At 57.5% G+C, this 55,276-nt stretch carries 60 protein-coding genes and 1 pseudogene (1 of these 61 cut by a window edge); 37 read left to right on the top strand and 24 right to left on the bottom strand.

Annotation, left to right across the window (positions count from 1 at the left end; translation table 11 throughout):
- Positions 1–50: 50 nt before the first annotated feature.
- Complete coding sequence (locus tag C8N45_RS19935) at positions 51–329, bottom strand: hypothetical protein (protein ID WP_108388279.1); 279 nt, start codon at positions 327–329, stop codon at positions 51–53.
- Positions 330–484: 155 nt separating this feature from the next.
- Between C8N45_RS19935 and C8N45_RS19940 the strand changes: the two genes are divergently transcribed.
- The 3 genes from C8N45_RS19940 (at position 485) to recR (ending at position 3,407) form a co-directional block, all read left to right on the top strand.
- On the top strand, positions 485–2,233 hold the full coding sequence (locus C8N45_RS19940; RefSeq protein WP_108388282.1) for a DNA polymerase III subunit gamma/tau: 1,749 nt from the start codon (positions 485–487) through the stop codon (positions 2,231–2,233).
- Positions 2,234–2,461: 228 nt separating this feature from the next.
- Positions 2,462–2,806 (top strand): YbaB/EbfC family nucleoid-associated protein, encoded by a 345-nt coding sequence (locus C8N45_RS19945; protein ID WP_108388284.1) that lies wholly within the window; start codon positions 2,462–2,464, stop codon positions 2,804–2,806.
- Positions 2,807–2,813: 7 nt separating this feature from the next.
- A complete protein-coding gene (recR, locus tag C8N45_RS19950; protein WP_108388286.1) occupies positions 2,814–3,407 on the top strand; it encodes a recombination mediator RecR in 594 nt (197 codons plus the stop codon).
- A 50-nt stretch (positions 3,408–3,457) separates the two neighbouring features.
- Here the strand turns inward: recR and C8N45_RS19955 are convergent, their stop codons facing one another.
- Together C8N45_RS19955 and C8N45_RS19960 are read right to left on the bottom strand one after the other, a co-directional pair.
- The gene (locus C8N45_RS19955) at positions 3,458–4,018 is read right to left on the bottom strand and encodes a DUF4453 domain-containing protein (RefSeq protein WP_168769534.1); all 561 of its coding nucleotides are present in this window, start codon (positions 4,016–4,018) and stop codon (positions 3,458–3,460) included.
- 121 nt (positions 4,019–4,139) lie between these two features.
- Positions 4,140–4,892, bottom strand: coding sequence for a DUF1013 domain-containing protein (locus tag C8N45_RS19960; RefSeq protein ID WP_108388290.1), 753 nt, complete (start codon positions 4,890–4,892; stop codon positions 4,140–4,142).
- Positions 4,893–5,024: 132 nt separating this feature from the next.
- Between C8N45_RS19960 and C8N45_RS19965 the strand changes: the two genes are divergently transcribed.
- The 5 genes from C8N45_RS19965 to C8N45_RS19985 all read left to right on the top strand — a co-directional run bounded on the left by C8N45_RS19965 (position 5,025) and on the right by C8N45_RS19985 (position 12,143).
- Complete coding sequence (locus C8N45_RS19965) at positions 5,025–5,651, top strand: ribonuclease T2 family protein (protein ID WP_108388432.1); 627 nt, start codon at positions 5,025–5,027, stop codon at positions 5,649–5,651.
- Positions 5,652–5,948: 297 nt separating this feature from the next.
- Positions 5,949–7,427, top strand: a complete 1,479-nt coding sequence (locus tag C8N45_RS19970) for an NAD-dependent succinate-semialdehyde dehydrogenase (protein WP_108388292.1) — start codon at positions 5,949–5,951, stop codon at positions 7,425–7,427.
- Between the two features lie 94 nt (positions 7,428–7,521).
- Positions 7,522–8,058, top strand: a complete 537-nt coding sequence (locus C8N45_RS19975; protein WP_168769535.1) for an RNA polymerase sigma factor — start codon at positions 7,522–7,524, stop codon at positions 8,056–8,058.
- A complete protein-coding gene (locus C8N45_RS19980; RefSeq protein ID WP_108388294.1) occupies positions 8,055–10,205 on the top strand; it encodes a vWA domain-containing protein in 2,151 nt (716 codons plus the stop codon). The genes C8N45_RS19975 and C8N45_RS19980 overlap by 4 nt, the downstream gene beginning before the upstream one ends.
- Positions 10,206–10,520: 315 nt before the next feature.
- A complete protein-coding gene (locus tag C8N45_RS19985; RefSeq protein WP_114427868.1) occupies positions 10,521–12,143 on the top strand; it encodes a pilus assembly protein TadG-related protein in 1,623 nt (540 codons plus the stop codon).
- Between the two features lie 77 nt (positions 12,144–12,220).
- Here the strand turns inward: C8N45_RS19985 and C8N45_RS19990 are convergent, their stop codons facing one another.
- The 3 genes from C8N45_RS19990 to C8N45_RS20000 all read right to left on the bottom strand — a co-directional run bounded on the left by C8N45_RS19990 (position 12,221) and on the right by C8N45_RS20000 (position 14,638).
- The gene (locus tag C8N45_RS19990) at positions 12,221–12,616 is read right to left on the bottom strand and encodes a response regulator (protein WP_245882780.1); all 396 of its coding nucleotides are present in this window, start codon (positions 12,614–12,616) and stop codon (positions 12,221–12,223) included.
- 19 nt (positions 12,617–12,635) lie between these two features.
- Entirely contained in the window at positions 12,636–13,796 is a 1,161-nt protein-coding gene (locus C8N45_RS19995; protein WP_108388298.1) for a sensor histidine kinase, read from the bottom strand.
- A 92-nt stretch (positions 13,797–13,888) separates the two neighbouring features.
- Positions 13,889–14,638, bottom strand: coding sequence for a hydroxypyruvate isomerase family protein (locus C8N45_RS20000; RefSeq protein ID WP_108388300.1), 750 nt, complete (start codon positions 14,636–14,638; stop codon positions 13,889–13,891).
- A 168-nt stretch (positions 14,639–14,806) separates the two neighbouring features.
- Here C8N45_RS20000 and C8N45_RS20005 point away from each other — a divergent pair, with 168 nt between their 5' ends.
- Complete coding sequence (locus tag C8N45_RS20005; protein WP_108388302.1) at positions 14,807–15,268, top strand: YHS domain-containing (seleno)protein; 462 nt, start codon at positions 14,807–14,809, stop codon at positions 15,266–15,268.
- Positions 15,269–15,529: 261 nt separating this feature from the next.
- On the opposite strand, the gene C8N45_RS20010 is transcribed toward C8N45_RS20005, so the two are convergent.
- The gene (locus C8N45_RS20010; RefSeq protein WP_108388438.1) at positions 15,530–16,105 is read right to left on the bottom strand and encodes a DUF1285 domain-containing protein; all 576 of its coding nucleotides are present in this window, start codon (positions 16,103–16,105) and stop codon (positions 15,530–15,532) included.
- Positions 16,106–16,174: 69 nt separating this feature from the next.
- Between C8N45_RS20010 and C8N45_RS20015 the strand changes: the two genes are divergently transcribed.
- From C8N45_RS20015 to C8N45_RS20030, 4 genes are read left to right on the top strand one after another with little or no spacing between them, the layout of a single operon-like run.
- Positions 16,175–17,182 carry an AAA family ATPase gene (locus C8N45_RS20015; RefSeq protein ID WP_108388304.1) on the top strand — a complete coding sequence of 336 codons (1,008 nt, stop codon included), beginning with the start codon at positions 16,175–16,177 and terminating at the stop codon, positions 17,180–17,182.
- The gene (locus tag C8N45_RS20020) at positions 17,179–18,048 is read left to right on the top strand and encodes a DUF58 domain-containing protein (protein ID WP_108388306.1); all 870 of its coding nucleotides are present in this window, start codon (positions 17,179–17,181) and stop codon (positions 18,046–18,048) included. The genes C8N45_RS20015 and C8N45_RS20020 overlap by 4 nt, the downstream gene beginning before the upstream one ends.
- A gap of 37 nt (positions 18,049–18,085) precedes the next feature.
- On the top strand, positions 18,086–20,839 hold the full coding sequence (locus C8N45_RS20025) for a DUF4159 domain-containing protein (RefSeq protein ID WP_108388309.1): 2,754 nt from the start codon (positions 18,086–18,088) through the stop codon (positions 20,837–20,839).
- Entirely contained in the window at positions 20,836–22,905 is a 2,070-nt protein-coding gene (locus tag C8N45_RS20030; RefSeq protein ID WP_108388311.1) for a hypothetical protein, read from the top strand. The genes C8N45_RS20025 and C8N45_RS20030 overlap by 4 nt, the downstream gene beginning before the upstream one ends.
- A 22-nt stretch (positions 22,906–22,927) precedes the next feature.
- Here the strand turns inward: C8N45_RS20030 and C8N45_RS20035 are convergent, their stop codons facing one another.
- Both C8N45_RS20035 and C8N45_RS20040 read right to left on the bottom strand, forming a co-directional pair.
- Positions 22,928–23,272, bottom strand: a complete 345-nt coding sequence (locus C8N45_RS20035) for a hypothetical protein (RefSeq protein WP_181868961.1) — start codon at positions 23,270–23,272, stop codon at positions 22,928–22,930.
- Positions 23,269–23,967 carry a DUF599 domain-containing protein gene (locus C8N45_RS20040; RefSeq protein WP_108388313.1) on the bottom strand — a complete coding sequence of 233 codons (699 nt, stop codon included), beginning with the start codon at positions 23,965–23,967 and terminating at the stop codon, positions 23,269–23,271. The genes C8N45_RS20035 and C8N45_RS20040 overlap by 4 nt, the downstream gene beginning before the upstream one ends.
- Positions 23,968–24,057: 90 nt before the next feature.
- On the opposite strand from C8N45_RS20040, the gene C8N45_RS20045 reads away from it, so the two are divergent.
- The 5 genes from C8N45_RS20045 to C8N45_RS20065 all read left to right on the top strand — a co-directional run bounded on the left by C8N45_RS20045 (position 24,058) and on the right by C8N45_RS20065 (position 29,483).
- Positions 24,058–25,491 (top strand): FAD-linked oxidase C-terminal domain-containing protein, encoded by a 1,434-nt coding sequence (locus tag C8N45_RS20045; RefSeq protein WP_108388316.1) that lies wholly within the window; start codon positions 24,058–24,060, stop codon positions 25,489–25,491.
- A gap of 60 nt (positions 25,492–25,551) precedes the next feature.
- Complete coding sequence (locus C8N45_RS20050) at positions 25,552–26,637, top strand: FAD-binding protein (protein WP_108388318.1); 1,086 nt, start codon at positions 25,552–25,554, stop codon at positions 26,635–26,637.
- 42 nt (positions 26,638–26,679) lie between these two features.
- Positions 26,680–27,999, top strand: a complete 1,320-nt coding sequence (gene glcF / locus C8N45_RS20055; RefSeq protein ID WP_108388320.1) for a glycolate oxidase subunit GlcF — start codon at positions 26,680–26,682, stop codon at positions 27,997–27,999.
- A gap of 58 nt (positions 28,000–28,057) precedes the next feature.
- Positions 28,058–28,876 (top strand): trypsin-like serine peptidase, encoded by an 819-nt coding sequence (locus C8N45_RS20060; RefSeq protein ID WP_108388442.1) that lies wholly within the window; start codon positions 28,058–28,060, stop codon positions 28,874–28,876.
- 139 nt (positions 28,877–29,015) lie between these two features.
- Positions 29,016–29,483 (top strand): Hsp20 family protein, encoded by a 468-nt coding sequence (locus tag C8N45_RS20065; protein ID WP_108388322.1) that lies wholly within the window; start codon positions 29,016–29,018, stop codon positions 29,481–29,483.
- Positions 29,484–29,528: 45 nt separating this feature from the next.
- On the opposite strand, the gene polA is transcribed toward C8N45_RS20065, so the two are convergent.
- Entirely contained in the window at positions 29,529–32,327 is a 2,799-nt protein-coding gene (gene polA, locus C8N45_RS20070) for a DNA polymerase I (RefSeq protein ID WP_108388324.1), read from the bottom strand.
- Between the two features lie 61 nt (positions 32,328–32,388).
- On the bottom strand, positions 32,389–32,568 hold the full coding sequence (locus C8N45_RS20075; RefSeq protein WP_108388444.1) for a zinc-finger domain-containing protein: 180 nt from the start codon (positions 32,566–32,568) through the stop codon (positions 32,389–32,391).
- Positions 32,569–32,656: 88 nt separating this feature from the next.
- Here C8N45_RS20075 and C8N45_RS20080 point away from each other — a divergent pair, with 88 nt between their 5' ends.
- The gene (locus C8N45_RS20080) at positions 32,657–33,586 is read left to right on the top strand and encodes an ABC transporter ATP-binding protein (protein ID WP_108388326.1); all 930 of its coding nucleotides are present in this window, start codon (positions 32,657–32,659) and stop codon (positions 33,584–33,586) included.
- Positions 33,587–33,648: 62 nt separating this feature from the next.
- Here the strand turns inward: C8N45_RS20080 and C8N45_RS20085 are convergent, their stop codons facing one another.
- Both C8N45_RS20085 and C8N45_RS20090 read right to left on the bottom strand, forming a co-directional pair.
- Positions 33,649–34,011 carry an HIT domain-containing protein gene (locus tag C8N45_RS20085; RefSeq protein WP_108388328.1) on the bottom strand — a complete coding sequence of 121 codons (363 nt, stop codon included), beginning with the start codon at positions 34,009–34,011 and terminating at the stop codon, positions 33,649–33,651.
- 7 nt (positions 34,012–34,018) lie between these two features.
- Positions 34,019–35,596 carry a DUF5928 domain-containing protein gene (locus C8N45_RS20090; protein ID WP_108388330.1) on the bottom strand — a complete coding sequence of 526 codons (1,578 nt, stop codon included), beginning with the start codon at positions 35,594–35,596 and terminating at the stop codon, positions 34,019–34,021.
- Between the two features lie 139 nt (positions 35,597–35,735).
- Here C8N45_RS20090 and C8N45_RS20095 point away from each other — a divergent pair, with 139 nt between their 5' ends.
- Together C8N45_RS20095 and C8N45_RS20100 are read left to right on the top strand one after the other, a co-directional pair.
- Positions 35,736–36,554 carry a sulfotransferase family protein gene (locus tag C8N45_RS20095; RefSeq protein WP_108388332.1) on the top strand — a complete coding sequence of 273 codons (819 nt, stop codon included), beginning with the start codon at positions 35,736–35,738 and terminating at the stop codon, positions 36,552–36,554.
- Positions 36,555–36,687: 133 nt separating this feature from the next.
- Entirely contained in the window at positions 36,688–37,347 is a 660-nt protein-coding gene (locus tag C8N45_RS20100) for a hypothetical protein (protein WP_108388334.1), read from the top strand.
- Here the strand turns inward: C8N45_RS20100 and C8N45_RS20105 are convergent.
- Positions 37,325–38,317 carry an adenosine kinase gene (locus C8N45_RS20105; RefSeq protein ID WP_108388336.1) on the bottom strand — a complete coding sequence of 331 codons (993 nt, stop codon included), beginning with the start codon at positions 38,315–38,317 and terminating at the stop codon, positions 37,325–37,327. The two genes, C8N45_RS20100 and C8N45_RS20105, sit on opposite strands and share 23 nt — an antisense overlap.
- On the bottom strand, positions 38,314–38,958 hold the full coding sequence (nth, locus tag C8N45_RS20110) for an endonuclease III (protein ID WP_108388338.1): 645 nt from the start codon (positions 38,956–38,958) through the stop codon (positions 38,314–38,316). The genes C8N45_RS20105 and nth overlap by 4 nt, the downstream gene beginning before the upstream one ends.
- Before the next feature lie 95 nt (positions 38,959–39,053).
- Between nth and C8N45_RS20115 the strand changes: the two genes are divergently transcribed.
- The 3 genes from C8N45_RS20115 to C8N45_RS20125 all read left to right on the top strand — a co-directional run bounded on the left by C8N45_RS20115 (position 39,054) and on the right by C8N45_RS20125 (position 41,558).
- Positions 39,054–39,902: a methylated-DNA--[protein]-cysteine S-methyltransferase gene (locus C8N45_RS20115; protein ID WP_108388446.1), complete on the top strand. Its 849-nt coding sequence runs from the start codon at positions 39,054–39,056 to the stop codon at positions 39,900–39,902.
- A gap of 119 nt (positions 39,903–40,021) precedes the next feature.
- Positions 40,022–40,681, top strand: coding sequence for a YiaD family glycine zipper/OmpA-like lipoprotein (locus C8N45_RS20120; protein ID WP_108388448.1), 660 nt, complete (start codon positions 40,022–40,024; stop codon positions 40,679–40,681).
- A 109-nt stretch (positions 40,682–40,790) separates the two neighbouring features.
- A complete protein-coding gene (locus C8N45_RS20125) occupies positions 40,791–41,558 on the top strand; it encodes a FadR/GntR family transcriptional regulator (protein WP_108388450.1) in 768 nt (255 codons plus the stop codon).
- A gap of 140 nt (positions 41,559–41,698) precedes the next feature.
- Here the strand turns inward: C8N45_RS20125 and C8N45_RS24165 are convergent.
- The 7 genes and pseudogenes from C8N45_RS24165 to C8N45_RS20160 all read right to left on the bottom strand — a co-directional run bounded on the left by C8N45_RS24165 (position 41,699) and on the right by C8N45_RS20160 (position 45,022).
- Positions 41,699–41,958 (bottom strand): annotated as a pseudogene (locus tag C8N45_RS24165) (CPBP family glutamic-type intramembrane protease).
- A 249-nt stretch (positions 41,959–42,207) separates the two neighbouring features.
- A complete protein-coding gene (locus C8N45_RS23960) occupies positions 42,208–42,336 on the bottom strand; it encodes a hypothetical protein (RefSeq protein ID WP_258793345.1) in 129 nt (42 codons plus the stop codon).
- A 135-nt stretch (positions 42,337–42,471) separates the two neighbouring features.
- Positions 42,472–43,029, bottom strand: a complete 558-nt coding sequence (locus C8N45_RS20140; RefSeq protein ID WP_108388344.1) for a F0F1 ATP synthase subunit B — start codon at positions 43,027–43,029, stop codon at positions 42,472–42,474.
- A gap of 3 nt (positions 43,030–43,032) precedes the next feature.
- The gene (locus tag C8N45_RS20145; protein ID WP_108388346.1) at positions 43,033–43,581 is read right to left on the bottom strand and encodes a F0F1 ATP synthase subunit B'; all 549 of its coding nucleotides are present in this window, start codon (positions 43,579–43,581) and stop codon (positions 43,033–43,035) included.
- A gap of 77 nt (positions 43,582–43,658) precedes the next feature.
- Positions 43,659–43,883, bottom strand: coding sequence for a F0F1 ATP synthase subunit C (locus C8N45_RS20150; protein ID WP_089993977.1), 225 nt, complete (start codon positions 43,881–43,883; stop codon positions 43,659–43,661).
- 61 nt (positions 43,884–43,944) lie between these two features.
- Positions 43,945–44,697 (bottom strand): F0F1 ATP synthase subunit A, encoded by a 753-nt coding sequence (locus C8N45_RS20155; RefSeq protein WP_108388452.1) that lies wholly within the window; start codon positions 44,695–44,697, stop codon positions 43,945–43,947.
- Positions 44,687–45,022, bottom strand: coding sequence for an AtpZ/AtpI family protein (locus C8N45_RS20160; protein ID WP_108388348.1), 336 nt, complete (start codon positions 45,020–45,022; stop codon positions 44,687–44,689). Before C8N45_RS20160 ends, C8N45_RS20155 begins: the two co-directional genes overlap by 11 nt.
- Positions 45,023–45,273: 251 nt before the next feature.
- On the opposite strand from C8N45_RS20160, the gene C8N45_RS20165 reads away from it, so the two are divergent.
- Positions 45,274–45,594: an ArsR/SmtB family transcription factor gene (locus C8N45_RS20165; protein WP_108388454.1), complete on the top strand. Its 321-nt coding sequence runs from the start codon at positions 45,274–45,276 to the stop codon at positions 45,592–45,594.
- Positions 45,595–45,615: 21 nt separating this feature from the next.
- Here C8N45_RS20165 and C8N45_RS20170 read toward each other — a convergent pair whose 3' ends face one another.
- Entirely contained in the window at positions 45,616–46,497 is an 882-nt protein-coding gene (locus C8N45_RS20170; RefSeq protein WP_108388349.1) for a DMT family transporter, read from the bottom strand.
- Complete coding sequence (locus C8N45_RS20175; RefSeq protein WP_108388351.1) at positions 46,497–47,375, bottom strand: LysR family transcriptional regulator; 879 nt, start codon at positions 47,373–47,375, stop codon at positions 46,497–46,499. The genes C8N45_RS20170 and C8N45_RS20175 overlap by 1 nt, the downstream gene beginning before the upstream one ends.
- A gap of 153 nt (positions 47,376–47,528) precedes the next feature.
- Here C8N45_RS20175 and C8N45_RS20180 point away from each other — a divergent pair, with 153 nt between their 5' ends.
- The 12 genes from C8N45_RS20180 to rpmE all read left to right on the top strand — a co-directional run.
- Positions 47,529–47,879, top strand: a complete 351-nt coding sequence (locus C8N45_RS20180) for a hypothetical protein (RefSeq protein WP_108388456.1) — start codon at positions 47,529–47,531, stop codon at positions 47,877–47,879.
- 393 nt (positions 47,880–48,272) lie between these two features.
- A complete protein-coding gene (gene ffh / locus C8N45_RS20190) occupies positions 48,273–49,760 on the top strand; it encodes a signal recognition particle protein (RefSeq protein ID WP_108388354.1) in 1,488 nt (495 codons plus the stop codon).
- Positions 49,757–50,305 carry a GNAT family N-acetyltransferase gene (locus tag C8N45_RS20195; protein WP_108388356.1) on the top strand — a complete coding sequence of 183 codons (549 nt, stop codon included), beginning with the start codon at positions 49,757–49,759 and terminating at the stop codon, positions 50,303–50,305. Before ffh ends, C8N45_RS20195 begins: the two co-directional genes overlap by 4 nt.
- Entirely contained in the window at positions 50,302–50,817 is a 516-nt protein-coding gene (locus C8N45_RS20200; protein WP_108388358.1) for a GNAT family N-acetyltransferase, read from the top strand. The genes C8N45_RS20195 and C8N45_RS20200 overlap by 4 nt, the downstream gene beginning before the upstream one ends.
- Positions 50,814–51,326 carry a GNAT family N-acetyltransferase gene (locus tag C8N45_RS20205; protein ID WP_108388360.1) on the top strand — a complete coding sequence of 171 codons (513 nt, stop codon included), beginning with the start codon at positions 50,814–50,816 and terminating at the stop codon, positions 51,324–51,326. The genes C8N45_RS20200 and C8N45_RS20205 overlap by 4 nt, the downstream gene beginning before the upstream one ends.
- Before the next feature lie 39 nt (positions 51,327–51,365).
- On the top strand, positions 51,366–51,662 hold the full coding sequence (locus tag C8N45_RS20210; protein WP_108388362.1) for a chorismate mutase: 297 nt from the start codon (positions 51,366–51,368) through the stop codon (positions 51,660–51,662).
- Between the two features lie 48 nt (positions 51,663–51,710).
- Complete coding sequence (gene rpsP / locus C8N45_RS20215) at positions 51,711–52,100, top strand: 30S ribosomal protein S16 (protein WP_108388364.1); 390 nt, start codon at positions 51,711–51,713, stop codon at positions 52,098–52,100.
- 206 nt (positions 52,101–52,306) lie between these two features.
- Positions 52,307–52,816, top strand: coding sequence for a ribosome maturation factor RimM (rimM, locus tag C8N45_RS20220; RefSeq protein WP_108388366.1), 510 nt, complete (start codon positions 52,307–52,309; stop codon positions 52,814–52,816).
- Positions 52,817–53,147: 331 nt separating this feature from the next.
- On the top strand, positions 53,148–53,942 hold the full coding sequence (trmD, locus tag C8N45_RS20225; protein WP_108388368.1) for a tRNA (guanosine(37)-N1)-methyltransferase TrmD: 795 nt from the start codon (positions 53,148–53,150) through the stop codon (positions 53,940–53,942).
- 78 nt (positions 53,943–54,020) lie between these two features.
- Positions 54,021–54,494, top strand: a complete 474-nt coding sequence (locus C8N45_RS20230; protein WP_133176023.1) for a hypothetical protein — start codon at positions 54,021–54,023, stop codon at positions 54,492–54,494.
- 294 nt (positions 54,495–54,788) lie between these two features.
- The gene (gene rplS, locus C8N45_RS20235) at positions 54,789–55,172 is read left to right on the top strand and encodes a 50S ribosomal protein L19 (protein WP_108388372.1); all 384 of its coding nucleotides are present in this window, start codon (positions 54,789–54,791) and stop codon (positions 55,170–55,172) included.
- 11 nt (positions 55,173–55,183) lie between these two features.
- Positions 55,184–55,276, top strand: partial view of a 50S ribosomal protein L31 gene (gene rpmE / locus C8N45_RS20240; protein ID WP_108388374.1) — the beginning only. 129 nt of this gene lie beyond the right edge of the window; only the first 93 of its 222 coding nucleotides appear in the window; it begins with the start codon at positions 55,184–55,186; its stop codon lies beyond the right edge, outside the window.

Here is a 55,276-nt window from a genome sequence, read left to right on the forward strand (position 1 = left end):
CTTTCTCATCGTCCACTCCTCAGTGGCTACGATGAGCAACAAACCCTCCCTTAGCAAATACAGCTATTTGGACCCATAGGCGCTGACGTCAGACAGGGTAGATCCCCGTAAGGCACGACAGTTTCCTTAAAACTGGGCGCGATCGGGCTGTCAGGGTCGAATCCCAAGGCGAACATGGCCTTTTCATTGGCTTCCAGCAGAAGTCCCGTGTCGCCGTCAAAGAGCAGCACAATGTCATCGCGCAACAAAGTCAGCGATGTCGGCCCCAGAATAACGTCAAGGCTGAGCGTCGGCGGATCAAATTCGGTTGGTTTAGGATCGGATGTCATGATGCCACATTTAATTTGAACTGGCACCCAGATAGATTGATATTGTTAAAAGGAAGTTTCTTTTCGCCGGCCAGTGAGGCCGCGCATCCCGGTAGACCTTCTACCAAGGGCACCCTAAGCTTGGCAGGTGCAGACGATTCATCAGATTGGCCCCCATGACAGACCAACCCAAATACCAAGTGCTTGCCCGCAAATACCGGCCAGAGACATTCGCCGATCTGATGGGGCAGGATGCCATGGTGCGGACCCTGCGCAATGCCTTCAAGGCCGACCGAATCGCACAGGCCTTTATGATGACGGGCATCCGTGGCACGGGCAAAACGACCACCGCCCGGATTATTGCCAAGGGTATGAATTGCATCGGACCCGACGGCACAGGCGGCCCAACAACTGACCCATGCGGCGAATGTGAGCATTGCATCGCCATTATGGAGGGTCGCCATGTTGATGTCATGGAAATGGACGCCGCATCGCGGACCGGCGTTGGCGACATTCGCGAAATCATCGACAGCGTTCATTATCGGGCGGCCTCTGCGCGCTACAAGATTTATATCATCGATGAAGTGCACATGCTGTCCAAGAATGCGTTCAACGCCCTGTTGAAAACGCTCGAAGAACCGCCTGAACACGTCAAGTTCATCTTTGCCACAACCGAAATCCGGCAGGTGCCCGTTACGGTCTTGTCCCGCTGTCAGCGGTTTGACCTGCGCCGGATTGAACCGGAAGTGCAGATCGCCTTGCTGCGCAAGATCGCAAATGCCGAAGGGGCCGAGATTACCGATGATGCGCTGGCGTTAATCACCCGCGCTGCCGAAGGGTCGGCGCGTGATGCCCAATCCCTGCTGGATCAGGCAATCAGCCACGGGGCTGGCGAAACGACTGCGGATCAGGTCCGCGCCATGCTGGGGTTGGCCGACCGGGGACGCGTGCTGGACCTGTTTGACATGATCCTGCGCGGACAAGCGGCCGAGGCGCTGACAGAATTGTCAGGCCAATATGCCGACGGCGCTGACCCGATGGCGGTGCTGCGCGATCTGGCCGAAGTCTGCCACTGGATCAGTGTTGTAAAGATCACGCCCGAGGCTGCGGATGACCCGACAATCGGCCTGGATGAACGCACGCGCGGCCAGACCATGGCGCACGACCTGCCGATGCGGGTACTCTCTCGCATGTGGCAGATGTTGTTGAAAGCGCTCGAAGAAATAGCGATAGCTCCCAATGCGATGATGGCTGCTGAAATGGCAGTGATCCGCCTGACCCATGTGGCCGACCTGCCCAGTCCTGACGAATTGGTGCGTAAACTGCAGGATGCGACCCCGCCGCCAAGCGGCGGCCCCGCAGGCGGGCGCCCTGCCCCATCAGGCGGCGGCACCACGGCGGCGGCCAGCACACCTACCCCGACACATGCTGCCCCCAGCGGGCCAACGGCCAGTGGTGCGCAAACGGCCGTTGCTCTCGCCTCTGACGCGTTGCAGCATTACGCCCGGTTCGAAGATGTGGTCGAACTGATCCGTGCCCACCGTGACGTGAAACTGCTGGTCGAGGTCGAAACCGGCTTGCGTCTGGTCAACTATCAACCCGGCCGGATTGAGGTGAACCCGACAACGGACGCTGCCCCTGATCTGGTCGGGCGGCTTGGATCACGCTTGCAGGCGTGGACCGGCAACCGCTGGGCCATCAGCATCGCTGACGGGGGCGCACCGACTATTGCAGAGGTCAGGGACGCAGCAGATAACGCCATCCGCGCAGAAGCCGAAGCCCACCCGCTCGTGCAGGCCGTGATTGCGGCCTTCCCCAAGGCCAAAATCACGGACATTCGCACCGAAGAGGATTTGGCACAACACGCCCTTGAAGACGCACTGCCCGAAGTCGACGAGGAATGGGACCCGTTCGACGAAGACTAGATGATTTTCAATGCGTACGGCATCGCAGATGGCAAAGATGAATGCGCTGTCGTTCGACCGAATTGGGATGGTTCACCGGCGATCCAGATCGAAGAAGCAGTAGGGTCAGAAGCCTAGGTTGCTTAGTCGACATCGAATTCTTTGTCCTTTCAGCCATTGTGCTTTGTCTGGCAAAGGTTATTTACAAAGCCTATCATAGATTTTCCGGATCAATGCGGAGGCAGTAAGATGCTCAAAGGACTAGGTGGCCTTGGTGACATGGCCAAGATGATGAAACAGGCGCAGGAAATGCAGGGCAAGATGGCCCAGATGCAGGAAGAGCTTGAAAATGTGATGGTCACGGGCGAAAGCGGCGCGGGTTTGGTCAAGGCAACGGCAACGGCCAAAGGCGAACTCAAAGCGCTCGACATTGATCCGTCCATCTTTAACGGCGACGATAAAGAAGTGGTCGAGGACCTGATCCTTGCTGCCATCAAGGACGCCCAAACCAAGGCAAGTGAACGTGCACAGGAAGAAATGGGCAAACTGACCGAAGGGTTGGGCCTGCCCCCCGGCATGAAGCTGCCATTCTGAGGCCCGCGTGAGCAAAGGGACCGAGGACCTTGATAATCTGATTGCACTGATGGCCAAGTTGCCCGGACTTGGCCCGCGATCAGCCCAGCGCGCGGTCCTGCATCTGATCAAAAAGCGCAGCCTGTTGCTGATACCGCTGGCGGAAGCCATGCACAGGGTCGGATCAACTGCGCGCGATTGTCTGAACTGCGGGAACATCTGCACGCAGGATATCTGCGACATCTGCCAAAGTGAAAAGCGCCGTAACGGGCAGGTCTGCATTGTCGAGGACGTGGCCGACCTTTGGGCAATGGAGCGGTCGCAGGTCTTCAAGGGCCGCTATCATGTGTTAGGTGGCACCCTGTCCGCGCTGGATGCGGTCGGACCCGATGAATTGCGCATTCCCAAATTGCTTGACCGGATCGTGAGCGAGGAAATCACCGAAGTGATCCTTGCACTTGGGGCCACGATCGACGGGCAAACGACCGCACACTATATCGCCGATCAATTGCCCGGCGTGACCGTCACGTCATTGGCCCAGGGCGTACCGGTTGGTGGCGAATTGGACTATCTGGACGATGGCACAATCACCGCCGCGTTGAATGCACGCAAAGCTTTATAGCAGCTGGCGGACTGGCCGATCACAGTTTGGCGGCAGAGGAAACAAAAGCCCTATCCCGTGATCTGGGCGCAGTTTTCCGGTTTCCGAGTGTCTTCGCGGGTCCAGCCGAACTGCCCGTCGCCGGGACCCCAGAAAACGGTAAGAAAATCCCATTCATCTTCGGATTCGTGCAGGAAGCCAATGGCATCGCCCCTGACGATTTGACCGATTTCCGGGGCATCATCGCTATTGCCAGCAAGCAATGGCACACGCCCGCCGCGCCAGCCAACACAGCCGATTTGAGTCCCGGCGCGCACCGGCAAATCTTGCAAGCGGCGCAAGTCGACGACCCCCTCAAGGTCCAAACGCGTCTCAGAGGTGTCGGTCGCACACTGCAACATTGTCTCGTTCGCCCTAAGCCGCGCAACTTTGTCCGCATCCGACGCATTCAGATCAGGAGATCGTGTCGTACAATCGGAGTTGTCGAACAAAGCCTGGCCAAGGTTGGACCCGAAGCAATAGCCGGCGCGGTCAAATATCAGGTTCCGCGTGAACCACAGCTCGGCACAGACGTCATCCGCCAAGGCCGGGAGCGCAGACAAGATTACAACAACAACACTTAAAACTCTCATAAAAGGCATCCATCCCGCTCGAAACGTTAATGTCAACCTACCAAAGCCAAACCTGAGCACAAAAAGAAAAGGCGCGCCGAGGGGCCGGCGCGCCGCGACATATCGCGCTTTCAATTGGGTCTTAGTCTTCGGACTTGTCATCATCCGGCAGGTTGAAGAAGCTGTCAGCATCGCTGACGTCGCGTGTATCTTCCTCTTCTTCCTCGTCTTCGCCGCGGGGGTCAGACAGGCTGAATGTTTCCAAACCAGCCATTGCAGCAGGCATCTTGGGTTCCGGTTCCATACCCAATGACTGTTCGGTGCTGACCAACTTGCGGCGCTCATCATCGGACATGACTGTGCCGTCTTTGGCTTTCTTGGCATTGGCCTTTTGCACAGCGGCATCCAGTTCAGTCTGTTTGCACAGTCCAAGCGCAACCGGATCAATCGGGTCAAGATTGTTGATATTCCAATGGGTCCGCTCGCGGATAGCCTGAATTGTCGGTTTCGTCGTGCCGACCAGTTTCGAAATCTGGCCGTCAGACAATTCGGGGTGGAACTTGACCAGCCAATAGATTGAGGCAGGGCGATCCTGCCGCTTTGAAAGCGGGGTATAACGGGGGCCGCGACGCTTTTCTTCGCCCTCGGATGCGGGGTTATGCAGCAACTTGAGCTTGTGCAGCGGGTTTTCTTCGGCCTTGGTGATTTCTTCCTGCGTCAACTGCTTGTTGGCAATCGGGTCAAACCCTTTGACACCGGTAGCGACATCGCCATCGGCAATGCCCTGCACTTCCAATTCATGCAGGCCACAAAAATCGGCAATCTGCTTGAACGTCATCGTTGTATTGTCGCAAAGCCAAACGGCAGTCGCCTTGGCCATAATTGGGGTCGCCATTTTCTTCTCCTCATCTACAGACAAGCCTTTCCCGCGCCCTTAAATCGGGCTGACCGCTGGTTGGGCCGGGTTCGCGTTGTCAGGGAACTTGAGGTCTATATAAGGGCGCAAGAGCTGATAGGGAAGATCAAAATGCGCAAATTGCTGGCCCTGCTTTGTTTGGCAACCCCGGTGGCCGCAGATGATGTCGCGGGGGAATTCGACTATTATGTCATGGCGCTGTCATGGTCGGCCAATTGGTGCGCGCTTGAAGGAGATGCACGCAATTCACCGCAATGCGACCCGGAAGAGGATTTCGGCTGGATATTGCACGGACTCTGGCCGCAATATGAGCGGGGATTTCCAACCAATTGCAGGACCAACTATCAAGCACCGTCGCGCAGCGATACCGCAGCAATGGCCGATATCATGGGCACGTCGGGGCTGGCGTGGCACCAGTGGCGCAAACATGGGGTGTGCAGCGGGCTGTCTTCTGATGATTACTATGCGCTCTCACGGCAAGCCTACACTCAGATCACGCGGCCAGAGGTTCTGCGCAAGCTCGACAAAACTGTCACATTGCCTGCAACCCTGATCGAAGAGGCCTTCATTCGCGATAACCCCGCAATTGCGCCCGACCAGATCACGATCACCTGCAAGAACGGCTATATCCAAGAGGCCCGCATTTGCCTTACCCGCGATCTAGAACCGCGCGACTGCGCGGCGGATGTCGTAGGCGATTGCAGTCTGGAGGATGCGCTGTTCGAGCCGATCAGGTGAACCTGAAAAACAACGTCCCGTCCTGATGGTCGATGATGACAGTTTCCTGTTTGTGGGCCGCGCATCAGATAGTCAGCATTGGATATTGGATTTGAAACAGCGATAGTGTGTATAACAGGCAGACATTGTGACTGGCCAAAATGCGCTATTGCCCGGCGCGCCGTTTGGTGGGCGACACACTTCATGGGACAGACACACCCGGATCTGGACAACGCTATGCGCTGAGGTCGCACAATCGGCTTTACCTTGACTGCCCACGTGGGTCACATAGCGCCAAACAAAACATGAGAGGCTGCCATGCTTGATGAAACGACAAATCTGCCATCCCTTCTGAAACGGCCTGATCTGGTCTGTGACAAGACACTTGTCGCAGGGCAATGGATAGATGCAGATAGCGGGGCCTCATTCGACGTCACCAATCCCGCCCGCGGTGATGTGATCGCCCGTGTGCCTGACCTGACCCGTGCGGAAACCGCCCGCGCCATTGACGCCGCCCAAAAGGCGCAGAAAGTCTGGGCCGCGGAAACGGCCAAGACCCGTGCTAACATACTGCGCAAATGGTTTGATCTTATGATGGCAAACCAGGAAGACCTTGCCATCATTATGACCGCGGAACAGGGAAAGCCACTGACAGAAGCGCGCGGCGAAGTCGCCTATGGCGCATCATTTGTGGAATGGTTCGCTGAAGAGGCCAAACGCATCTATGGCGAAACGATCCCCGGCCACATGGCGGACAAGCGCCTGACCGTCATCAAACAACCCATTGGCGTCGCCGCAGGGATCACCCCCTGGAATTTCCCCAACGCGATGATTGCCCGCAAGGTTGCACCCGCACTTGCCGCAGGCTGCGCCTTTGTCATCAAGCCATCGGAACTGACACCATTATCCGCACTGGCCATGGCCAAACTGGCCCAAGAGGCTGGCGTGCCTGCGGGGCTGTTTTCTGTCATTACCAGTTCTTCCAGCAGCGACATCGGCAAGGAATTTTGTGAAAACCACGTCGTGCGCAAACTGACCTTTACCGGGTCGACGCAAGTCGGGCGCATCCTGCTGGCACAGGCCGCCGATCAGGTCATGAAATGCTCGATGGAGTTGGGCGGCAACGCGCCCTTCATCGTCTTTGACGACGCAGACCTTGACGCCGCAGTGACAGGGGCCATCGCCTGTAAATTCCGCAACAACGGCCAGACCTGCGTTTGCGCCAACCGGATTTATGTGCAGGCCGGGGTCTATGACGCCTTTGCTGCTAAATTCCAGGCCGCGGTCGAGGCGCTGAAAGTCGGCGACGGGATGAGCGACGACACAACATTGGGCCCCCTCATCGAACCCAAAGCCGTGGACAAGGTGCAAAGCCATCTGGACGACGCATTGTCCAAAGGCGGCACAATCCTGACCGGCGGCAAGCCGCATGATCTGGGCGGGCTGTTCTTTGAGCCAACAATCATCGCCAACGCCACCAACGACATGGTTGTCAGCAAAGACGAGACCTTTGGCCCCTTCGCGCCCCTGTTCAAGTTCGAGGACGAGGACGATGTCATTGCCAAGGCCAACGACACGATCTTTGGGTTGGCGTCCTATTTCTACGCCAAGGATATCAGCCGCGTCACCAAGGTTGCCGAGGCGCTGGAATATGGCATGGTCGGTATAAACACCGGCATCATTTCGACAGAGGTCGCGCCGTTCGGCGGGGTCAAACAGTCTGGTTTGGGTCGGGAAGGATCATCCCACGGAATCGACGATTACCTCGAGATGAAATACATCTGCACCAACGTTTAACTCTGCGATTTTAGGGCCTTGGGCAGGAAATGCCCAAGCCCGCAATTTTTTCCAAGGATTGACGGTTGGCGCGCGTCAAACCACCGTGATGCGCATGATGACCAGTGACGAAGACTTGGCAGAGGCAGCGGCCCACGGTGACGGGGCGGCTTTCGCCAGCTTGCTTGATCGCCATTATGATCGGCTCTTTGCCTTCTGTTTTCGGCTGACAGGCGTGCGGGCCGAAGCAGAGGACCTGACGCAGGACATTTGCGCGGCGCTGCCCGCCAAACTAGCCAGCTATGAGCGGCGGGCGAAGGTCACAACGTGGCTTTACCGCGTTGCGGTGAATGCCGCCCACGACCGCAGGCGCAAGCGTGCGACCTATCTCAAAGCCTCTGACGGATGGGGCGATTGGGAGGTGGCACGCAATGCCGCAAATCGGGACACGGATGAAAAGATAGACTGGCTGACGCAGGCCATGAACCAACTCGACGATGCCCTGCGCGATACGCTTGCGCTCGTGCTGGACGATATGACCCATGCGCAGGCGGCAGAGGTTCTGGGCGTATCCGAGGGCACGATCAGCTGGCGGATATCGGAAGCCAAAAAAGCGCTGCGCGCGATCAAGGAAAAGGAGGACGTGGCATGAATGACGATCTGGACGACCTCAGGGCAATGATGGACAGCGCGACCCCCCGCCCCGATGCGGCACGGCGGGCGGAAAATCTTGCGCTGGCCCAGAAAAATTTCGACGACCTCCAAGGATCGCGGACAGCCCCACGTCCCACTTCTGCAACCAAGGCACAGGGCCTTTGGACAGGAGTAAAGAACATGCTGGACACTTTCACATCCAAAGCGGCGCTGACAACAACGACGGCACTGGTCGCCTGCGGATTTCTGATACTGACACCAGCAGGACAGGACTTGCTGAGGCCTGGATCACAAGTGCTTGCGCCGGAAGCGGAAAGTAACCTGCCTGCAACAGAAATGTCGGTGGAGCGTACGCGCATCACTCCCGATGAGGTCGCCGCGTCGGTCCCGCCTGCACCTGTCATCCAGCAGCAGCAAAATTCTGTAGCGGATGTTGCTCAGCCAATGGATGATCTTGCGCGCGCCCTGCCGGAAGCTGATGAATCGCAGTTTTCCCGAAGTGCCGAGAGTGCGCCCGAAGTCGCAGGCATGTCCGTCAATGGCGTCGTCACCGCACGCACGAAAGCGGCGACCGACATGCAGGGCATTATCGCTGCTGCGCCGCCTGCGCCCTCAACCGCTGATCAGGATGGCATCGCTGCACTGACCGAAGCGGAACAGGCAGCGCCTGCCGTTTCTTCGCTTGGCAGCGAGTCTTTCGAGAGGCAGGAACGCACTGTCGTGCCAACGCCGGATTACCGAACTGTGACGGCCCCCGACACCGAAAGCTTCCCAGAATTTGAAAACAACGCGCTGAAGATCACGGCAGAAGATCCCGTTTCAACATTCTCGATCGACGTGGATACCGCAGCCTATTCAGTCGTGCGGTCATCCTTGATGCGGGGGCAGATGCCTCCGCGCGGGGCCATCCGCATTGAGGAAATGATCAATTATTTCCCGTACGACTATGCAGCACCTGAAGGGAACGCGCCGTTCCAGCCTACTGTCAGCACGTTCCAAACACCCTGGAACCCGGACACGCAGTTGGTGCATATCGCGTTGCAGGGCGAAATGCCCGCGCTGGATGACAGGCCACCACTGAATCTGGTGTTTCTGGTCGATACGTCAGGATCGATGAACCAGGCCGACAAACTGCCGCTGCTGAAACAATCATTCCGGCTGATGCTTGACCAATTGCGGCCCCGGGACGAGGTGGCCATCGTCGCCTATGCAGGCAGCGCGGGGCAGGTTCTGGCACCAACGCCTGCATCCGACCGGACGACAATCCTGAATGCAATCCAATCGCTGCAACCGGGTGGCGGGACCAATGGGCAAGGCGGACTGCAACAGGCCTATGCCCTTGCAGATAAGATGAAAATGGATGGCGAAGTCAGCCGCGTGATCCTTGCCACCGACGGGGATTTCAACATCGGGATCAGCAACCCTGATGCGCTCAAGAACTTTATCGCAACCAAAAGGGACACCGGCACCTACCTGTCCGTCCTCGGGTTCGGACGCGGCAATCTGGACGATGCGACGATGCAGGCGCTGGCGCAAAATGGAAACGGCACGGCGGCCTATATTGACACGCTGTCAGAGGCGCAAAAGGTGCTGGTGGACCAACTGACCGGTGCGCTCTTTACCATCGCAGGCGACGTCAAGGTGCAGGTCGAATTCAACCCCGCCCGGATCGCCGAATACCGGTTGATCGGGTACGAAACCCGCAGTCTGCGCCGCGAGGATTTCAACAATGATGCCGTTGATGCGGGCGAGTTGGGGGCCGGCCACACGGTCACTGCGATCTACGAGATCACGCCGGTGGGCAGCCCTGCGCAATTGAGCGACCCATTGCGTTATGCGCCCAGTAGCGTCGCTGCGCAAAGCAGTGAATTTGGGTTTGTGAAGCTGCGCTACAAAAAACCCGGTGACACCGAAAGCCAATTGATCGCGACACCAATCATCGACAGCGGCACCCCCGGAACAGAGGCAAATTTCGCGGCGGCGATCGCTGGTTTTGGGCAAGCCTTGCGCGGTGATCCCTTCCTTGGTGATTGGGGGTATGATGATGCAATCACTCTGGCCAATGCCAATCGCGGCGGTGACGAATTTGGCTATCGGACGGAAGCCGTGCAACTGATGCGGTTGGCACAAAGCCTGTCTCGATGAAGCGTGTTTTGTCCGTCCCATCCGGTTTTTCATCTGGTCGGATGGGCAAAAAGCTACGAATCATACACAAGAAAGCCACAATTGCGTTTCCCAACGCGCGCCAATTGCTCAGCCTCATGCATATTATACACATATTTATACGAATTTTCGGCAAGCAACCGCCCGTGCCCCACTTTAGCCACAGAAACCCACCTCTTTTTTCACTTTTTAGAGACGCAACATGTCTGAGCGCGTAAAATAACAAAGACTTGGCGAGTCGGCGACCTATCGAATGGCTTGGGGAACTTCACTGTGCTGCATGTTCAAAAGATAAAGATGCGTCCATCTTCCGGCGTCCTGCTGCGCAAATTTTCGCGTGACGAAGACGGCAGTATCATTGTTCTGACGATTATCCTGCTTATCATCATGCTGGTGATCGGCGGAATGGCTGTCGATTTCATGCGGTTTGAATCGCGGCGCGCGGAATTACAGAGCGTTGCCGACCGGGCTGTTCTTGCCGGGGCCAAACAGACCTCATCGCTGGCGGCGGCTGAGCAGGTGAACCAATATTTCGAAAAGGCCGGTTTTGGCGATGCGATTATCGGTGCACCCGTTGTAACCAGTATCGCCGGATCACAATCTGTGTCCGTCAATTCGGCAATTGATATCGATACATTTTATTTGCGGTTCATCGGAATCGACCAACTGACCGCGCCAGCATCTTCTGCGGCCGGACGGACCACGAATGTTGAGATTTCTCTCGTCCTCGATATCTCGGGATCGATGAACTATCTTGTCAGCAACGGCAATCGGCGCATGGACCTGCTTAAACCCGCAGCCGTGAACTTTGTGAACCAGATGCTGGGCACATCGACCGATGGGCCGATATCCATTTCTTTGGTGGCCTATTCAGCACAGGTGAATATTGGCGAAGAACTGTTCAACGCGCTGAATACAACGCCGCGCATCACAGTTGATACAGCAATTAATCCCGCGACAGGCGCACCCTTTTCGTTTGAGAACCCTGCAAACTGCATCGAATTCAACGACGCGGACTTTTCAGCAACCGGGATCAATACCGGGATTGGCGCCACGCCCTACCAGCAGGTGCCCTATTTCCAGCATCGCAGATTTGATCAAAAAAGCGACGGCAACGGCAACTACAGCTCTGACGTCACGGTATCAACATTGGACCAACCGCTTTGCCCCACGTATGATTTCGAAGCGATCATTCCGCATTCGCGCAACGCACTTGAGCTGACAACTGCGATCAATGCATTGCAGCCACGCCAGTACACATCGATCTACAATGGGATGAAATGGGGCGTGGCGCTGCTTGACCCATCAATGCGGGATGTGCTTGCGCCATTGTCGATGATGGATGGCCAAATGGCGGGTGTCCGCCCTGCCAACTACGATGGCACCGCGGATGGGGCGCCCACGCAAAAGTTCGTTATTCTGATGACAGATGGCAAGAACGTGTCCGGATATGTCCCGCGCACGCGCATCTACGACAGCGCGATGAGTACAAGCGACGATGTATACAACAGTGCAGAAGAGCAAATCTGGTGGGCAGAGGGCAACCTGCCTTTCCAGGAACGCCGGCCAGTCGATGAATGGCCCACCAGTCTGACCCGCATCGACGGAGACGGTAATCATGTGTTGAAAACGCGTCGGATCAGAAATCCGCGCAGCGAGGCTGAGGGCGACATTCTTCTTAATAACATCTGCACGGCGGCAAAGGCGTCAGGAAACCCTGGTGATCCGAACATCACTGTCTTTACGATCGCGATGGGGAATGACGTGGCCGAACAGCAGATGCGCGACTGCGCGTCAGCGCCGTCATCAAATTTCTTTTTCCAGACGACCAGCACGACAGGTGCCTCGGAAGAGGCGGCGATCAACGCGATATTTGAGACGATCGCCGATCAGATCAGAACATTGCGGCTGACGCAATAACCGGCGGATCTCGGACGATAGGCGGGCACCCCATCATGCTTGGCTGGACAGGCGCGGGTGTGGTGGTCTGCCTGTGTCTACGCGGATTTGCGCGGGGCCTTGACCAGCTTTGCCACGTCCCGCAATACGTCCAGTGTCAGCGGTTTGTTCAGAAAATCCTTTACAACACAAAACCGCTTTGCCCGACCTTTGTCATTTTGGTTCAGCGATGTCGTCAGCATTACGAAAACCGGACACATGTCAGGGCCAAGAGCATCCGTTGATTTCTCAAGAAACTCGAACCCATCCATTTCCGGCATGTTGATGTCCAAAAGTATCAAATCCGGTCGCGGCAGTGCATCCATCAGCAGATAGTCCAACGCCTCCACCGGGCTCGTATACTGGAAGAGGTTCGACACCAAACCGGATCTTTCGACAATGCGCCGGTACAGCATCTGATCGACTGCATTATCGTCCACCATCATAAGGTTCATTTGCCAGTCTCCAGTCTGGTTATGCGGAAGGAAGATTGAAAGTGAACGCAGTCCCCTGCCCCACGACAGAAACGATTGCGATCTTGCTTCCTTGGTTGGCCGCAATCCGACGGCAAATGGATAACCCCAGCCCGGTGCCCGCGTATTTCGCAGAATTATGCAACCGCCCGAACGGCTTGAAAATCAACGCATGTTTTTCGGGCGGTATGCCTATGCCGTTGTCACGCACAGTAACATCAACCCTATTTTCCACTTGGTTGTGAATCGCCTCAACGGTGATAATCGGTGGTGTCCCCTCTTCACGGAATTTCAGCGCGTTCTGGATCAGGTTTTGCAGGAGTATAGAGATTTGCACTCTGCTTGCTTTCACCGGATGCGCGGCCTGCACCTCAATCGTTGCGCCGGATTTTTGAATCTCCGCACGCAAGAACGACAACACCTCTGTCAGGATTTCACACAGATCGACCGTTTCAGACACGGGTTCCTGACCAATGACCATCGTATATGCAAGGATATCCTCGATCATCAGCCCCATGCGGGACACAGTTGATCTGGCCAAGTCCAAAAGCGCGATCTGACCTTCATCGAAGTTCCCAACGCCGTCATGCTTCAGCTCAGCCAATAGCAGCGACAGCGTGTTGGATGGCGCTTTCATATCGTGAGACATGGCATAAGCAAACGCGCGCAGCTCATCGTTGACGGCGTTGGATTTCTCGTTGGCCTCGACCACCGCAGCCTCTGCATTTTTTTGGGCGGTGATATCTACCGCAGCGCCGATATGATGGCTGACGGCGCCCGCGGCGTTCCGTTGAAAAACCGCATCTTGCGACATCAGCCACACCCAGTGGCCAGCCTTGTGTTTAACCCGGTATTCCGCGTTCAAAACATCACCATCGGTCAGTTTCCTGATATCCTCGAAATGCTGAAGAACTGCGCCAATATCATCGGGATGAAGCAGATTGCGCAAAAGCGATGCGCCCATTTCTACAACTTCCTGCGCTGAATAGCCGAGCATCGTGGCGATACTGCGATTGCTATATTCGTTTGATTGAGTCTGCTGATTGAAGACATAAATGAGACAAGGCGCGATACCCGTCACCTTTTCCAAAAACGGACGCAAATCCCAAGACGAAAGTTCGGAATCCGCAACAGATGCAAAAGTGTCTTGTAGGGCCGCCATAACTGCGCTGTCTCCTCAGATAAGGAGAATTTGCTGCAAACTGGTCAATATTTCCCTAAAATTTCAGGTTTATTCGACAATGTGCAAGCAGGCTATGCGATCCAACCCAGACCGGCGCGCGTATCAGACCTTGGTTCATATTCGCCACTGATCCAGCCGTCATAGCCTTCTGCTGCCAGTTGGGAAAAGAAGGCCGGATAATCAATTTCGCCCTGATCCGGTTCGTGTCGGTCGGGCATCTGCGCCACCTGCACATGCGCAACAAGGTCGCGCATTCTGGCCCATGTCCCCAACATGTCGCCAGTGATTTTGGCGGCATGGAACGTATCAAATTGAAGTCGCAGGTGTGGCGCATCAACAGCCTCGAGCACCTCGCGCGCAAGATCAAAGCAGTTCAGAAAATAGCCTGGCATCGTGTCGTTGTTGATCGGTTCGATTGTCAGCGACTGTTTGGGCGCGGCCTCCGTGGCCCAGCGCAGATTATCAATAAAACACGCTTTTGCTTCATCCCCTTCGGCCACGCCAGACATGATGTGCAAATGCTGCGCACCAAGGGTCTTGGCATAGCGTAAAGCGCGGTTGAAATCGCGGCGGAACCTTTCCTTCTGCGCCGGGACAGCGGCCCAGCCGGGTTCGCCGCCGGTATAATTGGGCGGCGGGCAGTTGATCAGCGCCATTTTCAAGTTATGCCGTCCCAGTTCATTGACGATGTCCTGTGCGTTCACGTCGTATGGAAATAGCACTTCAACAGCATCAAAGCCCCCCTCTTTGGCCGCTTCAAACCGTTCAAGAAAAGGAAGCTCTTTGAACAGCCAAGTCAGATTGGCACAGAATTTCGGCATGGTTACGTCCTCCCCCAATTATCCGTAACGCGGTCGGTGGGAACTGCCAAGAGGCGACGCAACGAGCCAACGTTGCCATGTGTCAAAGCATAACATGTCGGTGAGCGGTCTGGCGACACCGCGGCCTTGTGGCGTAACTGTTGTGCATCTTCAAAAGGAGCTTTTTTGATGCAGTTCAAACGCCGTGATATTCTGGGGCTTGGTGCCTCTTTTTCCGTACTGGTGATGGTTGGCACCGCCAGCAACGCCGAAACCCAGCCAGGCATCTATGCCGAAGATGGGGTGGCCATCGATGGCACCGATCCGGTCGCCTACTTTACCCAAGGGCGGCCCGTTGCGGGTGATCCGGCGATCACGCACGACTGGATGGGGGCGACGTGGCGCTTTGCCAGCACCGCCAACAAAGAGGCCTTTGTCGCTGATCCCGTGGCCTACGCCCCGCAATTTGGCGGCTACTGCGCATGGGCCGTGAGCGAAGGCTATACGGCCTCCACAACGCCCGATGCATGGTCGATTGTCGATGACAAACTTTACCTGAATTATTCGCGACGCATCCAGCGCCGCTGGGAACGCGATATTCCGGGCCACATCGAGAAAGGCAATGCCAATTGGCCAAAGGTGTTGGGCTGAGCCACCCGGCAAACGTCACCAGCGATATTTCCGCTGGTGGCGGCGCGCTTTTGGTCACCGGGTGTCGATCCTCAAGAATGCCAATCATCTTGTGATGACGTCGTTCATTTCAGCGCCCTTGACCTATGGTCCAAGAAATGGGTGCGATTCCACACTCTCTATTTCAGGTGCGCCAAGTAACTTGCGCCTGACGGCCAAGCCAGACATGCCCTGCGGTCAATTACAGCAAGGAGACCCCAAACGACTGCGAGGCCTTCAGGCTTAGGACAGTTCCTCCGCCGGAATAATCGGAAAAAACACGCCTTGCGAGCGGACCCCAAACCAGCGCTCGCCTTCGTGATCTGCCTCCTCACCGATATCCACCAGACGGTAGAATGACTTGCGGTCGATCAGGGCCTCTAGGTTGGCCCGCACCAGCACATAGGGTGACGGCTCGCCCGTGACATCATCACGCACCACGCGGATGGGATGATCTGCACCGGCTGTCACAAAATCACCGACGTTGGTTTCAAACACCAGCCCTTCGTCAGTCTGGTTGAAGTCGACCGCAACAAAGGGGGCATCGTCCACAGTAATGCCGACCTTTTCGACAGGCGTGACCAGCACATAATCATCGCCGTCCTTGCGTAGAATCGTTGAAAACAGCTTCACCAGCTCAAACCGGCCAATGGGCGTCCCCATGTAAAACCATGTCCCATCGCGCGCGATCCGCATGTCGATATGACCGCAATGGGGCGGATTCCACAGATGCACCGGCGGCAAGCCGCCTTTTTGGGCAGCACGTGCGCTGCTGGCAAGGCTTTCCGCGGACGGTGTTACAATCTTTTGTGTGTTCATTGTTTTTGCCATTGGGCTTCATAGTATTATCTGTTGGAATGTACGATATAGTTCAACCGGAGGATTGTCATGGCCAACGACGCCGATCTTGTCGCCCAAATTGAAACACTGGGCGCAAAGCTGGGTGAAGCACGCACCAGCATCTCGGCCCGTTTTATCGGCCAGCAAAAGGTCGTGGACCTGACATTGACCGCGCTGATCTGCGGTGGACATGCTGTGCTGATCGGTCTGCCCGGCCTGGGCAAGACGCGGCTGGTCGATACTTTGTCCACCGTCATGGGTCTGAACGGCAATCGCATCCAGTTCACCCCCGATTTGATGCCTGCTGATATCCTCGGGTCCGAAGTGCTGGAAACGGCCGATGGGGGCGCGCGCAGCTTTCGCTTTATTGAAGGGCCGATTTTTTGCCAGCTTTTGATGGCCGATGAAATCAACCGTGCCTCGCCGCGGACTCAATCGGCCCTGCTGCAAGCGATGCAGGAAAAAGAAGTCACCATCGCAGGCGAGCATCGCCCGCTTGGCGTGCCGTTCCATGTGCTTGCAACCCAAAACCCGATTGAGCAGGAAGGCACCTACCCCCTTCCCGAAGCGCAGCTGGACCGTTTTCTTGTGCAGATCGACGTGCCCTACCCTGACCGCGAAACCGAAAAAGACATCCTGATCGCCACAACAGGCGTAGAAGATGCCAAATCTACCGCCGTTTTCACCGCGCAGGAACTGCTGGACGCGCAGACCTTGCTGCGCCGGATGCCGGTGGGCGACAATATCGTGGAAATGATCCTTGATCTTGTGCGCGCCTGCCGCCCTGATGATCCGTCAGCACCTGATACGATCAAACAAAACGTCAGTTGGGGGCCTGGCCCCCGCGCCGCACAGGCACTCATGCTGACCGTGCGTGCAGCCGCATTGCTTGACGGCAGGCTCGCGCCATCTGCCGAAGATATCCGCGCGATGGCTGTCCCTGTACTGGAACACCGCATGGCGCTTTCCTTCGCTGCGCGTGCGCGGGGTGAAAGCATCCACGCGATCATCAATAGTGTGGCTGACCAGATCACAACCGTATCCGCCGCCGCATGATCACACCTGCCGCCCTTCGCTCCGCGTCCGAAAGTCTCGCAGCGCCGCTCCCTGCCCTGCTGGCCGAAGCAGAGCATTTGGCGACGACCGTGCTGCTGGGTGATCACGGACGCAGACGGGCGGGCATGGGTGACAGCTTCTGGCAATACCGCCCGGCCCAGCCCTCGGACGAGGCACGCAGCATTGATTGGCGCAGATCGGCCCGATCGGACGCCAACTTTGTGCAGGACAAGGAATGGCAGATCGCGCAGTCGATTATCCTTTGGGTTGATCAGGCGGCGTCCATGTCGTTTCACTCGGCAGACAACCCAACTAAGGCACACCGCGCCCGCACGCTTTCTCTAGCGATTGCGATCCTGCTGATCCGTGGCGGCGAACGGGTTGGGTTAACCGGCGTGCGGCTGCCCCCCCGCCGAGGTGAAGCACAATTGATGCGGATGGCGGAAATGTTGTCGCTCGATGATGAAACCGACTATGGCGCGCCCGAAGCACAAGGCATGTTGCCGCATTCGCGCGCACTGTTTGTCAGCGATTTTCTGGGCGACATCAAACCGGTCGAAGAGGCGCTGCTGCGCGCCGCTGATCGTGGTGTGCGCGGTGCATTGCTGCAAGTGCTGGACCCGCAGGAAGAAGCCTTTCCCTTTGACGGGCGCACGATCTTTCAATCTATGAGTGGGCAGATCGAGCATGAGACGCTCAAGGCGGGCGACCTGAAACAGCGCTATCTGGAACGTCTGGCCGAACGCAAGGACAAGCTGCAAAATCTGGCGCGCACGACAGGCTGGCAATTCCAGACGCACCACACCGGCCAAAGCGCCACCAACGCCCTGCTTTGGCTTTATAATGCATTAGAAAGGCACGCTTGATGCCCGCTTTGACAATGACACGCACGGGCTGCCACTGATGTGGTCCATTGGCCCAATAGGATTTGCCGCCCCTTGGCTTTTGCTGGCGCTGATTGCCTTGCCAATCTTGTGGCTGTTGCTGCGTGCCGTGCCGCCAGCGCCGATCAGGCGACGGTTTCCGGGTGTCGCACTTCTGCTGGGGCTGAGTGATGACGAAACCCAGTCGGACCGCACGCCATGGTGGCTGCTTTTGCTGCGCCTGCTGGCTGTGGCCGCTGCCATCATCGGTTTTGCCGGACCCGTTCTGAACCCGCAGACAGCGCGCGATGGCACCGGTGATCTGGTGATCGCACTTGATGCCACGTGGGCGGGGGCCGCAACTTGGCAGGCCAAGATCGACCGGGTGGAAACGCTGCTGCAAGAGGCCAGCGTAGCCGACCGCCGGGTCGCCGTTGTGACTCTGACCGATCTGCCAAAACAGGACCTCCCCTTCGGCAGCCCGTCCGACTGGCAAGACCGCCTGCCAAATTTGCAGCCAAAACCGTGGCAACCCATTGAACCTGCTATCTACTTTGACGCGCAGTCAGGTTCATTCGAGACTTACTGGATTTCCGACGGTCTGGATTACGACGGCAGGGACGCACTGCTGTCAACATTTGAGGGTTTTGGCGCGGTCACAGCCTTTCAAACCCCACGCCAGACCATCGGCCTGCGTCCCGCCCGTTTCGAGGACGGGCAGGTTCTTGTGTCCGCCACACGCACTCCTGTCGGCAACACGACAGAGACAACCATTACTGCCGTCGGGCTTGATCCGGCCGGGGTAGAGCGGCAATTGGCCACTGTCCCGATGACATTTGAAGCGGGTGAAGGCGTTGCGGAAACCGCGATGGTTTTGCCGCCAGAGTTGCGCAACAGGATCACCCGGTTTGAGCTGACAGGAACGCGGTCTGCCGGCGCGGTCAGCCTGACCGATGATGCGCTGAAGCGGCGCGAAGTGGCCCTGATTGCCGGTCGCGACGAACGCGAAAGCCTCGAATTGCTGTCCCCTCTTTACTATCTGCGCGAGGCACTTGAGCCGACAGCCGACATTATCGACGGCGCGCTTGAGGATATTCTACTCGCCAACCCTGATGTCATTGTTCTGGCTGATGTGGCGATTCTGACCGATATCGAGGCGCAAGGCGTCGAAGACTGGGTCGAAAATGGCGGCCTGCTGCTGCGTTTTGCAGGCCCTCGGCTTGCCGCATCCGATCTTGGGCGCAATGAAGAAGACCCGCTGCTGCCCGTGCGCCTGCGCTCTGGCGGGCGCAGTGTCGGGGGTGCGATGAGCTGGGGAGAACCCAAATCGCTGGCTCCATTCGACGAAGACAGCCCGTTTTATGGGCTGGAGGTGCCGGACGATGTCAATGTGACCTCGCAGGTTATGGCCCAACCTGACCCCACGCTTGCCGACCGTGTTATTGCGCAGCTTGCCGACGGTACGCCCATGGTCACGCGCAAGCCCCTTGGTCAAGGGCAGATTGTTCTGGTCCATGTGACGGCCAACGCCGAGTGGTCCAGCCTGCCCCTGTCCGGCTTGTTTGTGCAGATGCTGGAACGGCTAGCCGTTTCGACCCGCCCTACCACGCCCGACGCGACTGAACTGGAAGGCACCACATGGCTGCCCAACAAGGTGCTGGATGCTTACGGTCGGCTGGATGATGGCAGTGCCCTGCCCGGCGTTGCCGGCGAAACGCTGGCGACAGGGCGCGCAGGCCCGGACTTGCAGCCGGGCCTCTACGCGGGTGGCGACCGCCAGTTGGCCATCAACGTAATCGGAGCAGAGACAATGCTGAACACCGCCCAATGGCCCGCCCGCATCGCTGTCGAAGGCATGGCGATCACCCGTGAAACTGCGCTTAAGGGCTGGTTGCTGGCGGCAGCTGTCGGGTTGCTGCTGGTCGATGTCATTGCGTCGCTTGCCGTGGGTGGCCGTTTGCGCGGGCCGCGCGCAGATGTCGCCGCAGCAATTGCACTTGCGGTCCTGCTGGTCCCCGATCTGGCCCGCGCGCAAGAGGATGATTTTGCCATCCGCGCCACGTCAGAAGTTGTGCTGGGCCATGTCATCACTGGCGATCCCGATACGGACGAAGCCACCGCAGCAGGCTTGCTTGGCCTGTCACAAACGTTGTTCCGACGCACGTCAATCGAACCGGCCGCCCCGTTGGGTGTGAACCTTGAGACCGACGAACTGGCGTTCTTTCCGTTCCTTTATTGGCCGATCACAGCCGACCAACCGCTGCCCAGCCGCGAGGCATACGGCAAATTGAACCGCTACCTGCGGTCCGGTGGTATGATCATGTTTGATACAGCCGATGCGAACACAGCCCGCTTTGGATCATCGTCCCCCGAGGGCCGCAAGTTGCAGGCGATTGCACGGTCACTCGATATACCACCCCTGGAACCCATCCCGTCAGACCACGTGCTGACCCGCACTTTCTATTTGTTGCAGGACTTCCCCGGCCGCTATCCCAGCCGCGATGTCTGGGTGGAAGCGGCCCCACCGGATGCAGAACAGATTGAAGGGATGCCGTTTCGCAATCTCAACGACGGGGTGACGCCGGTGATCATCGGTGGCAATGACTGGGCACGCGCTTGGGCGGTCACACCATCGGGTGCGCGCATGTTCCCCGTCGGGCGTGGCACTGCGGGTGAGCGTCAGCGCGAATATGCCCTGCGCTTTGGGGTCAATGTGATCATGCATGTCCTGACAGGCAATTATAAATCCGATCAGGTCCACGTGCCGGACCTACTGGACAGGTTGGGACAATGACGCAATCGCTTATCCTTGACCCGCTGATCCCGCTGGCAGCACTTTATCTGGTCGCAGGGCTTGCTGCACTCAGTCTTGGGCTTGCGATCTGGCGCCGGATGCCGGGCTGGTGGCTGCGCGGTCTTGCCGAGCTGGCGCTGCTCGCCGCCATTGCCAACCCCGCGCTCCAGCAGGAAGACCGCGAACCGCTGACAGATATCGTGATGCTGGTCGTCGACGAAAGTGCCAGTCAGCGGATCAGCGACCGCCCGGACCAGAACGCGGCGGCAATTGCCAATATCGAAGCTGAACTGGCCCGTCAGCCAAACACCGAACTGCGCACAGTCACATTGGGCGATGGCGAAGGCGACACGGGCACAACCCTGATGACCGCCCTGTCCGAAGCGCTGGCCGAAGAACCACAGGCGCGCATCGCCGGGATCATCCTAGTCAGCGACGGGCGTTTGCATGATCTGGACCGCGCCCCGCGTCTGCCAGCCCCGATGCATCTGCTGATGACAGGACAACCTGATGACTGGGACAGGCGGCTTGTCGTGTCAAATGCGCCAGCCTTTGCCATTCTGGGCGAACAGGTCAGCCTGACCTTACGGATCGACGATCAGGGCGCTGCCCCCGGAACCGACAGCGTGCCGCTGTCTATCTCGATTGATGGCGATGCCCCTTTGACCCTGCCCGTTCCCGTTGGCGAAGATGTCGAACTGCCCATTCAACTGCCCCACGGTGGTATGAATGTGCTGCAATTCACGATCCCCGCCGCACCCGGCGAACTAACCGACCGCAACAATAGTGCGGTCGTGCAAATCAACGGGGTGCGCGACAGGCTGCGTGTACTGCTTGTCTCGGGTGAGCCACATCCGGGTGAACGCACATGGCGCAACCTGCTGAAATCGGATTCCGCGGTTGATCTGGTGCATTTCACCATTCTGCGCCCACCAAACAAACAAGACGGCGTGCCGGTTGACCAATTGTCCCTGATCGCCTTTCCGACCCGCGAGCTATTTCTCGAAAAGATCAACGATTTTGACCTGATCATCTTTGACCGCTATCGCAGACGGGGCATTCTGCCCAGCCAGTATATCGACAACATCAGACAGTATGTCGAAAATGGCGGGGCGGTTCTGGTGTCGTCCGGTCCCGAATATGGGGCCGCTGAAAGCATCTATCGGTCACCACTGGGCAGCATCCTGCCCGGTGCGCCGACAGCGCGCGTCTTCGAAGAAGGTTTCACGCCGCAGATCACCGATTTGGGGCAACGCCACCCCGTCACTGAAGGGCTCGAAAGCTTTGCACCCGAGGCCGAAGACGGGACAGGCCCCGGTTGGGGCCGCTGGTTCCGCCAGATTGACGTGCTGGTGCCGGAAGAGGCCACAACCATCATGTCAGGCATCGAAGATCGACCACTGCTCATGCTGAACCGTATCGGCGAAGGGCGGGTGTCGCTGATAGCGTCGGATCAAAGCTGGCTGTGGGATCGCGGGTATGAAGGTGGCGGGCCGCAGCTTGAATTGCTCCGCAGGCTGGCGCACTGGATGATGAAAGAACCCGAACTTGAGGAAGAATCGCTTTGGGTCGAACCCACTGGTCAGACCATGCGGATCATCCGGCGCACGCTTGATCTGGAAACTGGTGATGTCACCGTGACCCACCCCGACGGGACCGAAACGGTGCTGACATTGGAAGAAGTATCGCCCGGCCGCTTTGAAACACTTTGGGAAGCCCCCGAGATCGGGCTTTACCGGTTGGACGATGGTGATGAAACAAGCGTGATCGCCCTTGGTCCGTCGGCGCCGCGAGAGTTTGAACAGACGATTGCAGCAGGTGACCTGTTGACGCCTTTGGTTGCAGGAACAGGTGGCGGGATTTTCGCGCTGTCAGACGGGGCTATCGACGTGCGCACAGTCCGCGAAGGGCGGCCCGCAAATGGGCGCGGCTGGATCGGCATAACGCCACGTGGCGCATTCCGCACCGCCGATATCAGTATCACGCCAGCCCTACCTGCATGGGCATTCCTGCTGCTTGCATCATTGCTGATTATCGGGGCATGGCTGCGCGAGGGTCGCCGCTAGACGTCGTAGCGACTTGATCGCGTTATTTGTCTTGATCCAGTTGGACCTCGAACAATTGGTCCGACCAGCCATCAATATTATCGCGTGCCCGGATAAAGATAACCTCAGCGCCTTGCGGGATCGCAACACCGCCCAGAGACCGGGTAAATGGCTGCTCGTTCACATGCGGATGTGCCAGAACCCGCACACCAAGGCTTTGCCCTTCCGCATCCAGCACTTCCCAGCCATCTGCATAATGATCCCATCCGGTATCGGGATGAGACAGGGTCACGCTGATACGGTCCCCGTCAACGGCGACATTTTCAACGACAGGGGCATCAGCGAAGGCAGGCACCGCCAACATTGAGCAAAGGACGACATGTCTCATGATCCCTCTTTTAACAAAATGCTGCGGGGGATCGATGCAAATTCGCGTGACCAGACAATCCAGACCACAAGAACAGTTGCTCCGGCCAGGGCCACCGCTCCTAGCAGCCATGCCAGTGCCCCCAATGCGAAATACATCGACCGCAGCCCGCGGTTGAAATTGATCGCCGCCCGAATGTTCAGTTCCGCTGCCTGCCCCGCGCGCGGATACGACAGCGGATCGTCGGGTGCGTTGGGAACGGAAGCCATGATCACCGCGCAATAGCCAAACACGCGGTTCGCCCAGACAAACTTCAGGAAGCCATTGGTCAGGAACAGCGCAACAAGCGCCAGCTTCAGCTGCCAGATCAGCACCGGAACTGGCATGTCAGAGACTTCAGCAGACAGGCCCGCCAAAGGGTCGGTATTGCCCACCAATGCGAGCACGCCCCCGATGGCCAGCAGACAGGTTGACGCAAAGAATGAAGTGCTTTGGCGCAAGGTCGAAAGTATCTGGCTGTCAAAAATGCGCGGATCGCGGGTCACAAAAACCTTCATCCAATCTCGTCGTCTTTGCGACATCAACATTGTCACGGACGGACGCTTCGCGTTCGGGTTATCGATCATCAGACCGATCCCCCACCAACACAGGACAATGAATGCTGCCGCACCCCAATCAAGGATGCCCAAAAGGCCAAGATGTTCTATCAGTTGCATGGGTCCGGGTTTAACCAACCCCGGACGGACTTGCCATATGGTAAAATTGGTATAGTCTTCTTACCAATCGCCGCGAAAGAGGGAATCCACATGGAAATGCCAGCACCCAGCGCCAGTGTCCTGTCGCGCAAGGATCAGATCGTCAGCCGCCTGAAAGCGGTTCTGCCGGATGCCGCGGTCATCTCAGATGTGATGGAAACCCGCGCGTACGAGTGTGATGGCCTGACGGCCTATCGCTGCCCGCCGATGTGCGCAGTGCTGCCCGCGAATACGCAGGAAGTCGCGGCGGTCCTGAAAATCTGCCACGAACTTGACGTGCCCGTGGTGCCGCGCGGGTCTGGCACATCGCTCGCAGGCGGGGCCTTGCCCACGGCCGACAGTGTCATTCTGGGCGTTGCCCGCATGAATGACGTGATCGAAACAAATTACGCCGACCGCTATATTCGCGTGCAAACGGGGCGCACCAATCTTTCTGTGACCGGCGCTGTCGAAACAGACGGATTTTTCTATGCGCCTGACCCGTCAAGCCAATTGGCCTGTGCCATCGCGGGCAACATCGCGATGAATTCCGGCGGCGCACACTGTCTGAAATACGGGGTGACGACCAATAACCTGTTGGGCGTGACCATGGTCACGATGGACGGCCAGATTATCGAAATCGGCGGCGCGCATCTGGATGCGGGTGGGCTGGATTTGCTGGGTGTGATCTGCGGCTCAGAAGGACAGCTTGGCGTGGTGACAGAGGCCACCTTGCGCATTTTGCACAAGCCCGAAGGCGCGCGGCCTGTCCTGATGGGGTATGATAGTTCAGAAGTGGCAGGTCAGGTTGTGACCGACATCATCAAGGCAGGCGTTTTGCCCGTCGCCATCGAATTCATGGACCGCCCCTGCATCGAGGCAACCGAGAATTTCGCCAAAGCAGGCTATCCGATGTGCGAGGCCTTGTTGATTGTCGAGGTGGAAGGATCGGACGCAGAAATCGACGCGCAACTGGCCCTGATCATGGAGATTGCGCGCAAACATAATCCGGTGGAGTTGCGCGAAGCCAAAGACGCGGATGAGGCTGGCCGCATCTGGCTGGGCCGTAAATCGGCCTTTGGCGCGATGGGCCAGATCAACGATTACATGTGTCTGGACGGGACAATTCCGGTATCGTCCTTGCCCTACGTGCTGAAACGCATCAGTGAGATGTCGAAAGAATTTGGCCTTGATGTCGGTAACGTCTTTCACGCGGGCGACGGCAATATGCACCCGCTGATCCTGTTTGATGCCAACAAACCCGGTGATCTGGAGCTTTGCGAAGAATTCGGTGCCGAAATTCTGAAGCTCTGCGTCGAAGTGGGCGGTTGCCTGACAGGCGAGCATGGCGTGGGCATCGAAAAACGCGACCTGATGAATGTGCAGTTTGACCCCGCCGATCTTGAAGCACAGATGGCCGTCAAGGATGTCTTTGACCCCAAATGGCTGTTGAATGCCGCCAAGGTTTTCCCATTGGATTGCTCTGCACCCAGACGCGCCGCATGATGGGGGCTAGCCCCCGGGCTGCGCCCTCCCCCAGGATATTTTTGCCCAAAAGAAGATGACATGACCCCCAAAACCGAACAAGAGCTTGCAGAGGTAATCGCGGGCAGCAATGGCCCCCTGCGGATTGTGGGTGGGGGCACCCGTCCGATTGGTCAATCGGACGGTGATGCGCTGGGCACATCGCAGATGCGCGGTATTACCCTGCATGAGCCCGGCGCGCTCACGCTTGTTGCCAAGGCCGGGACGCCGGTTGCAGAGATAGAGGCCGCCCTTGCAAAGGAAAACCAGCGCCTCGCCTTTGAGCCGATGGATCACCGCGCACTGCTTGGTACCACGGGTGAACCGACGATTGGCGGCGTTGTGGCGGCAAATGTATCGGGCCCGCGCCGGATTGCCGTTGGTGCCTGCCGTGATTTCATGTTGGGTGTGCGTTTTGTCGATGGGTCCGGCAATGTCATCAAGAACGGCGGGCGAGTGATGAAGAATGTCACAGGCTATGATCTGGTGAAGTTGATGACAGGGTCCTATGGCACGCTTGGGGTGTTGACCGAAGTGTCATTGAAGGTGCTGCCTGGTGTCGCACAGGAAACAACGCTGGCGCTCGACGGGCTGGACGATGCGACAGCGGTTGCAGCGATGTCCGCTGCACTCTCCTCTCCCTATGAGGTCACCGGCGTTGCCCATGACCCGGTGGCAGGCAAGACTTTGTTCCGTCTGGAAGGGTTTGCCGACTCGGTGGCTTACCGCGCCGCCGAATTGACCAGACTGCTTGCAAAATTCGGGCAGCTGGTGGAGTTGGACAGACCCAGGCAGTGGCAGGCCGTCCGCGACGTTGTTGCATTTGCGGGACAGCCGGGCGATGTCTGGCGTCTGTCGGTCAAACCATCTGACGCTGCTGCCCTGGTGGCCAAGATGGACGCAAAGGCGGTGCTTTATGATTGGGGCGGCGGGTTGGTCTGGGCGCTGACCGATGGCGGAGATCTGCGCGCGCGCCTGGGCGATTTTCAGGGACATGCGACATTGATCCGTGGCACTGGCGACTTCCCCGTTTTTCAGCCCGAGCATGCTCCACTGGCAGCTATCAGCGCCGGGCTGCGGGCCAAATTCGACCCCCGGAACATTCTGAACCGGGGCTTGATGCAGTGATCAGCTTTATGACATTTTTTCAAACCGGACCAAGGGCCTGACATGCAAACGACGTTCACCCCTGAACAACTCACGGACCCTGGCACCCAGCGGGCTAACGAAATTCTGCGAGCCTGTGTACATTGCGGGTTTTGTACGGCGACGTGCCCAACCTATCAGGTGTTGGGTGACGAACTCGATAGTCCACGGGGCCGGATTTATCTGATCAAGGATATGCTCGAGAATGAGCGAAAGCCCGACGAAAAAACCGTCAAGCATATCGACCGCTGCCTTTCTTGTCTGGCCTGTATGACCACCTGCCCGTCAGGCGTGCATTATATGCATCTGGTCGACCATGCCCGCGCTTACATAGAGAAGAACTATGACAGGCCCTGGTCCGACCGTGCCTTGCGCTGGTTACTGGCGCAGATCCTGCCCTATCCGACGCGGTTCCGCATTGCCCTGTTGGGTGCCAAGATCGGGCGCCCATTCGCCCGGCTGATGCCCGATGCCCGCCTGCGCGCAATGGTGGAAATGGCCCCAAAGACAATTCCCCCCGTCAGCCGTAATGACGACCCGCAGACGTTCCCGGCAAAGGACCGGAAGATGCGCGTCGCCTTGATGACCGGCTGCGCCCAAAAGGCGCTGAATACCGACATCAATGATGCAACCATCCGCCTTCTGACCCGTTTGGGCGCAGAGGTCGTCGTGGCCGAAGGTGCCGGCTGCTGTGGCGCGCTGACCCATCACATGGGCAAGGAAACCGAAAGCCATGCCGCAGCGGCAGCCAACATCAAGGCGTGGATCAAGGAGATCGACAACGGCGGGCTTGATGCAATTGTCATCAATACCTCTGGCTGCGGCACCACGGTCAAGGACTACGGGCATATGTTCCGCAATGACCCGCTGGCAAAGGATGCCGCCCGTGTGTCGGCAATTGCCATGGATGTGTCCGAAGTGCTGATGAAACTGGATCTGCCCGAAGGTGCGGAAAAGGGCACCAAGGTCGCCTATCATGCGGCCTGTTCGCTGCAACATGGGCAACAGATCAAGACGTTCCCCAAGGATTTGCTGCGCAAAGCCGGTTTTACCGTGCTTGAACCAGCCGATAGCCATTTGTGCTGCGGCTCGGCCGGGACCTACAACCTGATGCAGCCCGAAATCTCAAAGCAGTTGAAAGCGCGCAAGGTGCAAACGCTTGAGGCGCTGACCCCCGACATCATCGCCGCTGGCAATATCGGCTGTATGATGCAAATCGGCGGCGGCACAGACACACCGATTGTGCATACTGTAGAACTGCTCGATTGGGCAACGGGCGGGCCGCAGCCATCCGCGCTAAGCGTTGAGGGCAAGCGTACACCGCAGGTGCCTATCCTGCGATAATGCCATAATGCTGCCCCAACTGTCGCGCATGCTGGATGCATCGAACAGGACACATGCGATGCGCTCTTTCTTTTTGATGATGATCAGTCTGCTGTTTTCAGCCGCCAGTCTGACCGCGCAAGAGGGCAGTCAATCGGGACTGGTCACGCTGGAAACCCGGCAGGCCAGCCAAGGCTGGGAAGGCGTCGGGCGTCTGGACATCAGGGGCAAGGGTTTTTGCACCGCGTCATTGATCCGCGACCGGCTCATCCTGACTGCGGCACATTGCCTCTTTGATACCGACGGGTCATTGCTGTCGCCAAACCGGTTCGAATTTCGGGCGAACTTGCGTGACGGGCGTGCCGCCGCAACGCGCCGGATTTCGCGGGCCTATGCGCATCCGGACTATGTTCACGAGGGTGACGCGGGGACCCCATCGACGGTTGCCTTGGATATTGCCGTGCTGGAACTGGCGCAGCCCATTCGGACGACCGGCATCAGGCCATATCTGATCGCCCAGCGCCCGCTGACAGGCGATGAGGTGGGCGTTGTGTCCTATGGTCGGGGCCGGGAAGAGGCGGCAAGCCTGCAAGAGCTTTGCAGCGTTCTCGGTCGCCAGACAGGTGTCATTGTGATGAATTGCGATGTGGACTACGGCTCAAGCGGCGCGCCTGTCTTTGTGGTGCGGGATGGGCAGACGCGCATTGCCTCGGTCATATCGGCCATGGCGCAGGTCGACGGGCAGAAAGTATCGCTTGGAACGTCACTGGATGGCCCGCTTAGCGCGCTTCTGGCCCATTTTGCAGCCTTCGGCCCGGCGCGGCCCGGTGGCACGCAGCGGATCCTGCGCACCGGCGAACGCAATGACACAGGCGCAAAATTCATTCGCAACGACTAACGCGCCGTGGGCTTGAAAAGCTCAAAAACACTCCCCACATTTCGAGTAGCGGGATGCCTCTGCGGGTCCCGCATTCAAAATGCCTGTCCCATAGGGGAAGGTGAAACACTTGTTATCGCTTGATAAAGGATGACCAAATATGCGTAGTTTTGACCTGACACCACTTTACCGTGCCACTGTTGGTTTTGACCAGATCGCCGACCTGATGGATCGTGCAATCGCCAGTGACGTGGGCCAGAATACCTATCCGCCCTACAACATCGAAAAGATCGATGATGACGCATGGCGCATTTCAATTGCCGTTGCGGGATTCTCGGAAAATGATTTCGCGATTGAGGTCAAGGATCGGTCGCTGCATGTGACCGCCCGCAAGGCCGAAGATGAAACGGAGCGGAATTACCTGCATCGTGGCATCGCGACACGCGCGTTCGAGCGGCGCTTCCACCTTGCCGACCATGTCCGCGTGACTGAAGCCAGCCACGAGAACGGCATGCTGCATATCGATCTGGTCCGCGAAGTGCCCGAAGCACTCAAACCCCGCAAGATCGCGATCACAACGGCAGGAAAGAGGGACGCAAACCTCGTTGAGGCCAAATCAGTCAACTGACCTGAACCAAACCGTAAGATGGGTTTAAACCCATCTTACCTTGCATCAATGCGCCTCGGCCCAATTCGCGCCCTGTCCGGCGTCAACGGCCAGCTTCACATCCAGTTTCACTGCTGGATCAGATGCATTTTCCATCACATCGCGGGCGGCGTCGATCAAGGCGTTGGCGCCGTCCTCTTCAACTTCGAATATCAGTTCGTCATGGACCTGTAGCAACATTTTGGCAGGCATCCCCTCAATGGCCGCGGGCATCCGGATCATTGCCCGCCGGATCACATCCGCCGCCGTCCCCTGAATAGGTGCGTTGATTGCCGCCCGTTTGGCAAATCCCGCGTGCGGACCTTTGGCATTGATTTCAGGCGTGTTGATCTTGCGTCCGAAAAGCGTTTTCACATATCCCGTGTCCTTGGCAAAGGCGACGGTGTCATCCATGTATTTTCTGATGCCCGGGAACCGCTCGAAATAGCGGTCGATGAATCCCTGCGCCTCACCCCGTGGAATCCGCAAATTGCGTGCCAGTCCAAAGCCGGAAATGCCGTAAATTACCCCAAAATTGATTGCCTTGGCCTGCCGCCGTATCTCGGGTGTCATTTCATCCAGCGGCACGTCAAACATTTCAGAGGCGGTCATGGCATGAATATCCAGCCCGTCGGCAAAGGCCTGTTTGAGCGCATCAATGCCCGCCACATGGGCCAGAATACGCAATTCTATTTGTGAATAGTCAAGCGATACCAGAACCTTACCCGGTTCAGCCACAAAGGCTTCGCGAATACGCCTACCTTCTTCGGAACGCACCGGAATGTTTTGCAGGTTCGGATCTGTTGACGCAAGCCGCCCGGTGGTCGCGCCCGCAATCGAATACGACGTATGAACCCGCCCCGTTTCCGCATTGATATGTTCTTGCAGCGCATCCGTGTAGGTCGATTTCAGCTTCGACAGTTGCCGCCAGTCCAACACCTTGCCGGGCAGTTCATGCTCTGTGGCGAGATCCTCAAGCACGTCAGCCCCAGTGGCATAAGCGCCCGTCTTGCCCTTTTTGCCGCCCGGCAATGACATTTCGTCAAACAGAATCTCGCCCAGTTGCTTGGGCGATCCCACGTTAAAGGGACGGCCTGCCATTTCCTGAATTTCCGCCTCCAGCCCCGCCATCTTCTGGGCAAATGCATTGGACATCCGGCTTAGCGTATCGCGGTCAACCTTGATGCCGTGCCGCTCCATTTGGGCCAACACCGGCACCAGCGGTCGTTCCAGCGTTTCATAGACCGTCGTCACCTGTTTGACATGCAACTGCGGCTTGAAATGCTGCCACAGGCGCAGAGTGATATCAGCATCTTCGGCGGCATAGGCAACGGCTTTGTCAATCGGCACCCGGTCAAATGTGATCGCAGATTTCCCGCTTCCCAGAAGTGGCTTGATCGGGATGGGCGTGTGGCCCAGATAACGCTCTGACAGGGTATCCATGCCGTGATTATGTAATCCTGCATTCATCGCATAGGACATCAGCATGGTATCATCAATCGGGGCGACGGCGATATCGAGACGCGCAAAAATCTTGGCGTCATACTTCATGTTCTGGCCGATCTTCAGGATCGCAGGGTCTTCCAGAACGGGCTTGAGCAATGCAAGACAGCGGTCCAAATCCATCTGCCCCTCCGCCACTGCATCGGACCCAAATAAATCGTCAGTGGCCGCAGCCTTGTGGGTCAATGGAATATAGCAGGCATGCCCGGCCTCTACGCACAGCGAAATGCCCACAAGATCGGCGATCATTTCATTCAGGCCGGTCGTTTCCGTATCCACGGCGACATAGCCCCGGTCGTGTATGCGGTCGATCCAGACCAGTAAGGCGGCCTCATCCATCACGCATTCATATTTGTCCGCATCAAATGGCATCGCTTCGGGGGCGGCGGCCTCAGAAGTTGGAGCTGTATCCTCAATCACCGGCGGTGCAATGCCCAGTTTTTCGGCAATCCGTTTGGTGACTGTGCGGAATTCCATCTCGGCCAGAAAGCCCATCAAGACTTCAGGTTCCGGGTCACGCACTTCCAGATCGTCCAGCCCGAACGGCAACGCCATGTCGCAATCCAGTTGCACCAGCTTTTTGGACAGTTCAATCTGCGCGCGGTGGTCAATCAGCGTCTGGCGGCGCTTGGGCTGCTTGATTTCTTCCGCGCGATCCAGAAGGCTCTCAAGATCGCCGTATTCATTGATCAAGAGGGCCGCCGTCTTGATCCCGATACCGGGAGCACCGGGCACGTTATCGACAGAATCGCCCGCTAATGCCTGCACATCAACAACACGATCAGGCCCGACACCGAATTTCTCGACGACGCCTTCGGCATCAATGCGCTTGTTTTTCATCGGGTCGAGCATTTCGACCCCGCCGCCGACAAGCTGCATCAGGTCCTTGTCCGACGACAGGATCGTCACCCGCCCACCGGCATCGCGCGCCTGATGGGCCAGCGTCGCGATGATGTCGTCAGCTTCAAACCCCTCCAACTCTTCACAGGCAATATTGAAGGCTTGGGTTGCGGTCCGGGTCAGGGGGATTTGCGGGCGCAGATCTTCGGGCATCGCCTCGCGATTGGCCTTGTACTGGTCATACAGCTCATTGCGGAACGTATGACTGCCCTTGTCGAAAATTACCGCCACATGGGTCGCGGCGTCGGGGCCATTGTTGCCCTCAACATAGCGCTGCAACATATTCACAAAGCCACTGACAGCGCCAACAGGCAGCCCATCTGACTTGCGGGTCAGCGGTGGCAACGCATGATAGGCCCTGAAAATAAAGGCCGAGCCATCAATCAGATGCAGGTGGCATCCTTTGCCGAATTTGGGTGCCATGAGACCCCTCCTTTGCGCGGTTCAGGCATGGTTCTGCCATGTTCCGCAGCAAGGGACCAGATCAGACTTTGTCGGCAAAATCCTGATGCACCAGCTTGGCGTCACAATAGGGGCACTCGACAAAACCGGTCTCGCGCGACACGGTCAGCCACACGCGGGGATGTCCCAGCGCCCCTTCGCCGCCATCACAGGCCACGCGCCAGTCTTGGACAATCCGGATTTCGGGTGGAGGCGTTGTCATGAAGTCACCTGTTTGGTTGCTGCGGCGGGCAACCCGCCTTAAGTCAGAGGCAGATATATAGCAGCAACCCGAAATGGGAAAGACCAGCATGACCGACAATGCGATAGAAATATCGGGCCTGAAAAAGACCTACGCAGGCACAAAAAAAAGCCCAGCAAAAGAGGCCCTGAAGGGCATTGACCTGAACATACCGCGCGGGTCAATATTTGGGCTGCTTGGGCCAAACGGGGCGGGCAAATCCACGCTGATCAACATTCTGGCCGGGCTGGTCGTGAAATCAGCAGGGACGGTCAAGATCTGGGGCTTCGATCAGGATCAGAACCCGCGCCAGTCGCGCGCCTCCATCGGGATCATGCCACAAGAACCCCACCTTGACCCGTTTTTCACGCCAGCAGGGTCTTTGGATGTGCAGGCGGGGCTTTACGGGGTGCCGAAATCCCAACGCAAAACCGCTGAGATTCTTGACCTGATCGGGCTATCAGACAAGGCAAACGCCTACGCGCGGTCCCTCTCGGGGGGCATGCGGCGCAGGTTGCTGCTGGGCAAAGCGCTGGTGCACAGCCCGCAAATCCTCGTGCTGGACGAACCAACAGCCGGGGTCGATATCGAGCTGCGCAATCTGCTGTGGAAAAACGTGCGGCGACTGAATGAACAGGGCATGACCATCATCCTGACCACCCACTACCTCGAAGAAGCCGAAGAAATGTGTGATGAGATCGCCATTATCAACCACGGAGAGGTCATCATCCGTGACAGCACCCCCAACCTTCTGGGGCGACTTGACAGCAAAACGCTGGTCATTACCCCCGCCGAGGATTGCGCGCTACCGGACCTGCCCACCGGGATCACCGGACAGAAACAGGACGACGGAACCCTGACATTCAGCTACCACAGTGCCCAGACGCCGGCGGAGACAGTGCTGGATATTCTACGCAAAGCCAATATCCGGATCAAAGACGTCAAAACGCAGGAATCCGACCTTGAGGATGTGTTCCTGTCGCTCACTTCAGCGCAATAGACTTCTTATGGCCAAAAATATCCCCGCCGGAGGCCCCAAAAAATAAAAATGCGCGTCAGCGCTCAATGTGGCATCATGCGACCCAGTTGTTTTCCGCCGATGATGTGCATGTGGTAGTGCGGCACATCCTGGACACCATGGGTCCGGGTATTTGAAATCGCGCGGAAACCTTCTTCAACATCGCTCAGCCGACAGACCTCTGCAACCGCTTGCAAAAAACCGACCTGTTCGGCGGGCGAAGCATCGCGGGCAAAATGATCAAGGCTGACATAAGCTCCCTTGGGGATCACCAGCACATGCACAGGCGCGGCTGGATTGATGTCCTTGAATGCCAGCGCGTGTTCGTTCTCATAGACGGTGGTGTTTGGGATTTCGCCGCGCAAAATCTTGGCAAAAATATTCTGGTCGTCGTAGATATAGTCCATTGGGTCCTCAATCGGTAAAAAGATGGGGGGTGTTAGCAAGTGTCTCGGCCACGTCGTGATGGACGGTCAGAAACTGCACCAGTGCTGCGGCGTTGTCCGAGAGGGGTGCGCGATCACTTATTCGCGCAGCACCCGGCAATTTCGCGTCACGTATCGCATCGCGCTGGTGGATGATGTCATGGCGGATGGCAGGCAACAGGCGGGCAAGTGTTTCGGCCGCGGTCTGATCACCCACAAGTCCGACGCGCTTTGCGTGCCCAATCAAATAGTCATCATCAAAACTGCAAGCGATCTCAAGCAGGCGGGTTGTGGCACTGTCGGCATAGAAGTCCTCAAGCAGGTCCAGCCGGGCGGTATCAAGGCAAATGACCAGTCGGTCGCTTTCATAGTGATCAAACAACAGTCGGATCAGCGCGCGCCTGTGGCGACCGCGTTTGGCCAGACTTGCCTCGATGCCGCCCAGTTCGGGCAATGGCGTTGCCTCTTCATCAAATAAATACTCTAGCGCTGGCACATTGGTATGGCGGCGAATGGACTCCACCAGCCGTTTGGCCACATGCCACTTTTTGCAGGCGATAATCAGCAACTCGCGATCACGGCCCAATGTCGCGCCATCTTCCCAGAACCGGGGAGCGAACCGTTTACCGATCCGGCCCTGGCCGGTCAGAAAACGGAACAGGTTGCGCCCCTCGTTCGAGATCACGAAATCGGATCGGTCACTCGCGTAAAGTTCGCCCAGTCGCGTGCGCAGTTCACGTGCCTGCGGGCTGATCTTTCGGGCAAATAACGCATCTTGGCCCAGCAATAAATCGTAGTGATCATTATAGAACGTTACCGGCATCCCGTAGTCGCTGAACATCAGGAATGTCAGGGTACGATTCTCGATCTGGGTACTGGGCACGATATGGCGCACGAGCGTCTGAAAAAACGTCTCGTCCGGAATCCACGTGGTGCGAAAGAACCGCATCACATCACGCCGCGCCCGCGTGAACTCTAAAATCTGTTCAATCGTATTGCGGCGCAGACACCACCATTGACTGCCAATCATGATCTGGAGGTCAGACGGAATCTTGCGCGTCAGACCAAGGCGCTTTTGCAGATGAAAGCTTTGATAGAACAACCATTTCTGCGCGCGTTCATTGAAAAAATGCCGATAGATCAACCGTTCTTCGACAAAACCTGTCTTAATCCATTTGCTTTCAAAGAAATCGTGGCTTTCGATGAAGTCGCTGTCGTGCTCATCAAGAAATTCATGGGCATAGCGCGCCGATTTGATCGCCATGCAATCGCCCGAAACCATGTAGAAATGGCTGGCCCGCGGAAAGGCCTCTACCGCCGCTTCCACCGCGTTCAACGTGGCCTGCACCAGACTCCATTCACCCCACCCACATTTGATACGGCGCTTGGCAAATACGACATTGGGGTTATCGCCCAAGGCATCTTTGATCTGCGCAAACGCGTCGGCAGAGGCAGAGGCATCAAAGTGGATCGCGATATAGTCACCTGCCGCCGTCAACTGCTGCGCTTGCTGCACAACTGCATCCGGGTCTTTGTGACAAAGTAAAATGAACGCGATTCTTGCCATAGAGTGTCTTTTGATCCCGTATTCAGCGGTATTTTCATGACATACATTGAAGGGACATTGAATATACAGGACTTCTTTGTTCTTTTATGGCAGCAGGTTGAACCAGTGAGCGAATTTCTCGCGGCGGAGTATAAAAAAGATGAGCTTTCCCGGCACATGGATGACGACGAGCGAAAGCATGGTCTACCGCGTGGTGCCCAAATGCGCCTGCTCGACCATTGGTCAGATCATGTATTATTCCGATCATGGCCAGTTCTTTGATGGCGATATTCATGATGCCAAGTCAGGCATCCACAAATGGGCGATGGAAAAGAGCCAACCCCTGATCCGGCAGAATGTGACCGCCCATAAAAGCTTTGCCTTTACCTGCGTGCGCAATCCCTACACCCGCATCCTGTCATCGTTCTTCGACAAGATTTGCGGCATTCAGCGCAATGGCAAACGCTACCGGGGCAACCTTGTTCCCCTGCTGGTTCAGAAATACGGGATCAAGGTGGGCAGCCCGGAAGACGGCTTTGAATTTGACCAGATCAAAAGCTTTCGCCGGTTTCTGCTGTTCGCCCGCGACACCATCCGCTGGCGCCGTCCGATGGACCCGGACATCCATTGGTCGGCCATGTCCGGTCATATCTCGACCTATATCGTGAACGGCGGCCGGTACGATCGGATATTCTGGACCGAGGATTTCAACACAGGCATGCAAACCGTACTGGACCAGGTCGAAACCGCCACCCCCGTCGATCTGGGCGCCATTCCCCGCTTTAACGAAAGCGAAGGGCATGGGCCGAAACGCGCACACCCGGTTGAGGATTATTTTGACGACCTGTCGATGCATCTGATCTATGAAATCTACAAAAAGGATTTCCAGATCTTCAAATATGATTTCGAAAACCCCGCCAACAAGATGCCCACCGGTGAAATTGATCTTGATGAGGTGCACGCCAAGCTGGGGCAGTGAGGCCGCAACTTTTGCCGTCGCTCTCCCTCGACGTTTGGGAAAACTGTATTAAATCTGGCCCATTAACCGGTAAGGGGCCAGCGACGTGACGACAGTTTTGATACTTGGCAGCGGCCCGAATGTCGTGACCTGCATGGGCTGGCCCCGCGTGCCATTTGACAGGATTGTTGCGATCAACAATGCATGGTCGGTGCGCCCGGATTGGGATGATCTGATACATCCTGACGATTTCCCGGTCGAGCGTCAGCCTCTCGAACTGGCCCCGCATCAGCGCATCATCCGGTCTGCGGATTACGTGCCCTCGCAAAACGACTATGGCGGCTTTGTCTATGCGGGCGGAACCATGGCCTTTACTGCCGGCTACTGGGCGCTGGCCGCGCATAGACCACGTGTGATGGCCGTTCTGGGTTGCGACATGGTCTATCCGAAAACCGAAAAGACCCATTTCTACGGCACAGGCACAGCCGACCCGTTGCGTTCTGATGTGACATTGCGGAGCCTAGAGGCAAAATCAGCGCGCCTGATGGCACTCGCTTCGATGCAGGGCTGCGCCATGGTCAACCTCAGCACGCGGGAAAGCCGCCTTGTCTTTCCACGCGGCACGCCAGAGACCGCTGAACAAGCAAAGCCCGCGCCCGTGAACGAGAACATCATTCGGCAGGCGCTGGCAGAAGAGACGCGGCTTGGCTACTATGTCCCTTCCGGCAAATACTGGAAGGAAGAGGACCGGTTCGATCCCAATGCCATAGATGCGCTTGATGCGCTCTGGCTCAAATCAGTCCATGACGTGTGAAGAGTTCCGACAGGTCCGCTTCTGGCCGCGCCCCGATATGGCTGATCACCTCGGACGCGGCGACATTACCCATCTTGCCGCAAGTTTGCAGATCGTGGCCATTTGTCAGGCCCCAAAGGAATGCACCGGCAAACAAGTCGCCAGCGCCTGTCGCGTCGACGATATCTGTGGGCACGGCGGGGACATGCCAACGCTGACCATCTGACAGGATGTGGACCCCATTTTCACTATCGGTACAGGCGACGATGCCAACCTCGGCACCGACTTGCGCAAGTGCCGTATCAAAATCGTCCGTCTGGTACATAGACAGTATTTCTGCACGGTTGCAGAACAGCAGATCAACGTGATCGCGGATCATGTCGCGGAACGCGTCGCGGTGGCGTTCGATGCAGAACGGGTCGGACAGGGTGATTGACACGCTCCCCCCTGCCCCCTTGCAAGCGGAAATCGCCTTGGCAAAGGCCGCGTGGCTGTCGGGACCATCGAAACGGTAGCCCTCAAGATAGATCCATTCCGCTTCGGCCATCTGCGCTTCGTCAATATCATCGGGCGACAAAAACTCGGTCACGCCCAGATAGGTATTCATTGATCGTTCGCCATCCGGCGTCACGAGAACAATGCACCGGCCTGTTTCGGCTTCTTCCGTCCTTGGGGCCATCGCCGTTTCATAGTCAGCCCCCTGCGCCCGCAAATCATGGGCAAAGATCGCGCCCAACTGGTCATCCTTGACCTTACCCACATAGGCAGAGCGGCCGCCCAGATGCGCAATACCCGCAATCGTGTTGGCCGCTGATCCGCCGCTGATTTCCTTGGCCGGACCGACGCTGGCATAAAGCGACACCGCACGGTCCATATCAATCAGCTGCATGATACCCTTGCCAATCCCGGCCTCGGCCAGAAACGCATCTTCTGCGCGCGCCAGAACATCGACCATCGCATTACCGATGCCCACGACTTGGTACTTTTTCATAGGTTCTTATCCTCAAACTGACATAGATCGCGGATCAGACAAACCGCGCATTTCGGTTTCCGTGCCACACATACGTAGCGCCCGTGCAGTATCAGCCAATGATGAGCATGAAGTTGATAGTCGGCAGGAATATGATCTTCGATCGCGCGTTCAACTGCATCGACATCTTTGCCGGGGCAAATGCCCGTACGATTGCCTACCCGGAAAATATGGGTATCCACCGCCTGTGCGGGTTGTTTCCACCACATGTTCAGCACGACATTGGCGGTCTTGCGCCCGACGCCGGGCAGCGATTGCAGGGCGGCGCGTGAATTGGGGACCTCGCCACCGTATTCATCGACCAGAATCTGGCTCATCTTGATGATATTCTTGGCCTTTTGGCGGAACAGGCCGATCGTCTTGATGTGTTCGGTCAGCCCTTCCAGACCCAGATCAAGCATTTTCTGGGGCGTGTCTGCGACCTTGAACAACGCACGCGTAGCTTTGTTCACGCCAGCATCGGTGGCTTGTGCCGACAGAGCCACCGCCACAAGAAGCGTATAGACATTCACGTGTTCAAGCTCGCCCTCGGGCTCAGGTTCTGCCGCCTGAAAGCGTGCGAAAATTTCGCGTATCGTATGATAATCAAGCTGCTTTGCCATGCGCCAACATATGCCCCCTCAGACAGACCGGGGCAAGCGCAGGTTCCGCAATATTCGGGTCGCCGATGTTTGAACTGGCGCGTAATGTAGCCAACATGGAACACAACGACACATATCACTATCAGGTCATGCGCCGCGCGATCGAAACAATAGATGCCGCGGGCGACACGCAACTGACGCTGGCCGGCCTCGCCGCCGAAATGGAAATGAGCCCCGCGCATTTCCAACGACTGTTTTCGACATGGGTCGGGGTCTCGCCAAAGCGGTATCAGCAATATCTCACGCTGGGTCATGCCAAGGCCCTGCTACGTGACCGGCACACCACACTCGACACCGCGCACGAGGTCGGTCTTTCCGGTAGTGGCCGCCTGCACGATCTGTTCGTGCGCTGGGAGGCGATGAGCCCCGGCGACTATGCCCGCGACGGCGCAGATCTGACCATAAACTGGGGCTGGTTCGACAGCCATTTTGGCCCTGCACTAGTTATGGGGACTGACAGGGGTATTTGCGGTCTGGCCTTTGCCGCAGAGACGGGCAAGGCCAGCACGATGGCCGACATGACAGCACGATGGCCACGTGCGATTTTCGTCGAAAACCCTGACATTGTTGCGGGCTGGGCAAGCGCCGCACTTGGGATGCGTGGGGAAACCCAGCTGCACATGCTGGGCGCACCTTTTCAGCTGAAGGTGTGGGAAGCATTGCTGACCATTCCATCGGGGCATATCACCACCTATTCCGATATCGCGCAGGCCATCGGCAGCCCCAAGGCAGTCCGCGCGGTCGGCACGGCGGTCGGACGGAACCCGGTCAGTTGGCTGATCCCCTGTCACCGTGCCTTGCGGAAATCCGGGGGCCTGGGCGGTTATCACTGGGGCCTCCCGGTCAAACGCGCGATGCTGGCATGGGAATCCGCACGTTGCGATGCGGGGGATGATCTGCGCTAACTTTCGCGAAATTCTGCAAAACCCGGTTGCGTTATTGGATATCATGGGTGGAATGTGCATAAGCACGGCTAACCCAACCCCGCGCAGAAGCGCGTTTTGAAGAAATGGAACATAAGAAAATGAAAATTTCTAAACTCCCCCTCGCCATTGTCGCATCTTCACTGGTCCTGGTCGCGGGCTGTGCCGGAAATGGCGGACCAAACGATTTTGAACGCACACGACAGGGTGCGGCTATCGGGGCAGCCAGCGGCGCAATTCTTGGTGCTGTCATCAACCGCAACGACTCTGTGCGCGAGCGTAATCAAGGGGCCTTGATTGGTGCCGCTCTGGGTGCAGGCATCGGCGGCGCGATCGGGAACAATCTTGACCGTCAGGCCGAAGAGCTGCGTCAAAGCCTTGGCAACGGTGTTGGTGTCACCCGTCAGGGCGACCAGCTGATCGTGACCTTGTCGCAAGACATTCTCTTCGCGACCAACTCGACCGCAGTGTCGGGTGCATCACAAAGCGATCTGGCCACCGTTGCGGGGTCACTGAACCGCTATCCCAACACAACGGTCAATGTGATCGGCCACACCGACAACGTTGGTTCCGCTGAATTCAACCAGGATTTGTCGCAGCGCCGCGCGCAGGCCGTTGCGTCCTTGCTGATCAGCAATGGAGTGTCGCCCGCACGTGTCCGGTCCATCGGAGCCGGTGAAAACCAGCCAATTGCATCGAACCAGACCGCGAGCGGTCGCCAGCAAAACCGCCGGGTTGAGATTATCATCACCGAGGGCTGATCTGCCAACACAGACATCCAAAGGGGTTGCCCGAGTGGCAGCCCCTTTTTTGTTGTAGTGCGGGGCAATGTGGTCATACTATCTTACCAATTATAACAAAGGTGCCCATATGCCCTTCGAACCTGTCAATCAGGAAAAGCTGTCTCATGGCGTCATTCGGCAAATCGAAGCGCTGATCCTGCGCGGCATTCTGCGCCCTGGTGAAAGGCTGCCGTCTGAAAGGGAATTGAGCGAACGTATGGGTGTGTCCCGCCCGTCGCTGCGCGAGGCATTGGCCGACTTGCAGGACCGTGGCCTGCTGACGTCAAAGGCCGGTGCAGGGGTCTATGTGGCCGATGTGCTTGGCTCGGCCTTTTCGCCCGCTTTGGTCAAGCTGTTTGGCAGTCACGACGAAGCCGTGTTCGACTACATCAGCTTTCGCCGCGATATGGAGGGGCTGGCCGCCGAACGCGCTGCCAGTCAGGCCAGTGATACCGACCTCAAGGTGATTGCCGCCATTCTTGAGAAGATGGAAGCCGCCCACCAAAAACGCGACCCGGCGGACGAGGCCGCATTGGACGCCGATTTTCACCTGTCGATCATCGAAGCCAGCCACAATATTATCATGCTGCATATGATGCGATCGATGTATGATCTGCTGCGCGAAGGCGTGTTCTACAACCGCTCGCTCATGTTCCGCCAGCGCGACATCCGCGACATGCTGTTGGCACAACACAGGGCCATCAACAGCGCACTTCAGGCCCGCGACCCCGCGCAGGCGCGCGCCGCAGTCGAGGCGCATCTGAGTTTTGTCGAAACAGCATTGATGGATTCAAGGAAGGCCGACCAGAACGAACTGATCGCACAAAAGCGATTTGAACATGAGGCTAACCGCTAAGGCGCTTGCCAAAAAGCTGTAATTCAGGTTTTTCGCGAATCTCTCTAGGGTTGTTCTTGCAGGATACGGACCCACAGCCAAAGGCTGACCACCACCTGAATCATGATGCCGACAAAGGCGAATGGCAGGAGAAACCCCAGTTATCCCCCCGCAAAAAGAACGAAATTCCATAGCCAATGCCACACGATCAGTGGCCACAGGTTCCCGATCCGCAGTGCCAAAGGCGCGAGGAAAAACCCCACCAGAAACGTAAAGCCCAACCGCTGCATCATTTTGGGCCATGATTGCCCCCCAAGGCTGTTCACAACGTGCAGCATTGAAAGGCAGGAGCACTCAGCATCATCGCCTTGAGCGGCGACAGCGCGGACAGGCCCGCACGCAGCAGAACACCCCGAAACATCAACTCTTCCGAAAAACCTATCAGGAAAGTCGTCAAAAGCAGAAGTTCCAGCACCCGTCAGTCCGCATCTGCCAACGTGCCATCGAAAATGCGTGGCAAAAGCACCCAAAGCATAGCCCCCAGCACGGTAAAGGCTGGCAGCATCCAAACAAGCTGTCCCTAGTCAACCCGTCCAAAACCGCTACCACGCCATCCGAAATGCCACACCGCAACCGCGATTGTGAAAAGCGTCAGGACAAGTTCGACGCGCTAGAAATGGGTGATCATCTCGGACGTTCCGTAGAGGGTGCCATCAAACCGATAGGCATAGCCCATGCCCAACGCGATAATCACGATGTAAAGACTAATGGCGTAAATCCCGACCCGTAGGCTAGGCATGCGATCTTCCTTTACAAGGCACCCCCGCGGGCCAACGTCGCTGTCGCACGGGGGGCTTTCAACGCAAAAGCCCGAACGCAGTGTTTGCGTCCGGGCTTTCAAATTTGGTCAGGTGGGTTTCAATCCAACCGGGATTTAGTGCAGCTTTTCGGATACCGTCGTGATCGCATCATCAATAAGAGTACCGGCAGACTTTGCGTCCATCTGCTTGGCCATGACATCCTTGGCGGCACTGACAGCGACAGAAATCGCCTGATCGCGGACGTCCTTTACAGCGGCAGCCTGCGCGCTGGCAATCTGCTCCTCTGCGGCGGCAAGCCGACGGGTGATCGAGCTGGCGATCTCATCCTTGGCAGCAACGGCGGCGTTAGACGCTTCTTCCTTGGCCGACGCCACGATGCGCGCGGCCTGCTCCTGCACTTCTTTTTGCTTGCGCTCGTAAGAGGCAAGCAAAGACTGCGCTTCTTCGCGCAGGACTTTTGCTTCGTTCAGCTCTGCCTTGATGCCGTCTGCGCGCTTGTCCAACATCCCGCCCACAAGCGAGGGAACCTTGTAATAGACCAAAATGCCCACAAAGATCAGGAAGGCGATAATGACAACGAAATCAGTATTCTTCAGCGAAAAGAACACGTCGCCCGCTGCCAGTGCAGGTGATGCGCTGAGCGCGAACAGGGCTGTGATCAGAAATCTCATGACTTACCCTTTCATCCGCGCCGAAACGGCGGCGGTGATTGTTTTTGCGTCAGCCGAACCGCCCATTGCAGCGACCAATTCCTTGGTTGTTGCCTTGGCCACGTCGGTAACGCTTTTAACTGCGCCTGCGCGAATTTCAGCGATGGCCGCCTCTGACTCGGCGGTCTTGGCAGCAATCTGAGCGTCGGCCTTTTGCAGCTCGACATCCAGTTCTGCCTGTATCTCAGCTTTCGCCTCTGCAACGATCTTGTGTGCTTCAGCGCGTGCATCGACAAGTGCCTTTTCATAGGCGGTCTCTGCCTCGGCGGCCTTGTTCTTCAGCTCTTCTGCTGCGGCGATATCGTTGGTGATGGTCCCCGAACGCTCTGCCAGAACTGCACCGATGCGTGGCAACGCAATGCGGGACATGACAAAATAGATCGCAACAAGTGCGACCAGCAGCCAGAAAATCTGGTTTGGGATCCAGTCTGCGCAAAGCTGCGGCATACCAAGGGCAGAGCCCCCTGCATCAACGCATGCACTTGCGACAGTATCGTTTGTTTCTGTTGCCATGATGGCCCCCGAATACCTTGAAAGTTTACTGGCAGGTCAGCAAAGACCTGCCAGCCGTAAGGATATGGGTCGTGTTCTTAAACAGCGAACATCAGCAGAAGCGATACGAGGAATGCAAAGATCCCCAGCGCTTCGGCGAATGCCAGACCGATGAACAATGTAGCTGTCTGCGATGCAGCAGCGGATGGGTTGCGCAGCGCGCCTGCCAGATAGTTGCCAGCAACGGTACCAACACCGATAGCAGCGGCACCTGAACCGATTGCAGCCAGACCAGCGCCGATGTGTGCGAGTTCGCCTTCCATGAGTATTCTCCTTACGATTGGAAGTTAGAGGTGAGCGATGCGCGTTCTTGCGCACCGAACATTAGTGTGCGGGATGCAGTGCGTCTTTCAGATAGACACACGTCAAAATAGTGAAAACATAGGCCTGAATACCGGCCACCAGGACCTCAAGCCCGTAGATCGCGGTGATGCCAAGGATCGCGACGGGGCTGACCAGTGTCAAAGCCGCAAAGCCTGCGAACACCTTGATAACCGCGTGACCAGCCATGATGTTGCCTGCCAAACGAATGGAGTGGCTGACAGGGCGCACGAAGTAGGAAATCACTTCGATCACGGCAATAATAGGACGCAGTATCGCAGGCGCGTCCGACATCCAGAACAACCCAAGGAAAGCTGCGCCATTTTTGACAAAACCAAGGATCGTCACCGCGATGAATACGCCGAAACCGAGGATGGCCGTAACTGCAATCATTGATGTCGGGCTGTAGGACATCGGCAGCAACGCCAGATAGTTCGCAAACAGGATGAACAGAAACAGCGTCATGATGTAGGGGAAGTATTTCACGCCGTCCTTGCCGGTGACGTCTTCGACCATCTTGTAGATGAAGCCATAGATCATCTCGCCAATGCTTTGCAGCTTGGACGGCACAATCGCGCGCCCACGCGTGCCAAGGACGAACACGCCGACAATCGCCAGCACTGCAATCGCCATCCAAAGCGTCGCGTTGGTCACAGTGTACCAATGCACCGGCCCGTCACCGAACAACGGCTTGACGATAAACTGGTCCAGCGGATGGAAAACCAGACCACCTTCGGAATGTTCTTCAGTCGCCACTTGCGTCACCCTTTTCTTTTGCAGCTTCTTGCTGCTTCATCTGCACTTCCTTGGCGGATCGCATCATGGTCAAGACACCAGCCGCGAGGCCAAAGAAAATAAACAGCACCAAAAACAACGGCATCGTCCCAAACAGGGTATCCAGTCCGTATCCGATGCCAAAGCCAATCGCGAGACCGGCAACAAGCTCTATCACCATCCGCCAGGCAAGCTGCGCCTGAGAGTAGTGTTCTTCCGAGTGGTCCTTGACCGTTTCCGGCTCTTTGAGCGCCGCGATCTTCTCCTCGAGCGCCTTGAGACGGTTAGGGTCAATCGGGTCAGTCATCGTGTTGGACCTTCTGAAAGGTTGGGTGAGGTTTATGTTGGCGACCAGAGAGAGTCAAGCAAAGCTGATACCTGCATAACCCATTGATATAAAACATAAGAACAAGCGTTGCGGTCGACCTGCCCCACAGCGAAAGCCCCTGTTTGCTGTGCGTGGCTTATTTAACCAATCGGTTGATTATCGCCACGGCGATCAGGGGACCGATCACGAAACGCTGGCTTGGCTGCCCATTGGTTGCTAGGACCATGGCAATGGCCCAAACACTTGACACCATTTTTGCGGCGCTTGCCGACCCCACCCGCCGCGCGATCCTGTCGATGCTGCTGGAAGACGACATGGCTGTGACCGACGTGGCCGAGCCTTTTGCCATGTCGCTGGCCGCTATCTCAAAACATCTGGGCGTGCTGACTGCGGCTGGCCTTGTGACCCAGGAAAAGCGCGGCCGCGTGAAATGGTGCAAACTGGAACCGGACGCATTGCGGGATGCATCGGTCTGGATGCAGGCATTCGGCCAGATGGAAGCGGTTGATCTTGATCAGTTCGAAGCGTTCCTTGCCGGGGAACTCGAATAGCCCCAAGCCAAGGCTGCCCCGCTACCCTTCGTCCCGCAGCAGCAAGACAAGAGCGACCATCGTCAGGCCGACCCCCAGAAAAACGAGCATGGGCGGCACCGCCCCGCCCAGCGCCACATCCCACAGGATAACCCACGAGGGAGTCAGATAGGTGTAGGCCATCACCTTTGAACTGGGCAGCCTGAGTGTGGCGAACTGTAAAAGCGTAAAAGTGGCTGCACTGGCAAAAACGGCAGTGTAGCCAATCGTAATCCAGACAATCGGCGGCAGATCCCGCCAGACGGTCTGCTGCAAATCGGACCATCCGACAGCGGTCAACATGATTGCACCTGCCAGCAGCACCCCGAATGAAAAAACGACGGCAGGTTCACCCCGGTTCAGCTTGCGCACCAAAGGGGTATAGACCGCGTGCCCGACACAGCCCCAGAAATATATCCACTCACCCTTGCCAATTTCGAACCGCAAGATTGCAGCGATATCCGCCCGAAAAATGACCCAGACCGCCCCGACCGCCCCAATCGCCAAGGCAAAACCCATGCGCGGCGTCAGCATTTGCCGCAACAACAGATAGCCAAAGCCTGCGGTCAGGATCGGTGTCAGCGTAAAGACCGCCGCAGCGCTGACTGGCGGAGCGGTTTTCAAACCCTCAAACATCAGCACAAAATAGGTGACAAAAAAGACGGCCAGGATGACATATCGCCAAGGTGCCGCAGCCGCCTGCCTGCTGAAACCCGATGTCATTGCAACAACAACGCCCATCACGACCACTGCAAACCAGAATCGCACGGTGTTCAGCGCGAGTGGGGTAATGTCATTGGCCGCCAGCGCACCCAGCGCAAAAGACCCCGCCACCAGCAGCGAAAAAAGCAACATGGCCAGATGTCCGGCCCTTGCAGGTCCCATCACAGAGCAGGCTTCCTGACCTGATCCTTGAGAATCCGCAAGAACGCCTGCACCTTGGTCGTCCGGTGCAGATCGACATGTGTAACCAACCACAAGGGCGCGGCCCATGTGTCAAGCCGGGGCATCACTTCGGTCAGTTCAGGATGGTTGGCCAGATCATGGGCGCCGACAAACCCGATGCCTGCCCCGGCCAGGATAGCATCAAGCATATTGCGGTTGTCATTGGCGCGATATTTGATGCGGTCATCGCTGACGACGCCGCGCAGCCACCGCTGAAACGGGGCACGGCTGTTCTCGTCGTCACTGGCCACAAACCAATGGTTCTGAAGATCTCCCTCGCCGTCGGGCAACCCGTGCCGCGCGATGTAGGCGGCAGAGGCAACAAGTGCGACATCAAGCGACAGGAAAGGTTGTACAACATTATCAGGCTCTTCGGGCATGGCACCTGCCCGGATCGCCACATGCGCTTCCCCGTATTCAAGGCGGAACAACCGGTCACCGGTCTGATAGCGCACCGTGATGTCCGGGTTTTGCTCCTGAAAGGCAACAAGGATTGGGGTCAACATGCGCGACAAGCCGTCTACCGACGTCACGAGCAAATCGCCCGACACGCCTTCGCCTTGCCCCCTGATCCGTCCGGCCAATTGAGTGAACTGGTCGTCCGTGGCCTTTGCCACCTGCAGCAAGTCCTGCCCGGCCTCCGTTGCCGTATACCCGCGGGCATGACGCTGAAACAGCTTGACACCCAAACGGGATTCCAGCGCGTCGATATGGCGAATGACGGTTGCATGATGCACGCCCAATTGCTCAGCGGCACCACTGACCGTGCCCTTGCGGGCCACCTGGTAGGCGGTGCGTATTTCGTCCCAGTTATCCATGCGGCAAACCCTGTGCGAAAACAAACATAGTGGCGGCGTTATCCGCAAATTCGTGCGTCAGCGCAAGGGCGGAACCTACCAAAACCGTAAGATGAATCTTGATCCATTCCCGTTTCGGGGTGGACGACGCCGCAAATGCACTACCTCACACGCATGAAAAAAAGCATCAACTTCCTGCGCGGCGCGCTTGCGCTTGCATTTCTTTATTTCGGCCTGCGCAAACTTGTCGGCTATCATGTCGACGTCGCGATCTACGAGGCGATCGGCTTTGGTCAGTTCCCCCGCTATATTACCGGCACGGTCGAGGTCACTGGCGCACTGCTATTGTGGAAGCGAGGTCTGGAAGGGTTTGCAGCACTTCTCTTGCTGGCCACTGTAACCATCGGGCTTTGCGCGCTGCTGTTATGGGTAGGCCCCCCATATTGGCACATGATCGCGCTGATTATTGCCAGTTCTACAATGGTTGGGCATCATCGCAGGCAAATTCTGCAATTGATGGGCTAATCGGGCCATGCGCACATGTTTGGCCGCAAAACAGTCATCCATGACCTTGCAGACCCAGAAAGAGCACCAAAACGGGGTCCCGATACATCCGGCGGCGCTGGTGCTGACAGGCGGAATGGATGCAGGAACCCAACCGGCCACAGAAAACCATTACGGGGGCAATGGGACCAAAAGGCAGCCGATGCAATCAATGCATCGCTTGCCAATATTGTTGACTCAGACCGCCGCCGGGCGTAAAGGCCCCTTAAACCCCGGATTGCAACAGCTTTCCGGTCCCCGTTTATCAGGGGATCGCCCTCCGTCAACGCGTTGCGTCCACGGGGGCGCTACTGCTTTTCGCTTTGGCTTCTTATATAGCCAAGGCAACCGAAACGACTAAGGGGCCCACGGCCGATGTTTGAGAATCTATCTGAACGCCTGTCAGGCGTCTTTGACAAACTCACCAAGCAAGGTGCGCTTTCTGACGATGATGTGAAGACCGCCCTGCGCGAAGTGCGCGTGGCGTTGCTCGAGGCTGACGTCTCGCTACCCGTCGCCCGTGATTTCATCAAGGCTGTGCAGGAAAAGGCCACAGGTCAGGCCGTTACGAAATCGATCACCCCCGGCCAGCAGGTCGTCAAGATCGTGCATGACGAATTGCAGCATGTTCTCACAGGTGACGCAGATCCCGGTGCGCTGAAAATCGACAACCCGCCTGCCCCGATCCTGATGGTCGGTCTGCAAGGGTCGGGTAAGACAACGACCACTGCCAAGCTGGCCAAGCGCCTGAAAGAACGCGAAGGCAAGCGGGTGCTGATGGCCTCGCTTGACACCAACCGCCCAGCCGCGATGGAGCAGTTGGCGATTCTGGGTGGCCAGATTGGCGTCGATACATTGCCGATTGTCCCCGGTGAAGACCCCGTCCAGATCGCAAGGCGCGCCAAGACACAAGCCGGCTTGGGCGGCTATGATGTCTATATGCTCGACACGGCTGGCCGTCTGCATATCGATCAGGAACTGATCGCCCAAGCCGCCGCTGTACGCGACGTGGCCAACCCGCGCGAAACGCTGTTGGTCGTTGACGGCCTGACTGGGCAGGACGCGGTCAATGTGGCGCAGGAATTCGACGACAAGATCGGCGTCACCGGCGTGGTCCTGACACGTATGGACGGTGACGGGCGCGGTGGTGCGGCCCTGTCGATGCGGGCCATCACCGGCAAGCCAATTCGCTTTGTCGGTCTCGGCGAAAAGATGGACGCGATCGAGACCTTCGAGCCGGAGCGCATCGCAGGCCGCATCCTTGGCATGGGCGACATTGTGGCCCTTGTCGAAAAGGCACAGGAAACCATCGAGGCCGAACAGGCCGAACGCATGATGAAACGGTTCCAAAAGGGCCGGTTCAACATGAACGACCTGAAAATGCAGCTTGAGCAGATGATGAAAATGGGCGGCATGGAAGGCATGATGGGCATGATGCCCGGCATGAACAAAATGGGTAAACAGATGGCCGAGGCGGGCATGGATGACAGTATCCTCAAGCGCCAGATCGCCCTGATCAATTCGATGACCAAGAAAGAACGCGCCAATCCTGACCTGCTGGCCGCCAGCCGCAAGAAACGCATCGCCAAGGGGGCGGGGCTTGAGGTGTCCGAACTCAACCGTCTGGTCAAACAGCACAAGCAAATGGCTGGCATGATGAAAAAGATGGGCAAGGGCGGGATGCTGAAACAAGCCATGAAAGGCATGTTCGGCAAAGGCGGTGCCATGCCTGACATGAACGACCCAAAGGCGATGGAAGAAGCTGCCAAAGCAATGCAGGGTAAAATGCCCGGCGGCATGCCCGGCTTGGGTGGCGGCATGCAGTTGCCACCGGGACTGTCAGGATTTGGCAAGAAAAAATGACGCCCGCCCCGACCCTCACCACAGCCCGGCTTTTGCTGCGCGGCCCTGAAAAGCGCGATCTCGCCCCATTCACGAAATGGGTGACGACATCCGCGCGGATGAAGGCTGTGGGCGGCAACGACAATGAGGGCAACGCATGGCGCGGGTTTCTGGCAGGTATCGGCCACTGGCAGTGGCACGGCTATGGCCTTTTCACGGTGACGGACAAGGCAACGGGTATTGCGGCCGGGCGCGTTGGCATTTTGCATCACGTGGAATGGCCACAGCCGGAATTGGCATGGCATGTCTACGACGGGTTCGAGGGCAAATCCTATGCGTTCGAGGCGGCCTGCGCTGTCCGCGAATGGGCGGGCGGTACGCTTGGGCTGCAACCGCTGATATCGCTCATCGCGCCGACGAATTTCCGGTCCCTGAATCTGGCCACACGGCTGGGCTGCGTCGAAGAAAGCCGGGACAAGGTACGGGATGAAAAGGTCATTGTCTTTCGACACTTGCGTCATGACGATCCGCGCGCGCGGACCCAGGCATCACGGGCAATCGCATGACGTGTCTCGCGCTTACCACTGACCGGCTGACCATGCGCCGCCCTGTCGCTTCCGACTGGGATGCCTATCACGACTTCATGATGTCGGACCGGGCCGCATTTTTTGGCAGCAGTGGCGATTTGGCGGCAACCTGGAAAACATTTGCCGCCGAACTGGGCCATTGGCAGATGTACGGTTGTGGCATGTGGGCCGTCACGATGACCGGCAACGATACAATCATTGGACTGGTCGGCCCATGGTGCCCGCCGCACTGGCCTGAAAAGGAAATCGGCTGGATCATGCTGTCGGCTGATGTGGAAGGCAAGGGGATCGCCACCGAAGCCGCACGTGCTGCTTTGGCCCACGCCTTTGGCGGTCTGGGATGGGAAACGGCAGTCAGCTATATTTGGCCGGAAAATCTACGCTCGATCCGGCTGGCAGAAAAGCTGGGTGCTGTCGTGGACCCGACCGCAACCGGCCCCGCTCCCGAAGTGTTGGTCTATCGGCATCACAAACCGGAGCCGTCGCAATGATCCCGGTGCTTCACACAGAGCGATTGACACTGCGCCCGCCGGAGTGGGCCGATTTTGACGCCTATGCCGCTTTCCGCGCCTCGCCCCGTTTGAAAATAGTGGGCGGGCCCTTTAACCGGCGGGAAGCGTTTCACCAGTTGTGCGCCATCATCGGCCATTGGGGCCTGCGCGGATTTGGCCGCTGGCTGGTTGCTGACAAAGGGACGGACGCGCCTTTGGGCGTTGTCGGGCTCTACCTGCCTGAAGGCTGGCCTGCGCCAGAACTGGCCTGGTCTGTTTTTGATGCGGCCGAGGGCAAGGGCATCGCGGCCGAGGCCGCACGCGCAGCACGCGCCTATGCCTATGATACGTTGGGCTGGCCATCGCTGATGAGCGCCGTGCATCCGTCGAATGCCCGCGCCGTGGCGCTGGCAAAACGGTTGGGCTGCACGCCTGATGGCACGTTTGAACACCCCGACTACGGGCATTTGCAGATCTGGAACCATCCCGCCCCACAGGATCTGACATGAACCGCACATTTTACCCTGACCGCAAGAAAGGAGCCGGCAATGACTGATGCCGCAACCCGTGCCGCCGAGATCCTCAGAGGTCATCGCGAGAGCATTGACCGCCTTGACGCGATCCTTGTCTATACGCTGGGCGAGCGGTTCAAACATACGCAGGCTGTCGGTGTTTTGAAAGCTGAACACGACCTGCCCCCGTCCGACCCCGCGCGCGAAGAAAAGCAGATTGCGCGGCTCACCGACCTTGCAAAACGGGCCGATCTTGACCCGGAATTTGCCAAGAAATTCCTGAACTTCATTATTCAGGAAGTCATCCAACACCACAAACAACATCAATCGTAGGATGGGTTGAAACCCATCTTACGGACCCATCTGTAAGGAGAAAATCTGATGGCTATGAAAATTCGTTTGGCCCGTGGCGGCTCCAAAAAGCGCCCGTTTTATGCGATCGTTGCGGCAGACAGCCGTATGCCCCGCGATGGCCGTTTCATCGAGAAACTGGGCACATATAACCCGATGCTGCCCAAAGACAGCGAAGAGCGCGTAAAGATGGACATCGAGCGCGTAAAGTACTGGTTGGGCCAAGGCGCGCAACCTACCGACCGCGTGTCACGCATGCTGGAAGCCGCAGGCGAACTGCCAAAGAAAGACCGCAGCAACCCCAAGAAGGGCACACCCGGCAAAGCCGCCCAGGCACGTATCGAGGAAAAGGCCGCCAAGGCTGCTGCCGCGGCAGAAGCCGCCGCTGCCCCTGCCGAAGAAGCCGCTGCGCAAGAGTAAGACATTTTGCGTTGCCCGGACATGCGTGCCGGGCAACGCCTCCCTTGCCGCATGAGGCCTCATGTTTCGCTTGTTGCGCCTGATCATCTTTTCCCTATGCGCATTTGTGGCGGGGATATTTTATGAACGAAGTCATGCCGGTGATCGTTGCACAGCCGGTGGCGGCTTGTGGATCGACAAAATTTGCGTAGGAGTGGATCTGTCCAATGACTAACCGTGTAATCGTTGGCGCGTTGGGTGGGTCGTTTGGGGTGCACGGCGAGGTTCGCCTGAAGTCCTTTTGTGCAGACCCGCAGGCTATCGCCGACTATACCCCCTTGTTCACCGAAGATGGCCGCTGCTTTGCCCAGGTGATTCTGACAGGCCACCTGAAAAACGGCTTCACCGCCCGTCTGGACGGCGTCGTCACAAAGGAAGATGCGGACGCGCTGCGCAACATCGACCTTTATGCAGACAGATCCCGCCTGCCCTCTCTTCCCGACGACGAATATTACTACAGCGATCTGATCGGTCTCACGGTCCTTGACACCGGGGGCGCAACCTTGGGCACTGTCAAGAACGTGATGGATCACGGCGCAGGGGATTTGCTTGAAATTCAGGTCAAGGGACATTCCGAAACCGTCCTGCTGCCCTTCACGCAAGAAATTGTTCCAACTGTTGATCTGAGCGTTGGAAAAATCATCGTAAATCCCCCAGAGGGAAGCCTGCCGAACTGATCGCTGCGGCATTAGCGAGATGGTAAAATGAGCGTAATGCGAGACGGAGCGGCCGTTCGCGTGTCGCAGAACTCTGCCCAGTTGGAACAACTGCCCAGCGCAGTCCGGGCGGTGCCCGATCTACAACTGATGTCACACTCGGGCTCAAAGCAGTCTTTTCAAAGCTAAAACTTTATCGGGAAAGGTGCCGATCTCGCAAAATCGACGTTCTGAAATATAATTTTCATCCTCTCACGCCTTTGCGTCAGGCTCAGCCACATCGAACAAAGTTGCATTGGTGTATGCGTGCAATGCCGTTTTCTTATCCATCGCAATACCGTAAGAGAACGGCATGACCGAAAAGACCCCGAAATCTGCTGGCCGCGTCTCAGTTCGTCCGACGCTGAAGCCGCGCGAGTTGATCACCGATACCCCGGACCTTGTCGGCGCGTGGACCGCGCAGATCATCACCTTGTTTCCACAGGCTTTTCCCGGTGTGCTGGGCGAAAGCCTGACCGGACGCGCCTTGCAGGATGGGATCTGGAGGCTCGACACGTTTGACTTGCGCAATTACGGGATCGGCAAGCATCGCAACGTGGATGACACGCCCGCCGGTGGCGGCGCGGGCATGGTCCTGCGGGCCGATGTGCTGGAACAGGCCATTATGGACGCGCGCGGGCAGTCCAAAGGTGTTGCCCCGTTGGTCTACCTTTCCCCGCGCGGGCAGCGCTTTGATCAGGCCATGGCACGCTCGTGGGCGCGAGCGGACGGTGTCACCATGCTATGCGGCCGGTTCGAAGGGGTCGATGAACGGGTCTTGCATCATTTCAACATCCAAGAGGTCAGCCTGGGCGATTTTGTCCTTACCGGTGGCGAGATTGCCGCGCAGGCAATGATTGATGCGACAGTGCGTCTGCTTCCCGGCGTGCTGGGCAATGCTGAAAGCGCGATCGAGGAGAGTTTTTCGACCGGGTTGCTGGAACATCCCCAATATACCAAGCCCGCCGAATGGCGAGGGCATCAGATCCCCGACGTCCTGCTCTCGGGCAACCATGCTAAAATAGCCGCTTGGCGCCGCGCCCAAAGTGAGGCGTTGACCAAAGCCCGCAGGCCAGACCTTTGGGTCAAATTCCAGCAAGGGGATTAGGGGCCAATCCAAGGTGTTTCGCCAAATTTCAGCCATTTTCCACCGATATTGAGGTTCAAATCTTCAAAGGACGCGTCAATGACAACAATGCCGGATGCACCTGTAGCCCCGCGCCCTGTTCTGAGCGGTTTTGCGTTTGCCTTGGCCGCCATCGCCCTTGTCATGGTGCTGGTGAACTATGTTGCCGGCCCTTTTGCCCCCCAACAGCAGGTCGCCATCAGCCTTGGCGAACTCGCTGCTGAGATCGGCAAATCAGCTGTGCGCGATGTTTTCGGTGTCAGGCAACCGGCGCCTGAAGCCCCGCCCTGGGATCTGGATCGCATTCTGCGGGTCGCAATCATGGGAATTGCCGGACTTGCCGTAGTTTTGGGTGCCGGGGCTCTTATCCGGCATGAAAACCGCAGGCTCGCGGTTGCGGCGACGGCATTGGGCAGCACTGCCATTTTGTTGCAGGTCTTGGCGACAACACTTGCCATGATCCTGGGTGCATTGATCATTTGCGCCTTACTGGCCGCGCTGTCCGAGGTGTTCAGTTTTGATTTCTTTGGATAAGCTCTGAAACCATACTCCCACGACAAGCAAATCCCTTGATCGTTCGCGCACATCCGCCTATACGGCTGCAATCCCGATCAGCTTGCTGATTCCGGGTGTTGGTTTATGGAACCGCTGGATTGCTAAGAGGGTCTTCGTTGACCCACCCTTACCAGACAGGCCGGACAACCACAAAAAAGAAAAGATGACGGCACCCTGCGGCGGGCGGCTTTAGACCGGACCCGGGAACGATACGCAGCTCTGACGACACGCACACGTCGCGGGAAAACCCGTGCTAGATATAGGAGCGGATCAATGGATTTGATCGCACAACTCGAAGCGGAGCAGGTTGCTGCGCTGGGGAAAGAAATCCCCGATTTCAAAGCGGGTGACACCATCCGCGTCGGTTACAAAGTGACCGAAGGCACACGTACCCGTGTGCAAAACTACGAAGGCGTCTGCATCGCCCGCAAGAACGGCAAAGGCATTGCCGGGTCGTTTACAGTGCGCAAGATTTCCTTTGGTGAAGGCGTGGAACGTGTGTTCCCCCTGCACTCCACCAACATCGACAGCATCACCGTGGTGCGCCGTGGCCGCGTGCGTCGCGCGAAGCTGTACTACCTGCGCTCACGCCGCGGTAAGTCTGCACGGATCGCAGAAGTTTCCAACTATAAGGCCCCCAAGGGCGCAGAGGCGTAAGGAATTCTGTCATGAAAAAAGACACCCACCCAGATTACCACATGATCGACGTCAAAATGACCGACGGCACGATCGTCCAGATGAAATCGACTTGGGGCAAGGAA

This window comes from Yoonia sediminilitoris (assembly GCF_003058085.1).
GTDB lineage: Bacteria > Pseudomonadota > Alphaproteobacteria > Rhodobacterales > Rhodobacteraceae > Yoonia > Yoonia sediminilitoris.

Excerpts from the sequence above, each read along its gene's own strand:
- C8N45_RS20095 (WP_108388332.1), top strand. The coding sequence starts at position 35,736 with ATGAGCTTTCCCGGCACATGGATGACGACGAGCGAAAGCATGGTCTAC.
- C8N45_RS20195 (WP_108388356.1), top strand. The coding sequence starts at position 49,757 with ATGACGCCCGCCCCGACCCTCACCACAGCCCGGCTTTTGCTGCGCGGC.
- C8N45_RS19990 (WP_245882780.1), bottom strand. The coding sequence starts at position 12,616 with ATGAACCTTATGATGGTGGACGATAATGCAGTCGATCAGATGCTGTAC.
- C8N45_RS19935 (WP_108388279.1), bottom strand. The coding sequence starts at position 329 with ATGACATCCGATCCTAAACCAACCGAATTTGATCCGCCGACGCTCAGC.
- C8N45_RS19955 (WP_168769534.1), bottom strand. The coding sequence starts at position 4,018 with ATGAGAGTTTTAAGTGTTGTTGTTGTAATCTTGTCTGCGCTCCCGGCC.
- ffh (WP_108388354.1), top strand. The coding sequence starts at position 48,273 with ATGTTTGAGAATCTATCTGAACGCCTGTCAGGCGTCTTTGACAAACTC.
- C8N45_RS23960 (WP_258793345.1), bottom strand. The coding sequence starts at position 42,336 with ATGCCTAGCCTACGGGTCGGGATTTACGCCATTAGTCTTTACATCGTG.
- C8N45_RS20085 (WP_108388328.1), bottom strand. The coding sequence starts at position 34,011 with ATGGACTATATCTACGACGACCAGAATATTTTTGCCAAGATTTTGCGC.
- C8N45_RS20175 (WP_108388351.1), bottom strand. The coding sequence starts at position 47,375 with ATGGATAACTGGGACGAAATACGCACCGCCTACCAGGTGGCCCGCAAG.
- C8N45_RS20160 (WP_108388348.1), bottom strand. The coding sequence starts at position 45,022 with ATGACTGACCCGATTGACCCTAACCGTCTCAAGGCGCTCGAGGAGAAG.
- C8N45_RS19940 (WP_108388282.1), top strand. The coding sequence starts at position 485 with ATGACAGACCAACCCAAATACCAAGTGCTTGCCCGCAAATACCGGCCA.
- C8N45_RS20035 (WP_181868961.1), bottom strand. The coding sequence starts at position 23,272 with ATGAGACATGTCGTCCTTTGCTCAATGTTGGCGGTGCCTGCCTTCGCT.
- C8N45_RS20140 (WP_108388344.1), bottom strand. The coding sequence starts at position 43,029 with ATGAGATTTCTGATCACAGCCCTGTTCGCGCTCAGCGCATCACCTGCA.
- C8N45_RS19970 (WP_108388292.1), top strand. The coding sequence starts at position 5,949 with ATGCTTGATGAAACGACAAATCTGCCATCCCTTCTGAAACGGCCTGAT.
- C8N45_RS20145 (WP_108388346.1), bottom strand. The coding sequence starts at position 43,581 with ATGGCAACAGAAACAAACGATACTGTCGCAAGTGCATGCGTTGATGCA.
- C8N45_RS20100 (WP_108388334.1), top strand. The coding sequence starts at position 36,688 with ATGGGCTGGCCCCGCGTGCCATTTGACAGGATTGTTGCGATCAACAAT.
- rpsP (WP_108388364.1), top strand. The coding sequence starts at position 51,711 with ATGGCTATGAAAATTCGTTTGGCCCGTGGCGGCTCCAAAAAGCGCCCG.
- C8N45_RS20040 (WP_108388313.1), bottom strand. The coding sequence starts at position 23,967 with ATGCAACTGATAGAACATCTTGGCCTTTTGGGCATCCTTGATTGGGGT.
- C8N45_RS20065 (WP_108388322.1), top strand. The coding sequence starts at position 29,016 with ATGCGTAGTTTTGACCTGACACCACTTTACCGTGCCACTGTTGGTTTT.
- C8N45_RS19980 (WP_108388294.1), top strand. The coding sequence starts at position 8,055 with ATGAATGACGATCTGGACGACCTCAGGGCAATGATGGACAGCGCGACC.
- C8N45_RS19985 (WP_114427868.1), top strand. The coding sequence starts at position 10,521 with ATGCGTCCATCTTCCGGCGTCCTGCTGCGCAAATTTTCGCGTGACGAA.
- C8N45_RS20075 (WP_108388444.1), bottom strand. The coding sequence starts at position 32,568 with ATGACAACGCCTCCACCCGAAATCCGGATTGTCCAAGACTGGCGCGTG.
- C8N45_RS20170 (WP_108388349.1), bottom strand. The coding sequence starts at position 46,497 with ATGGGACCTGCAAGGGCCGGACATCTGGCCATGTTGCTTTTTTCGCTG.
- C8N45_RS20205 (WP_108388360.1), top strand. The coding sequence starts at position 50,814 with ATGATCCCGGTGCTTCACACAGAGCGATTGACACTGCGCCCGCCGGAG.
- C8N45_RS20025 (WP_108388309.1), top strand. The coding sequence starts at position 18,086 with ATGTGGTCCATTGGCCCAATAGGATTTGCCGCCCCTTGGCTTTTGCTG.
- C8N45_RS20030 (WP_108388311.1), top strand. The coding sequence starts at position 20,836 with ATGACGCAATCGCTTATCCTTGACCCGCTGATCCCGCTGGCAGCACTT.
- C8N45_RS20010 (WP_108388438.1), bottom strand. The coding sequence starts at position 16,105 with ATGAACACACAAAAGATTGTAACACCGTCCGCGGAAAGCCTTGCCAGC.
- C8N45_RS19960 (WP_108388290.1), bottom strand. The coding sequence starts at position 4,892 with ATGGCGACCCCAATTATGGCCAAGGCGACTGCCGTTTGGCTTTGCGAC.
- C8N45_RS19945 (WP_108388284.1), top strand. The coding sequence starts at position 2,462 with ATGCTCAAAGGACTAGGTGGCCTTGGTGACATGGCCAAGATGATGAAA.
- C8N45_RS20105 (WP_108388336.1), bottom strand. The coding sequence starts at position 38,317 with ATGAAAAAGTACCAAGTCGTGGGCATCGGTAATGCGATGGTCGATGTT.
- C8N45_RS20115 (WP_108388446.1), top strand. The coding sequence starts at position 39,054 with ATGGAACACAACGACACATATCACTATCAGGTCATGCGCCGCGCGATC.
- C8N45_RS20020 (WP_108388306.1), top strand. The coding sequence starts at position 17,179 with ATGATCACACCTGCCGCCCTTCGCTCCGCGTCCGAAAGTCTCGCAGCG.
- C8N45_RS20080 (WP_108388326.1), top strand. The coding sequence starts at position 32,657 with ATGACCGACAATGCGATAGAAATATCGGGCCTGAAAAAGACCTACGCA.
- C8N45_RS20005 (WP_108388302.1), top strand. The coding sequence starts at position 14,807 with ATGCAGTTCAAACGCCGTGATATTCTGGGGCTTGGTGCCTCTTTTTCC.
- C8N45_RS20050 (WP_108388318.1), top strand. The coding sequence starts at position 25,552 with ATGACCCCCAAAACCGAACAAGAGCTTGCAGAGGTAATCGCGGGCAGC.
- C8N45_RS20180 (WP_108388456.1), top strand. The coding sequence starts at position 47,529 with ATGAAAAAAAGCATCAACTTCCTGCGCGGCGCGCTTGCGCTTGCATTT.
- C8N45_RS19965 (WP_108388432.1), top strand. The coding sequence starts at position 5,025 with ATGCGCAAATTGCTGGCCCTGCTTTGTTTGGCAACCCCGGTGGCCGCA.
- C8N45_RS20230 (WP_133176023.1), top strand. The coding sequence starts at position 54,021 with ATGACAACAATGCCGGATGCACCTGTAGCCCCGCGCCCTGTTCTGAGC.
- polA (WP_108388324.1), bottom strand. The coding sequence starts at position 32,327 with ATGGCACCCAAATTCGGCAAAGGATGCCACCTGCATCTGATTGATGGC.
- glcF (WP_108388320.1), top strand. The coding sequence starts at position 26,680 with ATGCAAACGACGTTCACCCCTGAACAACTCACGGACCCTGGCACCCAG.
- trmD (WP_108388368.1), top strand. The coding sequence starts at position 53,148 with ATGACCGAAAAGACCCCGAAATCTGCTGGCCGCGTCTCAGTTCGTCCG.
- C8N45_RS20000 (WP_108388300.1), bottom strand. The coding sequence starts at position 14,638 with ATGCCGAAATTCTGTGCCAATCTGACTTGGCTGTTCAAAGAGCTTCCT.
- C8N45_RS20060 (WP_108388442.1), top strand. The coding sequence starts at position 28,058 with ATGCGCTCTTTCTTTTTGATGATGATCAGTCTGCTGTTTTCAGCCGCC.
- nth (WP_108388338.1), bottom strand. The coding sequence starts at position 38,958 with ATGGCAAAGCAGCTTGATTATCATACGATACGCGAAATTTTCGCACGC.
- C8N45_RS20015 (WP_108388304.1), top strand. The coding sequence starts at position 16,175 with ATGGCCAACGACGCCGATCTTGTCGCCCAAATTGAAACACTGGGCGCA.
- C8N45_RS19995 (WP_108388298.1), bottom strand. The coding sequence starts at position 13,796 with ATGGCGGCCCTACAAGACACTTTTGCATCTGTTGCGGATTCCGAACTT.
- C8N45_RS20120 (WP_108388448.1), top strand. The coding sequence starts at position 40,022 with ATGAAAATTTCTAAACTCCCCCTCGCCATTGTCGCATCTTCACTGGTC.
- C8N45_RS20150 (WP_089993977.1), bottom strand. The coding sequence starts at position 43,883 with ATGGAAGGCGAACTCGCACACATCGGCGCTGGTCTGGCTGCAATCGGT.
- C8N45_RS20210 (WP_108388362.1), top strand. The coding sequence starts at position 51,366 with ATGACTGATGCCGCAACCCGTGCCGCCGAGATCCTCAGAGGTCATCGC.
- C8N45_RS20045 (WP_108388316.1), top strand. The coding sequence starts at position 24,058 with ATGGAAATGCCAGCACCCAGCGCCAGTGTCCTGTCGCGCAAGGATCAG.
- C8N45_RS20200 (WP_108388358.1), top strand. The coding sequence starts at position 50,302 with ATGACGTGTCTCGCGCTTACCACTGACCGGCTGACCATGCGCCGCCCT.
- C8N45_RS19975 (WP_168769535.1), top strand. The coding sequence starts at position 7,522 with ATGATGACCAGTGACGAAGACTTGGCAGAGGCAGCGGCCCACGGTGAC.
- rplS (WP_108388372.1), top strand. The coding sequence starts at position 54,789 with ATGGATTTGATCGCACAACTCGAAGCGGAGCAGGTTGCTGCGCTGGGG.
- C8N45_RS20090 (WP_108388330.1), bottom strand. The coding sequence starts at position 35,596 with ATGGCAAGAATCGCGTTCATTTTACTTTGTCACAAAGACCCGGATGCA.
- rimM (WP_108388366.1), top strand. The coding sequence starts at position 52,307 with ATGACTAACCGTGTAATCGTTGGCGCGTTGGGTGGGTCGTTTGGGGTG.
- C8N45_RS20165 (WP_108388454.1), top strand. The coding sequence starts at position 45,274 with ATGGCCCAAACACTTGACACCATTTTTGCGGCGCTTGCCGACCCCACC.
- C8N45_RS20125 (WP_108388450.1), top strand. The coding sequence starts at position 40,791 with ATGCCCTTCGAACCTGTCAATCAGGAAAAGCTGTCTCATGGCGTCATT.